Consider the following 57,671-nt stretch of genomic DNA (forward strand, 5'->3'; position numbering starts at 1 on the left):
CACACCACCCGCCCCCACCAGCCAGTTCCCCCCGACGAAGCCAGAGATACGTCCATTCGCAACCTGGTTTAGACCACTGCATCCCCCAGACGCTCTAAAGTGATAGACGTGACACGTCGAGCAAAAATCGTCGCGACCCTCGGTCCCGCCACGTCGAGCCCGGAAGTACTCCGCAACCTCGTCGCCGCAGGACTGGACGTCGCCCGAGTCAACCTCAGCCACGGAACCCACGACGACCACAGCGCCGGCCTCGCGAACCTGCGAGCCGCCGCCGAGGCCGCCCAACGCCCCGTCGGCGTCCTCGCCGACCTCCAAGGACCCAAGATCCGGGTCGGCACCTTCCCCGACGGACCCGTCGAACTCGTCAACGGCGCCGAGTTCACCATCACCACCGAAGACGTCCCCGGCGACGCCACCCGCGTCTCCACCACCTACAAGGGACTCCCCGCCGACGTCCGCCCCGGCGACCGCGTCCTCATCGACGACGGCCGCATCGCGCTGGAATGCACCAAGACCACCAGCACGGACGTCCACACCCGCGTCATCGTCGGCGGCACCATCTCGAACCACAAGGGGCTCAACCTCCCCGGCGTCGCCGTCAGCGTCCCCGCACTCACCGACAAGGACGAGAAGGACCTGCGCTGGGCCCTCCACCAGGGCGTCGACATGGTCGCCCTGTCCTTCGTGCGCAGCCCCGCCGACGCCGAGGAATGCCACCGCATCATGGACGAGGAGGGCATCACCGTGCCCCTCATCGCCAAGATCGAGAAGCCCCAGGCCGTCGAGCGCCTCCAGGACATCATCGAGGTCTTCGACGGCGTCATGGTCGCCCGCGGCGACCTCGGCGTCGAACTGCCGCTCGAAAACGTCCCCATGGTGCAAAAGCGCGCCGTCGAACGCTGCCGCGACAAGGCCAAACCCGTCATCGTCGCCACGCAGATGCTCGAATCGATGATCGGATCACCCCGGCCCACCCGCGCCGAGGCCTCCGACGTCGCCAACGCCGTCCTCGACGGCGCCGACGCCGTCATGCTCTCCGGAGAGACCAGCGTCGGCCAGTACCCCATCGAGACCGTCGAGACCATGGCGCGCATCGTCAGCGCCGCCGAGCAGGAGTCCCTGCGCGCCTCGCACATCCTCAACCGGGTACCCGAGACCACGGGCGGCGCCATCGCCCGCGCCGCGGCCGAGATCGGCGCCACCGTCGGCGCCAAGGCCCTCGTCGCCTTCACCATGTCCGGCGAGACCGCACGCCGCCTCGCGCGCTACCGGTCACCGATTCCGCTCATGGCCTTCACCACCGAGGACCACACGGTCGGGCAGCTGTCCCTGACCTGGGGCGTGGAGACCCACAAGGTCCCCTGGGTCGACAACACCGACGACATGGTCCGCCAGGTCGAGAGCGAACTCCTCGAACTCGGCGACTACAACAAGGGCGACAAGATCGTCATCGTGGCCGGCAGCCCGCCCGGAACCACCGGTTCCACCAACGCGCTGCGCGTCCACCGCCTCGGCGACGCCGTCGCGCTGAGCAACCAGTAACACCAGCCGACGACGGGGCCACGAGCCCCGCGTGACGAGCCGCATCAGGTCCTGTCCGGTCAGGGACGGCGTATGAGCCGCGCCGCCCACCGGGACAGGACCAGATGCGGCCGAGTCGTTTCGGGGACCCCGCAGGCGCGGGCCACAGGGCACCGGGCCAGCCCGCCTGCCGCGGACGCGGGGCTAGTGCTCCTGCTGCGAGGACACACCGCTCTCGGTGATCACCCGCTCCAGCGGCATGTCCCACGGCAACAGGTTCCACGGGCTCTGCGGGTCCTCAGTCAACAGGCCCAGAGCCGTCCACACACCGTCCGTGCCGCTCTGGTCCACCCCCTCGCCCCGCTCGGGCCACAACAGGTACCCCGCGTGGAACGCCGTCGACAGCTGCTGCCACGACGAGTACCGGCGCTGAAGGTCCGACGCCACCCGGCGCAACAGGGTCTGCGTCTCCACCGGGCTCAGCCAGTCCAGGGTCGCCCCACCCGACACCAGCCGGATGACGTGCACCGACTTCCACCACTGGTAGGCGCCGATGATGACCGTCTCGTCCGCCTCGGTCACCCCGGTGACCACGCGCAACCGCGCCACCTGCTCGTCGGACAGCCGGACCCGCTCGCCCGTGGCCGTGCCGCCCTGCTCCTGGGGCAGCCGCGACCAGGCCGAACCCGCGTTCAGGTCCACCACGAGGTCCAGCGACGGTCCGGTGTGCAGCTCCTCCAGCAGAGCGTTGACCGCCGCCAGCAGCGACTCCCGGTCGGTGACGGCCCACTGGCGCTCCAGCAGGCGGCGGTAGCGGCGGCGCAGCGTGGGTCGGGCCACCACGTCCCAGGGCTCGGCGAGCGCCACCCGGAACGGCGCGGCGACCGCGGCCGCCCACCGCTCGGTGCTCAGCGGGGCGTCGGGGTCCTTGGTCCGCACGGCGGGGGACTCGCGGGACCCGATCACCAGTTCGGCGAACGACCCGGCCACGAGCAGGGCCACGGGAACGAACGACCAGCCGGGCAGGTCCACGGCCACGAGCACGACGATGAGCAGCGCCAACGGTGACAGCAGCCACGGCTGGCGCCGTCGCGAGCCCCAGGCCACCACGACCCAGGAACCGATCACCAGTGCGCCGATCACGCCGGCCACCGCGGTCAGCACCCGCTGCTCCTCTCGTGGGGGATTCGCCGTCTACACAACCAGGATCGGTGACTCCGGGGCGGCGGAGCGACCGAACCCACGGGTTGTACTCAGGTTGTGGCCGTGATGTGACCGCTTTCGCCGCGCCGGGAGCGCCCAAAGTGACAAAAGGCCCATTTGGGGTCGAACTGGCCGGGTAGTTACGCAGGTTCCGGCCAGTACACCGGCGGCACGGGCGGTGCTCGGGGGAGTGTCAGTACTTGGGCCCCACGAACGAGTCCATCCGCGCCACCGCGTCCCTGCGTGAGACCGACACGACCGTGGCGTCGCGGTAGCGGGGTTCGTTCTTGATGACATGGGACTTCCAGACGATGCCCAGCAGGTCCAGGGTATCGGTGAGGAGCCCGATGATGTCGGTGGAGGCGTTGGTGAAGTGGTATCGGGGGTACTCGTAGTGCGTCCCGTCGCCGTTGGGCAGCTTCCTGCGTATTCGGTTCACTACCCGGCAACCGTCGGAGTGGATGAGGCCGCGGATGAAGGCCTCGGGCTGGGCGTTGACTATCTCGGTCTGCCAGGACTCCAGCTCGATGGGACGGGAGTGCTTGTGCCCCTTGCCGTGCTGGGGAAAGACGCATGGCCAGTGCTTGGAGTACGCCTTGATCTCCGAGCATCCGGTGCGTCCCACCAGGAACACCTTGACGGGGAAGACGGCCTCGACCGCGGCACGGCAGTAGCTGATGAGCTGGGGGTAGCGGTTGTCGTAGAAGATCGACAGAGCGTGGACGCCTCGACGGCCCTCGGAGATGTGGCCGTCGCCGAGATAGGCGCCGAGCACGTAGGCGTAGGCCTCGTGGTGGATGCTGGCTTTCGGGTAGCACTGGGGGCAGTACGTGGTGCGGTCCGTTCGGCGCGCCTCGGCCGCGGTGCCGCGCCTGGTGCCATAGCGCCAGTGCCGCAGTGCTTGGACAGAGACGCCACACCTGGCAGCGATTGCTTGGTCGCTCCAGCCCTGCGCTTTGAGCCGGAAGGTCTCGTCAACGATTTCGCGTGAGTACATAGAGTAAAAGCTTGCTCACGCCGCGGACATTTTCTGGCCTGTGCGCATCGCTGGCCCCTGAACAGCAAGAAAGCCACCCCGAAGGGTGGCTCTTGTACCCTGGGTGGGATTCGAACCCACACTTTGCAGGACTTGAATCTGCTGGCTCTACCAATTGGCCTACCAGGGCAAGATCCGCAAACCAGACATCCGAGGTTGTGCGGACATGTCATCAGGTGGGCGACGCTCCGTCAACAGTGGCATCACGATTGACGTGCATTGCCGGGCCCGACGTCCTGCATCCTAGCGGATCTCTGTAACCTCGTGTACGTGACGAGGACGCAGAGCCGTGTGGTGATCGCGGAAGACGAGGCCCTGATTCGCCTGGACCTCAAGGAGATGCTGGAAGAGGACGGTTACGCCGTCGTCGGCGAGGCCGGGGACGGGGAGACCGCCATCCGGCTTGCCCAGGAGCTCAAACCGGACCTGGTGATCACCGACATCAAGATGCCGGTGCTCGACGGCCTGTCGGCCGCCGAGCGGATCGCCGGGGAGCGCATCGCCCCGGTCGTGATCCTCACCGCCTTCTCCCAGCGCGAGCTCGTGGAGCGGGCGCGTGAGGCCGGGGCCATGGCCTACCTGGTCAAGCCGTTCAACAAGTCGGACCTGGTGCCGGCGATCGAGATGGCCACCTCCCGCTACGCCGAACTGGCGGCGCTGGAGTCGGAGGTCAGCAGTCTCACGGAGCGTCTGGAGACCCGCAAGCTGGTCGAACAGGCCAAGGGTCTGCTCCAGAGCCGCCACGGGATGAGTGAGCCCGAGGCGTTCAGGTGGATCCAGAAGAACTCCATGGACCGGCGCCTGACCATGCGCAAGGTCGCCGAGACCGTGGTCGAGACCCTCGGCGGCCAGCAGGACTGAGGCCGAGGGGACACGAGGAACCCGTGAAGGGGTCGCATCCGAGGGGTGCGGCCCCTTCCTCATGTCCAGGGCGCGTCGGAGGAAACGTGCAGACTGCTACCCCGGATGGTCGAAATGAAGACATCTGTCCAGCGTCAACCGGGCCCCGGTCCCGTTTTGGTCTCGTTTCCGAACGATGGGGTGACGGTTGGGTCACGTGGCTTTAGGGATGCTGAATGACCTGCCTAAACCGGGCTAAACTCACCGCACCGACCAGTAAGGACAACGGTGCCGAATGCGCGCATACGGCACCGCGAACCTCAGATGCGCAAGGAGCGCGCGTGCGCACACGCCTCGCGACCGTGCTGCTGGCCCTGATCACGGCAATCCTCGTGATCCCGGGGCCCGCGGCGACGGCAGACGAACAGGGCGGTGAGTCGCTGTACGGTCAGATCCTCGACCCACAGGATCGTGATCAGGGTGTCGAAGGCATCATGATCACCATCCACTCGGGTGAGGACGAGATCGCGGCGGTCGAAACCGGCCCTGATGGAAATTGGGAAGCGGAGCTGCCCGGACCGGGCACCTACCGTGTCGTTGTGGACCAGGAGTCCATCCCCAGCGAGTTCGCGCTACGGGAGAGCTCCATCGTCGTCGACGGTGAGTCCGAGGTGGAGGTCGCCGCGGGCGACGAGCGCCCGCTCATCCTGGCGTTGGAGGAAGCCGGAGCGAGCGAGGACGCGGACAGCACGGAGACCCCCTCGGACGGGGCCGACGCGCAGGACGGCGGGGCCGACGCCCCGGCCGACGACGAGTCGATCGCGGCGCCGACGACCTCCGGGTCGTTCGGTGACAGGTTCGCGCAGCTCACCGCCAGCGGCCTGCTCTACGGCCTGGTCATCGCCATCTCGGCGATCGGGCTGTCGCTGATCTTCGGCACGACGAAGATGATCAACTTCGCGCACGGCGACATGGTCACCTTCGGCGCGATGATCGCCCTGCTCTTCAGTACGGGCTCGGCGGGCCTGGGCAACTCCCTGCTGGCGATCTTCCTGGGGTTGGCGGGTGCCGTGCTCCTGGGCGCCTTCTTCGACGGCAGGATCGCGCGGATGCCGCTGCTGATCGCCCAGTGGGCGGCCATCATGCTGGGCATCGCGCTGGCGACGGTGCTCGGCCTGATGGGCGACTCCGTGGGCTGGCAGGTCCCGCTGTGGGCCGCGGCCGTGATCGCGGTGGCGATGGGCGCGGTGCTGGGCGCGGGCATGGAGCAGTACGTGTGGCGTCCGCTGCGGCACCGGAACGTGGCGCTGATCCAGATGTTCATCGTGTCGATCGGTGTGGCGCTGGTGCTGCGGCACGTGATCCTGGTGCTGTTCGGTGCCGGGCGCAGCCGTTATGCGGGCTACCAGATCCAGGACACGGTCAGCCTGGGGCCGATCTCGATGCCTCCGCGCGACCTGGTGGTCATGGGCGTGGCGATCGTGGTGCTGGTGGCGGTGGCCTGCCTGTTGCAGTTCACCCGGATCGGCAAGGCGATGCGCGCGGTCTCGGACAACCGCGACCTGGCGGAGTCGTCGGGGATCAACGTGGACCGGGTGACCCTGTACGTGTGGGGCCTGGGCGGCGGTCTGGCGTCGTTGGGCGGTGTGCTCTACGGGTTGAACCAGATCGTGGAGTACGAGATGGGCTTCCGTCTGCTGCTGCTGATGTTCGCCGCGGTGATTCTGGGCGGTCTCGGTACGGCGTACGGTGCGATGGTCGGCGGGCTGGCGGTGGGTCTGGTCGCGATGCTGTCGACCCTGTGGTTCCCGACGCAGATGATGCAGGCGTGGGCGTTGGCACTCATGATCCTGATGCTGCTGGTCAGGCCGCAGGGCCTGCTCGGTCGGCGCGAGCGGGTCGGCTAGGGGAGGCAGACGATGGACTTGGTTTCTATCCTCGCGGAGTCGACACGGTCGGCGTTCGGTCCGATCGCGGCGATCTACGCGTTGGCCGCGATCGGCCTGAACCTGCACTTCGGTTACACGGGCCTGCTGAACTTCGGCCAGGTGGGCTTCATGCTGGTGGGCGCCTACGGCGTGGGCATCAGTGTGGAGTTGTTCGGCCTGCCGCTGCTGGTGGGCTTCGGTGTGGGGTTGGCGTGTGCGTTCCTGCTCGCGCTGCTCCTGGGTATTCCGACGCTGCGGTTGAGGGCGGACTATCTGGCGATCACGACGATCGCGGCGGCGGAGGTGCTGCGCCTGGTGTACCGGGCGGGGTTCGCGGAGCCGTTGACCGGTGGTGTGTACGGGTTGCAGAACCTGTCGGACGGGTTCCGTTCGATCAATCCGTTCGATCCGGGTGAGCGTTACGGCTGGGGCGCGTTGGCCTACAACGGCAACCACATGTGGGTGCTGGTGGTCACGTGGGGCCTGGTGGCCGTGATGTGCGGCCTGGTGTGGATGTTGATGCACAGCCCGTGGGGGCGTGTCATCAAGGGCATCCGTGAGGACGAGGAGGCTGTGCGCAGCCTGGGCAAGAACGTCTTCGCGTACAAGATGCAGATCCTGGTGCTGGGCGGTCTGGTGGGTGCGTTGGCCGGCTGCATGCTGGCGGTGTACCAGGCGTCGATCCAGCCGGACCAGTTCAAGCCGCAGGTGACGTTCTTCCTGTGGGTGATCCTGTTGCTGGGCGGCGCGGGCCGGGTGTTCGGTCCGGTGCTGGGGGCGATGGCGTTCTGGTTCCTGATGAACTTCACCGACGGTGTGCTGCGCGGTCTGGGTTCGATGGGTCTGCTGCCGTTCCTGGACGGTCCGGACTACGGTGCGATCCAGCTGGCCTTCGTGGGTCTGCTGCTGGTGCTGCTGATCGTCTTCCGGCCGCAGGGCCTCATCGGCGACCGCAAGGAGATGTTGATCAATGTCAAGTGACGAGATGGGCTCCTCCGCGGGCGTCGAGGTGGACCGGATGGCGGGCGCTGTGCCCGAGCCGGGGTCGGTGAAGTCGGATCCGATCCTGGTGGCGGACCGTGTGCGCCGTTCGTTCGGTGGTCTGACGGCCGTGGACGTGCGTCGGCTGGAGGTGCAGCGGGGGACGATCACGGCGTTGATCGGTCCGAACGGTGCGGGCAAGTCGACGCTGTTCAACCTGTTGACCGGGTTCGACCGGGTGGACCAGGGCGACTGGACGTTCCAGGGTTCGAAGATCAACGGCAAGCCGGGTCACAAGGTGGCGCGGGCCGGGATGGTGCGGACGTTCCAGCTGACCAAGGCGCTGACGCGTATGTCGGTGCTGGACAACATGCTGCTGGGCGCGCAGGACCAGTTCGGTGAGCGGATGGCCGGGGCGTTCCTGCGCAGCGTGTGGGGTCGCCAGGAGCGGGCCAACACGGTGCGGGCGCTGGAGTTGCTGGAGCGCTTCAAGCTGATCGACAAGCGCGAGGACATGGCGGGTTCGCTGTCCGGTGGCCAGCGCAAGCTGCTGGAGATGGCGCGTGCGCTGATGACGGATCCGGCGATGATCATGCTGGACGAGCCGATGGCGGGTGTGAACCCGGCGCTGGTGCAGTCGCTGCTGGGTCACATCACCTCGTTGCGTGACGAGGGCAAGACGGTGCTCTTCGTGGAGCACGACATGGACGTGATCATGGGGATCAGCGACTGGATCGTGGTGTTGGCGCAGGGTCAGGTGATCGCGGAGGGCACTCCGTCGGACATCCGGTCGAACAAGCAGGTGATCGACGCCTACCTGGGTGCCCAGGACGTGGACGAGGCCGGGAGTGCCGATGAGTGAGAACGGGGACGTGCGTCCGGACGTGGACGGGAGCCCGGCGGCGGGGGACGAGGTCACCGTCGTGCAGCACCACCGCGAGGAGGTGTTGGAGCACGCGGGCGACCAGGCCGCGGCGGTGGGTGGTCCGGAGGACTACCTGTTGCTGGCCAGGGACATGGTCGCGGGGTACGTGCCGGGGGTGAACATCCTCAACGGGTGCACGTTGACGCTGACCGAGGGCGAGGTCGTGGCGATCATCGGCCCGAACGGCGCCGGCAAGTCGACGCTGATCAAGACGATCTTCGGTCTGATCCCGGTGCGTGAGGGCGATCTGACGCTGCGGGGGTCCTCGATCGCGGGTCTGGCGGCGCACAGTCTGGTGGAGCGGGGCGTGGGATACGTGCCGCAGACGCAGAACGTGTTCCCGTCGTTGACGATCGAGGAGAACCTCCAGATGGGGGCGTTCCTGCGGCCGAAGATGTTCGCGGAGCGGTTCGCCGTGGTGGCGGGGCTGTTCCCGCTGCTGGGGGAGCGCCGCAAGGCGAAGGCGGGGTCGTTGTCGGGCGGTGAGCGCCAGATGGTGGCGATGGGTCGTGCGTTGATGATGGATCCGTCGGTGCTGTTGTTGGACGAGCCGACGGCGGGGTTGTCGCCGATCTACCAGGAGGAGGTCTTCCAGCGGGTGAAGGAGGTCAACTCCACGGGTGTGTCGGTGGTGATGGTGGAGCAGAACGCTCGCCGGTGCCTGCAGATCTGTGACCGCGGGTACGTGTTGGACCAGGGTCGCAACGCGTACACGGGGACGGGCCGGGACCTGTTGAAGGACCCGAACGTGATCGAGCTGTACCTGGGGACGCTCGCGAAGGGCTGATCCGGGTGCGGTGTGCAGGGGCGGGGCCTTCGGGTCCCGCCCTTCGTCGTGGGACGAGGAGGTGGCCGGAGTGTCGGGGCCGGTGGAGGAGTGGGGCGCGGACCTGTACGGGGATCCGTGCGCGGAGTGTGGTTTCGAGTGGTCGTTGGGCCCGTGGGAGGCGGTGCGCGTGGTGGAGGAGTTGCCCGTGCGCTTCGCGCAGGTGCTGGCGGGGTGTACGGGGCGGGAGAGGTGCGCGGAGTCGGTGTGGGGGCCGGCGGCCTATGTCGGGCACGTGGGTGACGACCTGCGGATCTGGGCCGAGCGGTTGGCGGGGGCGTGGCTGTCGGGTGAGGTGGAGGTGGGCGGGTACGACCCGGATCTGCTGGCGCGGGCGCGTGGCTATGAGGGGCTGGCGCTGTCCGGGGCGCTGTGGTCGTTGGAGCGGGCGGTCGCGGACTGGCGCGAGTCGGCGGTGTCGGCCCTGCGGGCGGGGGTGGTGCTGCGCCATGCGGCGCGGGGAGCGCGGCGGGCCGTGGACGTGGTTCTGGACAACGCGCATCACGGCCACCACCATGTGCGGGACGTCGGGAGGGTCGTGGGCCGGGACGTGCCGCCCGGTCGTGCGCGCGGCCGTGCCGTCGGCCGCTGAGGCTCCGCACGCGAAGAGCGCCCCGGGACGGTGTCCCGGGGCGCTCTGGGTGTCCGGTCGGGTGGCGTGGGCCGCCCGGCGGCTAGTCGTTCAGCGAGTGCTCCTCGTAGGCGAGGATCTCGTGGCCGTCGTCTCCGAAGGCGAAGATCTCGAAGGTGGCGGCGGTCGGGTCGCCGTTGTCATCGAAGTCGATGTTGCCGCTGACGCCCTGGTAGTTGATCTCCTCGCCGTCGGCGAGCAGGTCGCGGCACTCGGCGAAGGTGCCGCACTCGGTGCCCTCGGGGCGGCTGATGTTGGGCAGCTCGGCCACGTAGTCGGCGGGGTCGACGCTGTCCGCGGCCTCGGCGGCCAGGGCGATGCTCGTCACGCAGTCGTAGACCTGCGGGGCGAACTGGAAGACCTCGAGCTCCGGGTTGAACTCGGCGAGCCCCTCGGAGAACTCGGGGTTGTCGGCGGACGGGGCGACGCCGGTCACGCCGTTGATGGCGTCGGGGTCGCTCTCGTTGACCGTGGCGCCGAGCTCCGGGTCGTTGAGGCCGTCGGTGATGAAGAGCTGGTCGCCCTCGATGCCGCCTTCCAGCATCTGGGCGATAACCTGCGCGCCCTCCTCGAAGGCGATGAGCGCGACGGCGTCGGGCTCTTCGTTGGTGACGCCGCTGACGACGGAGTCGAAGGTGGTGGCCTCGGGGTCGTAGGTCTCGTTGGCCACGACCTCGGCGCCCAGGCCTTCGAGCTCGGTCTGCAGGTTCTCGGCGTAGCCGGCGCCGTAGTCGTCGCCTCGGGCGACGAGGCCGACGCTCTGGTGCCCGGCCTCGACGATCTTGCGGGCCATGACGACGGCGGAGAGGCTGTCGCTGGGCGCGGTACGGAAGTAGTAGCCGTTGTCGTCGATGTCGCTCAGGGCGGCCGAGGTGTTGGACCCGGAGCACTGGACGATGTTGGCGCCGGTGACGGTGTCGTAGGTCGCCTGGGTCATGCCGGAGGCCGCGGCGCCGATGACGGCGTTGACCTCGTCGGCCACGAGGTTGTTGGCGGCCTGGTTGGCCTGGGCGTTGTCGCCGGCCTCGTCGCCCTCGACGATGTCGGGGACCTCGGTGCCCAGGATGCCGCCGGCCTCGTTGATCTGGGAGATCGCGTACTCGGCCGCGGTGATCTGGGGCGGGCCGAGGAAGGCGAGGTTGCCGGTCTGCGGGTAGAGGATGCCGTAGGTGAACTCCTCGCCGCCTCCGTCGCCGCCGCCGCCTTCTTCTCCGCCGTTGCCACACGCGGTGAGTCCGAGTACCAGGGCCGCGGTGGCGGCAGTGAGGCCTAGGACCTTCTTGCTTGCCATGATGGTGGTCACTCCGTTCAACCGGCGACGCGCGTGCTGCCGTCGCGCAGGGGCCATGGTGTTCTGCGTCCTGATGCCCGAGTTGTGTGGCATGACTTAATCAGGAGCGTTAGCGGAGCTTAATCACGGATCGTCCGAGCTCGGAAGCGGACTCGGGGCGTTGGTGCCGACTCGCCGTCATGCTGTTATGGCTCTGTAGTCATCTGCGGGACGCGGAGCGTTTGCCCTGGACAGACGGGAACGGGGTGCACACGGAGCATTGCGAACTGTCGCGGGGTGCGGGCACGGCGAAGCCCGGCCGTCAAGGCGGGTCGGGGGGCGGGTGCTGTGCCGGCCGGGCGGGCGGGGCGGGCCGTCGCGGTGCGGTCCGCGCTCAGCCCTGGGGCAGTTCGCGGAGCATGCAGGTGAGCCGGGAGGTGCACACCTTGCGGCCCTGGTCGTCGGTGATGGTGATGTCCCACGTGGACAGGGTGCGGCCCTGGTGGACGGGGACGGCGACGCCGGTGACGTGGCCCCGGGTGGCGGAGCGGTGGTGGGTGGCGTTGATCTCGATGCCGACGGCGACGCGGTCGAACTGCTGGGCGTGCACGGTGGCGCCGACGGAGCCGAGGGACTCGGCCAGCACGCAGGAGGCGCCTCCGTGCAGGAGTCCGAAGGGCTGGGTGTTGCCGTCCACGGGCATGCGGCCCACGACGCGCTCGGCCGAGGCCTCGGAGATCTCGATCCCCATCCGCTGTCCGAGTCCTCCGGCGAGGGCGCCCGTGTCGAGGAGCGCGGACGTCTCGGATTCTGTGGTCATGGGAACCCTTCCTGTGGGTGGTGTGCCCGGGCGCGGCGGTGGGCCGGCGGCGGCACGGGCGGTGTTCTCGCGGGGATGTCCGCGGAGTGTCTGCTTCGCATCCTAGGATTCGGTGTGTGGTGACCAAGCGAGAGACCCCCGACCAGACATCCCAGGCCAGTGCCGGGGCAGGCAGTGCGGCCCCCTCCGGCGGTGGCGGCGGCAAGCGCCCCCGCCTGCTCCTCCTGGACGGCCACTCGATGGCCTTCCGCGCGTTCTTCGCGCTCCCGGTGGAGAAGTTCGGCACGAGCACCGGACAGTCGACGAACGCCGTCTACGGTTTCGCGTCGATGCTGGTGAAGCTGCTGCGTGATGAGGAGCCCACGCACGTGGCGGTGGCGTGGGACCTGTCGGGGCCCACCTTCCGGCACGAGGAGTACGCGGAGTACAAGGACGGCCGTTCGGACACGCCGCAGGAGTTCCCCTCCCAGGTGCCGCTCACCCAGGACCTGATGCGGCTGGTCGGTGTGGCCAACCTGTCGGCGCCGGGGTTCGAGGCCGACGACGTCATCGCGACGCTGGCGCACATGGGCGGCGAGGCGGGCATGGAGGTGCTGATCGCCTCCGGTGACCGGGACGCCTTCCAGCTGGTGACGGACGCGTGCACGGTCCTGTACCCGGGCAAGAGCCTGTCGGACCTGCGGCGGATGACGCCGGAGGCGGTCCAGGAGAAGTACGGGGTGAGTCCGCGGCGCTACCGGGACCTGGCGGCCCTGGTGGGGGAGAAGGCCGACAACCTGCCGGGCGTTCCGGGGGTGGGGCCCAAGACGGCGGCCAAGTGGATCGACAAGTACGGGTCGCTGGAGGAGCTGATCGCGCACGCCGACGAGATCAAGGGCAAGGCCGGGCAGAACCTGCGCGACCACCTGGACGACGTGCTGCGCAACCAGCGGCTCAACGAGCTGGCCACCGACGTGGAGCTGGGGGTGGGCGCCGACGACCTGGTCATGGGCGAGGCCGACCGGGCGGGGATCGACGCCCTGTTCGACAACCTGGAGTTCGCCTCCAACCTGCGTGAGCGCCTCTACTCGGTGCTGCGCACGGGCGAGGAGGAGGCCGACGAGGCCGCGGGCGCCCAGGACGGCTTCGAGGTCGACCTCACGGTGGCCGGGACCGGCGAGCTGGCGGCGTGGCTGGTGCGGCACGCCTCGTCCGAGGGCGTGACGGAGACCGCCCCCGCGGGTCTGGCGGTCGAGGGCGTGTGGGGCCAGGGGACCGGGCGCGTGGACGGGCTCGCGGTCTGCGTGCCCGGCGGCGCGGCGGTGTTCGCGGATCCCACCGCGATGGACGCGGCCGACACCGAGGCGCTGGCGGCGTTCCTGGGCGACGCGCAGCGGCCCAAGGCGGTGCACGAGTACAAGGGCGCGCTGCTGGCCCTGGGCGAGCACGGGTGGGCGCTGCGCGGTGTGGTCAGCGACACCGCGCTGGCGGCGTACCTGGTCCAGCCGGGGCAGCGCCGGTTCGACCTGGTCGACCTGGCCCGCAAGTACCTGGGGCGCGAGCTCCAGGAGGGCGGGGACGGCGCCCAGATGACGCTGGACCTGGGCTCGGCGGAGGAGCCCTCGGGGCGCGCGCACGAGCTGGCGGTGCGCGCGGCGGCCACCCGCGACCTGGCGGGGGTGCTCTCGGCGGAGCTGGACAAACGGGGCGGGACGCACCTGCTGCACGGTGTGGAGCTGCCGCTGGTGGACGTGCTGGCGAAGATGGAGCGCGTGGGCATCGCCGCCGACCGCGCCTATCTGGAGGAGCTGCAGGGCGAGTTCGCCACGGCGGCGCGCCAGGCGGTGGAGGAGGCGCACCGGGTGGTGGGCCGCGAGTTCAACCTGGGTTCGCCCAAGCAGCTGCAGCAGGTGCTGTTCGAGGAGCTGGGGCTGCCCAGGACGAAGAAGATCAAGACCGGGTACACCACGGACGCCGACGCGCTGGCGTGGCTGGAGCAGGAGACCGGCCACGAGCTGCCCAAGCAGCTGTTGCGGCACCGGGACCAGACCAAGCTGCGCACGACCGTGGAGGGCCTGATCAAGACGGTCGGCGACGACGGCCGGATCCACACGACCTACAACCAGACGGTGGCGGCGACGGGGCGGCTCAGTTCCACGGACCCGAACCTGCAGAACATCCCGGTGCGTACGGACGTGGGGCGGCGGATCCGGCGGGCGTTCGTGGTCGGTGAGGGGTTCGAGGAGCTGCTGACGGCCGACTACAGCCAGATCGAGCTGCGGATCATGGCGCACCTGTCGCGGGAGCCGGCGCTGATCGAGGCGTTCAACAGCGGGTACGACTTCCACGCGCAGATGGCGGCGCGGGTGTTCGGCCTCGACGTGGAGGCCGTGGACGCCGAGGCGCGCTCGAAGATCAAGGCCATGAGCTACGGGCTGGCGTACGGGCTGAGCGCCTACGGGCTGTCGCAGCAGCTGGGCATCGCCCCCGACGAGGCCAAGAAGCTCATGGAGGACTACTTCGCGGAGTTCGGCGGGGTGCGCGACTACCTGCGCTCGGTCGTGGACGAGGCGCGCAGGGTGGGCTACACCGAGACGATCCTGGGGCGGCGCCGCTACCTGCCGGACCTGACCAGCGACAACCGCCAGCGCCGGGACATGGCGGAGCGCATGGCGCTCAACGCCCCGATCCAGGGGTCGGCGGCCGACATCATCAAGGTGGCGATGCTGCAGGTGGACGCGGCGCTGACCGAGGGCGGGCACGCGTCGCGGGTCCTGCTGCAGGTGCACGACGAGCTCATCGTGGAGGTCGCCCCGGGTGAGCGCGAGGCGGTCGAAAACCTCGTGGCGCACGAGATGGGCACGGCCTATGATCTGCGTGTCCCGCTGGGCGTGTCGGTCGGGCGGGGCCAGAACTGGCACGACGCCGCGCACTGAGCGGGTGTCGGGGGGTTGGCGGACAACCCTGTGCGCTGGGAGCGCTGATGGAGTCTGAGAGGCCCCGGGAGGGGCGGAAGTGAGGTGGGGGCGGTGACCGCCGGAGAAGGCCTGACGGTCGGTTCGGTGACCGTTCCCGCGGACGCGCTGGTGTGGCGCTTCTCTCGTTCGTCCGGCCCCGGAGGGCAGCACGTCAACACATCGGACACCCGGGTGTCGCTGTCGTTGGACGTGGCGGCCTGCGCCGCGCTGGGGTCCACCCGGCGCGCGCGGGCCCTGGAGCGGCTGTCCGGGCGGCTGGTGGACGGGGTGCTGACGGTGTCGGTGCAGACCCACCGGTCGCAGGTGCGCAACCGGGCCGAGGCCCGGGAGCGGATGGCGGCGCTGTTGGCCGAGGCGATGGCGCCGCCGGCGCGGGAACGCCGTGCCACACGGCCCAGCCGCGGTGCCAAGCGGCGCCGGCTGGACGCCAAGCGGCGCCGCGGGGAGATCAAGCGGGCGCGCTCGCGGCCCCCGATGGAGTGAGCCGCCGGGGCCCGCGCGCCGTCGGCCGCGACTTTTTTCCGGTTCTTTTCCCGCCCCGTCCGGGCGGTGCCGGGGAGCGGGCGCGGACCCGTGCGGACGTGGGCGTGTGCGCGGTTGATCTTGACCGCCATGCTCGGGTAAATTGCGGCCATTGAGGCCTACGCCGGGTTGGCGGTCCTGGGTTCCGATTGACCAGGACGCCCTTGTCTCATATTCTGGCGGGAGCGTTGTGGGTTCGTGCGGGCGTCTGCCGTCTCCTTGGGTGATGGTGAGGTCGCACCGCTTCGGTCAACACTCTGGACCCGGCGGCTGGTGGTCATGGGCGGTTCGCCCCTCTGTGGCCCTGCTCCTCTCTTCTGGACGACGGATCGACGGGCTCGAACCCTAGACGTGCCCATTTTCTGAACCTGTCCGTATCCGGAGTCCACCCACAAATGACGAGCAGCACCGAGGCCACCTCGACACCCCAGGTAGCGGTCAACGACATCGGGTCCGAGGAAGCCTTCCTCGCGGCGATCGACGAGACCATCAAGTACTTCAACGACGGTGACATTGTCGAGGGCACCATCGTGAAGGTCGATCGAGACGAGGTCTTGCTCGACATCGGCTACAAGACCGAGGGTGTGATTCCCTCTCGGGAACTGTCGATCAAGCACGACGTCGACCCCGGTGAGGTCGTTGCCGTCGGCGATCAGGTCGAAGCCCTCGTCCTCCAGAAGGAGGACAAGGAAGGCCGCCTGATCCTGTCCAAGAAGCGCGCGCAGTACGAGCGCGCCTGGGGCACGATCGAGAAGATCAAGGAAGAGGACGGTGTCGTCACCGGCACGGTCATCGAGGTCGTCAAGGGCGGCCTCATCCTCGACATCGGTCTGCGCGGCTTCCTGCCCGCCTCCCTGGTCGAGATGCGCCGTGTCCGCGACCTGCAGCCCTACGTCGGCCGCGAGCTCGAAGCGAAGATCATCGAGCTGGACAAGAACCGCAACAACGTGGTCCTGTCCCGTCGCGCCTGGCTGGAGCAGACCCAGTCCGAGGTCCGCCAGACCTTCCTCAACACCCTGCAGAAGGGCCAGATCCGCAAGGGCGTCGTGTCCTCGATCGTCAACTTCGGTGCCTTCGTGGACCTGGGTGGCGTCGACGGCCTGGTGCACGTGTCGGAGCTGTCCTGGAAGCACATCGACCACCCGAGCGAGGTCGTCGAGGTCGGCCAGGAGGTCACGGTCGAGGTCCTGGACGTGGACATGGAGCGCGAGCGCGTCTCCCTGTCGCTGAAGGCGACCCAGGAGGACCCGTGGCAGCAGTTCGCCCGGACCCACCAGATCGGCCAGGTCGTCCCGGGTAAGGTCACCAAGCTCGTTCCCTTCGGTGCGTTCGTTCGCGTCGAGGAGGGCATCGAGGGCCTGGTCCACATCTCCGAGCTGGCCGAGCGCCACGTCGAGGTCCCCGAGCAGGTCGTCCAGGTCGGTACCGAGATCTTCGTCAAGATCATCGACATCGACCTCGACCGCCGTCGGATCAGCCTCTCGCTGAAGCAGGCCAACGAGAGCGTGTCGCCCGACCAGGTGGACTTCGACCCCACGCTGTACGGCATGGCGGCCGACTACGACGAGCAGGGCAACTACAAGTACCCGGAGGGCTTCGACCCCGAGAGCGGCGAGTGGCTCGAGGGCTTCGAGGCTCAGCGGGACGAGTGGGAGCGCAGCTACGCCGAGGCGCAGGCCCGCTTCGAGGCGCACCGCAAGCAGGTCGAGGAGGCCCGCGCGGCCGAGGCCGACGCTGCGAACGCCCCGGCTCCGGAAGAGGAAGAGGAGTACACGGGTGGCGGCCAGAGCGCCGGCACGCCGAGTACCGAGACCGCTTCCAGTGGCGCCCTGGCCTCCGACGAGGCCCTGGCCGCCCTCCGCGAGAAGCTCGCGGGCGGCGAGGCCTGAGCATGACGGGTCCGTGAGGACCCGATGATCGCCGCGAAGGGCCGTCCCCGGCAGGGGGCGGCCCTTCGCCGTGTCCGGGGGCGCTCGTGCCGGGCGCTCGTGCCGGGCGCGCGGGGCGGATGCCGCCCGTCGCGGGCCGCGCCCGCGCCGCACGCTCTAGGGTCGTGGTGGGCCCCAGGGAGGGGCGCGCGAGGAGGCGACGTGTTCGACATCCACCAGGCCGTTCCCGCCGATGCGGGAGAGATCCTCACCCTGCAGCGGGCCGCGTTCGTCGACGAGGCGCAGGCCTACGGGGACCCGTTCATCCTGCCGCTGACCGAGGGCCTGGCACGGGTCGAGAAGCTGTTGGGCCAGGAGGACGCCCTGCTGCTGAAGGCCGTGGCGGGCCACCGGATCGTGGGCGTGGTGCGCGCGTCGGTCACCGGGACCACGGGTGTGGTCGGCCGCCTGGCGGTCGCCCCGGACCTGCGGCGGCGCGGGATCGCGCGGGCGCTGCTGGTGCGGGTGGAGGAGGAGCTGCGGGCCCGGCGCCCGGAGCTGGGCGCCCTCACACTGTTCACGGGGGCGCAGAGCCCTGACAACCAGCGGCTGTACCGGCTGCTGGGCTACGCCGAGACGCACCGCGAGCGCCTGGCCGACCATCTGGTGATGGTGCACATGCGCAAGGAGCTGGACGGCGCGGGGGGCGGCGTGGTGCGGCCGGAGGCGGCCGTCTAGGGTCGTGTCCATGCTGAAGGTGGGACTGACCGGAGGGATCGGCTCCGGCAAGAGCGCGGTGTCGGCTGGACTGGCCGAGCACGGCGCCGTGGTCGTGGACGCCGACGCCATCGCCCGCGAGGTCGTGGAGCCCGGTACCCCGGGGCTGGCCGCGGTCGTCGCGGAGTTCGGCGAGGAGGTCCTGGCCCCGGACGGGCGGTTGGACCGCGCCCGGCTGGGCGAGATCGTCTTCGCCGACCAGGAGCGGCTGGACCGGCTCAACGCCATCGTGCACCCCCTGGTGGCCGAGCGCAGCGCGGAGCTGATGGAGCGGGCGCGCGAGTCCGGGGCCCGGGTGGTGGTCTACGACGTGCCGCTGCTGGTCGAGAACGACCTCGGAGCGCTCTACGACGTGGTCGTCGTGGTCGACGCGCCCGACGAGGTCCGGGTGGAGCGGGTGGCCACCGACCGCGGGATGCCGCGCGAGCAGGTGTGGGCGCGGATCCGCAACCAGGCCGACCGGGACGAGCGCCTGGCCGCGGCGGACGTGGTGGTGGACAACTCCGGCACGCGGGAGCAGCTGCGCGACCACGTCGCCGACCTGTGGCAGGCGTTGCTGGCCCGGGCGGATCGGCTCGGGGACTGATCTCGGCCGGTGGTCCGGACACCGCCCCGGGGACACCGTGAACACGAACTCATGTCTCAGCGAATTCGGATCAGTGGAATCCCTTGCTTTCGCCGGCTCCGATGGCACGATGGCGGTGCCGTCATCCGACGGATACCAAGAACGGGATGCTCGCGGCAGGCGGCCCATGGCGGTTCGCCGGTGCGACCAGGTAGAACTCCAGTATTCATGATGGGATTCCCAGATGCAGCCGGAAGAGAACGAATTCTCGCTCTCCGATCTCCCGAAGGCCGATTGGAGCAATGAGGACGAGGTCGACGACGATGTCCTCGTCGACATCATCCGGCTGGCGATCGGTGCCCTTTCCAAGGCGAAGCATGCGGAGAGGTCGAAGGAGAACCCCGACCAGCGGGTGATCGAGCGGATCTCCGAGCAGCAGAGAAGATTCTCGAAGAGCCTGCGGGAACCGCGCATTGAAGACGTCGAGAAGGCCGGCCGACTTCGGGCCGAATGCTTGACAGTCATCAGGAGTGCATCGCGCTAGTACGCCATGGACATCACACCCCTCGGTGCGGTGACCTGGGGGAAAGTCGTCGGACGAGTCCGGCGCCCTGCTTCTGGGATGGCGGTCCGTCCTGGTCGAACAAGGTGCGGGAGCCACGTGAGCCACAGGATCGGCGGATCGATGTGGTCATCGAGTCGGCTCTTCGCGGCGTGGGGAGTCCACGAACATCGTGCGGCGCTTCAGGGAACGCGGCCATGCGTCGAGCCACGCCCCTCCCGGTAGCCAGCGAAAGCGTCAACGTTCCCGAAGAACTCCAGAGGCGTGTCGAAGCGGTGGCCGCGGACGGCGTCGGCCGCTACGCCGATCCGCCACGAATACGGCGTGGGCGCGGAACGGTGCGCGAGGGCCATTGATTCGGGGCGTGGGCGGATGTCAACGCCGGGTACTTTCCACGCGGTGGAACGGCCGATACTCCGAACCTGGGCATGAGCGCGCTCGATCGACGGAACGCGGAAAGCACCATTCCGGTCCGCGCGCGCAGGGATCGGCGGACCGGCTCGGGGCATCGAACGCTAGGAGTCCCGCCGGTGCAGGGTCTCGCTCAGGGAGGCGCCCGCGTCGATGGCCTTGCGCACCAACTCCTCGCGGACGGTGCGGGCCGCCCGCACGCTGAGCAGGCCGTCGTCGAGGTCCTCGGCGGGCACCGGGTCGCGGGCGGAGGCCAGTGCGAGGTCGGCGTAGTCCCCGGCGCGGTCGGCGATGGCCTGGCACTGCTCCCACTCCCGGTGGGCGGTGACCGCCTCGTGGACGCGCTCGCCGTATCCGGCCAGGACGCCGACGCGGTCGGTGAGCGCGTCGTGGGCGCGGGCGACCGCCTCCTCCTGGGGCGCCAGCGCCCGGGTGACCTGGGTCGAGACGGCCTCGCGCCGCCGCTGGGCCAGTTCGCGGCGCAGGGCGCGCAGCCGCAGCAGCTCCTGGGACAGCGTCCACTCCTCCTGGCGCATCAGGGACAGGGTGTGGCCGGGATCGAAGGAGTCGCCGAGGATCCGCTTGCCCTCCTCGACGCGGTCGGTGGCCTGCTGGAGTTGGGCGAACAGGTGGGCCTCGGGCTCCTCCTGGCGGGTGACGTAGCTGTGGGGGCGGCCGAAGTCCTCGGGCAGGACGTACTGGTCGTAGTGCTCGGCCGCGAGCCGGGGGAGCATGCCCGGGCGCATGATCGCACCGGCGCCGCCCGCGCCGGCGACCAGGTAGAGGGCGGCCAGGGCGGGGTCGCCGGGAACCAGCGCCTGGAGGGGGCCCACGACCTGGTCCAGGACCAGGGTGAGGCCGACGACGCCGCCGATGGCGGTCGGCAGCGCCCACATGCCGTGTATGACCAGGTCGCCCCAGTCGTCGGTGAAGGAGCCCGCGCGCGAGACCAGGCCCAGCAGGAAGGCCGTGGTCGCCAGGCACAGCAGGACGCCCAGGAGCAGCCCCGCGGGCGGCGACAGGAGGGCGAGCAGGGAGGCTCCGGCGCATCCGGCGGCGGTGGCCGCGGCGGCCCGGCGCCAGGTCCGCCGCCGGGGCGGCCCCTTCGCGGCGGGGATGAGCCGGTCGGCGTGGCCGCGCAGGCGCTCGGCGGTCCCGGGCGGCAGGTCCGGTGAGAATGTCGGTCTGGTGGCGTGGGACACGAGGGACACCTCATTCGGGGCGCTCGGCGCTGCTTCGATGATAGCGGTGCGGACCCCGCCCGGTCAGGGGGCTTTCGGGCCCTCGTTCGGCCGGTCCGGGATCCGGTGGGGCCCCTGGGATGTCCGTGCCGGTCTGTAGCGTTGAGGGAGAGGGACACGTGGGCGCGGGGCGGCCACCGTTCGATGCGAGAAGAGGGCGACGACGTGCGACCGGTCAGCGACATCAAGCGCAGTGAGGCACCCTTCGAGGTCGTCTCCGACATGACCCCGGCGGGGGACCAGCCCGGCGCGATCGCCGAGATCACCCGGCGGGTGCGGGCGGGCGACCGGCACACGGTCCTGCTGGGGGCGACCGGTACGGGCAAGACGGCGTCGGTGGCCTGGACGGTGGAACAGCTCCAGCGGCCCACCCTGGTGATGCAGCCCAACAAGACGCTGGCCGCCCAGTTCGCCAACGAGCTGCGGCAGATGCTGCCCAACAACGCGGTCGAGTACTTCGTGTCGTACTACGACTACTACCAGCCCGAGGCCTACGTCCCGCAGAGCGACACCTACATCGAGAAGGACTCGTCGATCAACGACGAGGTGGAGCGCCTGCGGCACTCGGCGACGAACTCGCTGCTGACGCGGCGGGACACGATCGTGGTCGCGTCGGTCTCGTGCATCTACGGCCTGGGCACGCCGCAGGAGTACGTGGACCGGATGGCGCAGCTGTCGGTGGGCATGGAGGTGGACCGCGACGACCTGCTGCGTCGGCTGGTGGAGATGCAGTACTCGCGCAACGACGTGGCCTTCACCCGCGGGACCTTCCGGGTGCGCGGGGACACCATCGAGATCATCCCGGTCTACGAGGAGCTGGCGATCCGCATCGAGATGTTCGGTGACGAGGTCGAGCGGCTGCTGACACTGCACCCGCTGACCGGCGAGGTGCTGGGCGAGAGCCAGGAGATGTTCATCTTCCCGGCCTCGCACTACGTGGCCGGCGAGGAGCGCACGGAGCGGGCGGTGGCCTCCATCGAGGCCGAGCTGGGCGAGCGCCTGGCGGAGCTGGAGGGCCAGGGCAAGCTGCTGGAGGCCCAGCGGCTGCGGATGCGCACCACCCACGACCTGGAGATGATGCGCCAGCTCGGGTCGTGTTCGGGCATCGAGAACTACTCGCGGCACTTCGACGGCCGGGAGCCGGGCAGCCCGCCCAACACGCTGCTGGACTACTTCCCCGAGGACTTCCTGCTGGTGCTGGACGAGTCGCACGTGACGGTCCCGCAGATCGGGGCGATGTACGAGGGCGACGCGGCGCGCAAGCGCACCCTGGTCGACCACGGGTTCCGGCTGCCGTCGGCGATGGACAACCGGCCGCTGCGGTGGGAGGAGTTCACCGAGCGGATCGGGCAGACGGTGTACCTGTCGGCGACGCCGGGGCGCTACGAGCTGCGCCAGAGCGGTGGCGACGTCGTGGAGCAGGTGATCCGCCCCACCGGCCTGATCGACCCGGAGGTGCTGGTCAAGCCCACCGACGGGCAGATCGACGACCTGGTGCACGAGATCCGGGAGCGGGCCGAGCGCCGGGAGCGGGTGCTGGTGACCACGCTGACGAAGAAGATGGCCGAGGACCTCACCGACTACTTCGCGGAGATGGGGATCCGGGTCCGCTACCTGCACAGCGAGGTGGACACGCTGCGCCGGGTGGAGCTGCTGCGCGAGCTGCGGGTGGGCGAGTACGACGTGCTGGTGGGCATCAACCTGCTGCGTGAGGGCCTGGACCTGCCCGAGGTGTCGCTGGTGGCGATCCTGGACGCCGACAAGGAGGGCTTCCTGCGGTCGGAGACCTCGCTGATCCAGACCATCGGGCGCGCGGCCCGCAACGTGGCCGGCCAGGTCCACATGTACGCGGACAACGTCACGGACTCCATGCGGGCGGCGATCGAGGAGACCAACCGCCGCCGGGACAAGCAGATCGCCTACAACACCGAGCACGGGATCGATCCGACGCCGCTGCGCAAGCAGATCGCCGATATCCTGGACTCGCTCAACCGGGAGGACGTGGACACCGAGCAGCTCATGGCCACCGGGTACCGGCAGGCGGGGGCCAAGGGCGAGCGCGCCCCGGTGCCGGCGCTGGGTGAGCGCGCGGACGTCTCGGCGATGCCGCGGGCGGAGCTGGCGGGCCTCATCGACCAGTTGAGCGCGCAGATGCACCAGGCCGCGGCGGACCTGCAGTTCGAGCTGGCGGCCCGGCTGCGGGACGAGATCGGTGAGTTGAAGCGTGAACTCCGCGGGATGGACGCCGCCGGGGTGAAGTGACGGCGAGCCTTGCGGGGTCGGGGTTGCGGCCTCGCGGGGCTCCCGTGAGCTGCGACTTTCCATCACGTAACGAGCACGTTTCAGGCTCGATCGGGTCGTGCAGTTACCTCCGCGTGACATACCCTTGGGGTAGTTCACGGTGTATGTCGTTTTTGCCGGTGTCCGGCGGTGGGGGAACGCATGAGGGTTCGACTTCTGGCGGCCACGGGCGCGTTCGTCGTGCTCGGTTCCCTGCTCACGGGCTGCGGCCTGGCCGTCGGCGGTGCCGACGAGGCCGAGGGGGCCGCCCACCGGCCCGGCATGGGCGAGCGCGGCGAGGAGGAGGCCGAGCAGGCCGTCGACGACGAGTACGAGCTGGTCATCGTGGACAACGGCGCGGAGGTGCGCGAGGACTGCGCCGACCGCGAGGTCGTGGTGACCGCCGACGACGCCCACGTCGTCCTGGACGGCGCGTGCGGCCTGGTCAAGGCGACCGGCCGCGGGACCACGGTCAACGTGGGCTCAGCGGACAAGATCGTGCTGGTGGGAGTGGACAACGAGGTGGCCTTCGCCTCGGGCGACCCCGAGGTCATCAACCACGGGCGCAACACCACGGTCGTCGAGGGCGGCTCCGCCGGCGAGTGACCGGGGCCCGTCGGGCCGTGAGCCCCTGCGGCGCGGACGAACCGTGTCGGTCTGTTGCCCGACCCTCCATCCGAGAGTGACCTTCGATCGGCTACGGTGGTGCGCGTCTGCTTTCCCGCATTAGGGTGGGTTGGCACGGTACGGACAAGTACGCCTACGCTGAGTGAATTCTTGGTGTTCAGTGACGATTTCACGCGCCCGGCCCCTGCGGAAGCGATACGGTCGATCCGTTCCGCATGCGGTGGTTCGGCCCGGACGCGTCGTCGCGACGGCGACGGGCCCCGAACGCGACGCCCCGGTGACGGCCGGGCGAACGAGCGCGTGAGGTGAGGACCCGCCAGGGGAGGGGTGGATGAGCGGATATGTCGCGCGGGTGCGACATGATGAGTCGCCCGGGGGCGACGTCGGCCTGGACCCGCTGGTGCGGTCGGCCGCTCTGCGCTGGGCCGAAGCCGACCCCCTGCTTCCCGCGCCGGTCAACATCGCGCGCGACTCCTACCCCCTCCTGACCGTCAGCGACGAGGAGGGGCGCCCCGTCGCCGCGGGGACCATGCACTACACCTGGTACCAGCCCGGCGAGGTCGGGCGGATCTGGGGCGTGCCCGACCAGCACTGGCTCACCCCCCTCGTCGGCGGCCCCGACCCCAGCCGCGCCCTGGACTCCCTTCTCACCAGCTGGCGCGACCAGCTGGAGGACCTGCCGACCGGCACCGGCTCGGAGTCGGCCGCCCTGGTCAGCTGGCCCGCCCGTGACGTCTGCGGGATCATCCCGCTCCAACGGCACGGACTGCAGCCCTACACCGTGCTCGCGGCCCGCCAGCGCCGCCGGGGCGTGCCCCCGTCGCTGCCGCCGCGCGACGTGACCATCCGGCTCGCCGACCGCAGCGACCTGACCCAGGTCGTGGCGCTGCTCATGGAGGAGCACCGCTACGAGCAGCACTTCGGCGGGGTCTTCCTGCAGCCCGACACCGCCGAGCAGACGCGCAAGGTCGCCGCGCGGGCGCTGGAGCGGTCCCGGTCCTGGATCTGGATCGCCGAACGGCGCGGGCGCGCCGTGGGACTGCTGTGGGTCTCCCCGCCCGAGCGCTCCCGGTGGGCCAAGTCCCTGGTCAACGCGCGCCCGATCGCGCACATCGGCTACGGGGTCGTGATCGCTGACGAGCGGGGCCACGGGATCGGCACCGCGCTGGTCGGGCAGGCCCACCAGGCGCTGGACAGCCACGGCGTGGGCGCCTCGGTGCTCAACTACGCGGCGATGAACCCGCTGTCGGGCCCCTTCTGGCACCGGATGGGCTACCGGCCGGTGTGGACGACCTGGGAGGTTCGCCCCGCCCTCGCGCTGCGCTGACGGCCCGCCGGACGCCTCCCGCGCGGGGCCGCCGGTGGGCGGGTGCGGCGGCACCGCGCGCCGCGCCGTGGAGTGAGTCTTCGCCGCGGACGCTCTAGCCTGTCCGCAGGACGCGACGAGGCGTGGAGAGGCGAGGCGATGAGTGCGAACGACCATGGGCCCCAGGGCGCGGATCACGTGGAGATCGTCGAGGTGGGGCCGCGTGACGGCCTGCAGAACGAGTCCGCGGTGGTGTCGGTCGACGACCGGATCCGGCTGATCGACCGCGCGGTGGCCGCCGGGGTCCGCCGGATCGAGGCGGTCAGCTTCGTCAACCCCAAGCGCGTTCCGCAGATGGCGGGCGCGGAGGAGATCATGGCGGGTGTCCGGCGGGAGCCGGGGGTCTCGCACATCGGACTGGTGCTCAACCGGCGCGGCCTGGAGCGCGCGATGGCCGCCGGGGTCTCGGAGGTCAACGTGGCGGTGCCGGCCACGGACGGGTTCTGCACGCGCAACCAGGGGTGCACCGTCGACGAGATGCTCGACGCCCTGGCCGACATCGACGCCGAACTCCAGGGGACGGGCGTCCCGCTCAGTGTGACCGTCTCGACCGCGTTCGGGTGCCCATTCGACGGCGAGGTCCCCGCCGGGCAGGTGGTGCAGGTCGTCAACCGCATCACGGGTACCTCGGCGGTGGAGATCGCCCTGGCCGACACCATCGGCGTCGGGGTGCCGCGCGAGGTCTCCGAGCTCCTGCGCGCCGTGGGGGCGGTGGCGGACGACCGTACGCTGCGCTGTCACTTCCACAACACGCGCAACACGGGTTACGCGAACGCCATGGCCGCGGTGGAGGCGGGCGTGCGGGTGCTCGACTCCAGCCTCGGCGGGTTCGGCGGTTGCCCGTTCGCCCCCGCGGCGACCGGCAACATCGCCACCGAGGACCTGCTGTACATGCTGCACCGCAGCGGGATGCACACGGGGGTGAGCCTGTCCGGGGCGGCGGAGCTGGGCGCGTGGATGGGCGAGCTGCTGGACAAGCGGCCCCCGGCCTACCTGGGCCGTGCGGGCGGATTCCCGACCACCTGACCGGAAGGACGAGCGGGGGCGGCCGTCGCGTTCGACACGGGTCGGCCGCCCCCGGGCAGGGCGTCGGCCGCCCCCGGGCAGGGCCATGGCGCGGGTCGGTCCGCGGCTGTGCTCCACCGTGCCCCGGTCGCGGGCGCGGGTCGGTCCGCGGCTCACCACCTTTCCGGCGGTGCCGCCGGACCCGGATGCGGCGCGCCCGCGTTCGCCGGTGCTGAGTGAGCGGTCGGCGGCCGTCACCGCGACGGATAGGGGTGGGGGCTCGACGCGTCGTCGGCCACTTTCCTTGAATTCACTGTTTCATGGATTCAGGGATTTGTGTATCGTGGGGGCATGCTCCAACTCGCCACCGACATCGACGCGCTCGCCCGGTTCGGCCGGGCCCTGGCCGATCCCATCCGCTGCCGCGTCCTGCTGGTCCTGCGCGACGGCGCCGCCCACCCCGCCGAGCTGGCCGAGGAACTCGGCATCAGCCGGACGCGGCTGTCCAACCACCTGGCCTGCCTGCGCGACTGCGGGCTGGTCGTCACCGTCCCCGTGGGGCGCCGGGTGCGCTACGAACTCGCCGACCCGCGGCTGGCGCACGCCCTGGACGACCTGCGCTCGGCCGTGATCGCCGTCCAGACCGACCAGGCCTGCGCGAGCGAGGCCGACGAGGCCTGCGCGAGCGGGACGGGGGCGTGCTGATGGTCCTCTCCGTCGAACGCAGTGCGGTCCTGACCCGCCGCGTCCGCCTCCTGGTCGCCGCCACAGTCGTGTACAACCTCGGCGAGGCCGTCGTGGCCATCTGGGCCGGGCGGGTGGCCTCCTCGGCCGCCCTGGTCGGCTTCGGACTGGACTCGCTGGTCGAGGTCTCCTCCGCGCTCGCGGTCGCCTGGCAGTTCTCCGCCCGTGACGCCCGCACCCGCCAGGCCCGCGAGGCCAGGGCCATGCGCGTCATCGCGCTGGCCTTCTTCGCCCTCGCCGCGTACGTCACCGTTGAGGCGCTGCGCTCCCTCCTGGGCGCGCGGGAGGCCGACCCCTCGGTGGTCGGGATCGTGCTCGCCGCGCTGTCGGTCGTCATCATGCCGGTCCTGTCCCTGGCCCAGCGCCGGGCGGGCCGCGAACTCGGGTCGGCGTCGGCCGTCGCCGACTCCAAGCAGACCCTGCTGTGCGCCTACCTCTCGGTCGCCCTGCTCGGCGGACTCCTGCTGAACGCCCTGTGGGGCTGGGCGTGGGCCGACCCGGTCGTGGCGCTGCTCATCGCCGTCCTGGCCGTGCGGGAGGGTGTCGAGGCCTGGCGCGGAGACGCCTGCTGCGGGTCCGCGGCGGCCCTGCTCGTCGGCGGAGAGCCGGACGGGGAAGACGACTGCTGTTCCGACCGCGGGTCCGGCCGCGACGCGGACCCGGGCCGCCACTCGGCATCAGGGCGTGGCTCGGACCCGGGCTGCTGCTCGGACACGGACTGTCATGCGGACCCGGGGGGCGACCCGGACCCGGGCCGCCCCTGAGCCGCTCAGCTCCCGCCTCCGGGGAGTGCGGACCGGCCGCCGTGTTCCGGGGCCCGGGGCGGCTCCGGTCCGTGCTGTGGTGCTGTGGCGGACGTGACACCAGTGTCGCGTGTGCGTGCCCAGACCCCGTCCAACAGGCGACGCCGCTGGTCGCGGCGGGGAACAGCACCGGCCGCTTCGGCGTTCGCTGGTGTGGAGGTGCGGGCGGCCTGTTATCCTGGTGCCCCGTGGAGTCCGGCGCCGTCTCGGCGCATCCCAGACCGCCTCGCACCGGACCGCCGCACGGCCGCTCAGTTCATCCGAGCCCGCCGTAGCCACTCAACCCACGGGAGCAACACTTTGGCATCCGCCGCGAGTACCAAGCACCTTTTCGTTACTGGCGGCGTCGCCTCCAGTCTTGGCAAGGGCCTCACCGCCTCCAGCCTGGGACGACTCCTGAAGTCGCGCGGCCTGCGGGTCACCATGCAAAAGCTCGACCCCTACCTCAACGTCGACCCGGGGACGATGAACCCCTTCCAGCACGGCGAGGTCTTCGTCACCGACGACGGGGCCGAGACCGACCTGGACGTCGGCCACTACGAGCGCTTCCTGGACACCGAGCTGTCGGCGTCGGCCAACGTCACCACCGGCCAGGTCTACTCCAGCGTCATCGCCAAGGAGCGCCAGGGCGCCTACCTCGGTGACACCGTGCAGGTCATCCCGCACATCACCAACGAGATCAAGTCCCGCATCTACGCGATGGACGCTCCCGACGTCGACATCGTCATCACCGAGATCGGCGGCACCGTCGGTGACATCGAGTCGCAGCCCTTCCTGGAGTCGGTCCGCCAGATCCGGCACGAGATCGGCCGGGACAACTGCTTCTTCCTGCACGTGTCCCTGATCCCGTTCCTCGGCCCGTCCGGGGAGATGAAGACCAAGCCCACCCAGCACTCCGTGGCGGCCCTGCGCAGCATCGGTATCCAGCCCGACGCCATCGTGTGCCGCTCCGACCGGCCCATCACGCAGAGCCTCAAGGCCAAGATCAGCCTGATGTGCGACGTGGAGGAGGCCGGTGTGGTCTCCACCCCCGACGCTCCCTCCATCTACGACATCCCCAAGGTGCTGCACCGCGAGGGCCTGGACGCCTACGTCGTGCGCCGCCTGGGCATGCCCTTCCGGGACGTGGACTGGACCGAGTGGGACGAGCTGCTGCGCCGGGTCCACCAGCCCGACCACGAGATCACCGTCGCCCTGGTCGGCAAGTACATCGACCTGCCCGACGCCTACCTGTCGGTGAGCGAGGCCCTGCGCGCGGGCGGGTTCGCCACCAACACGCGCGTCAACATCCGCTGGGTGGCCAGCGACAACTGCGCCAGCCCCTCGGGCGCGGCGGCCGAGCTGGCCGACGCCGACGGCGTCCTGATCCCCGGCGGCTTCGGCATCCGCGGCATCGAGGGCAAGCTCGGCGCCATCCGCTACGCCCGCGAGAACCGGATCCCGCTGCTGGGCATCTGCCTGGGCCTGCAGGCCATGGTGATCGAGAGCGCCCGCAACGTCCTGGGCATGGAGGGCGCCAACAGCACCGAGTTCGACGACAAGGCCGTCGACCCGGTCATCGCCACCATGTCCGACCAGGAGGACGTCGTCGCCGGCGAGCGGGACATGGGCGGCACGATGCGCCTGGGCCTGTACCCGGCGGACCTGGGCGAGGGCACCCTGGCCCGGGAGGTCTACGACGGCGAGGCGCAGGTCTCCGAGCGCCACCGCCACCGCTTCGAGGTCAACAACGCCTACCGCGCCAAGCTTGAGGGGGCCGGCCTGGTGTTCTCCGGGCTCTCCCCTGATGGCAAGCTGGTGGAGTACGTCGAACTGCCCCGGGACGTCCACCCGTTCTTCATCGCGACGCAGGCGCACCCGGAGCTGCGCTCCCGCCCGACCAAGGCCAACCCGCTCTTCCGCGGTCTGGTCGCCGCCGCTCTGGAGCACAGGAACTCCTAGGCCGGATCCGGGTGGGGGACACGAGCCTGAGAGGCGAACGCATGGTCAGTGACACCCACCCGGACGGCCGTCGCACGGGGGCGGACGCCAAGATCGCGGACGCCCCCGACGCATGGCCGGTCGAGCGCTCCGAGGAGCGCTACCAGGGCCGCAAGTGCGGGATGCGCACGGACTGGGTGGTGATGCCCGGCGCCGACGGGGAGGGCACGTCCCTGGCCGCCCGCGACTACATGGTCCACCCCGGCGCCGCCGCGACCCTGGCCCTGGACGAGGACGGCCGGATCCTGCTGCTGCGCCAGTACCGGCACGCCGTCAGGCACACCATGTGGGAGCTGCCCGCCGGGATGATCGACGTGGAGGGCGAGGACCCGCTGCTCACCGCCCAGCGGGAGCTGGTCGAGGAGGCGGGGCTGCGCGCGCGGCGCTGGCACGAGCTCGCCGACTTCTTCCCCTCCGTGGGCTTCTCCAACGAGCGCATCCACGTCTACCTCGCCCGGGACCTGTCCGAGGTCCCCGCGGCGGAGATCGACTTCGTCCGCGAGCACGAGGAGACCGACCTGGCGGCCGAGTGGGTGCCACTGGACGAGGCCGTGCGCCTGGTCATGGACGGCCGGCTGCACAACGCGTCGTCGATCATCGGGATCCTGGCCGCCCAGGCCGCCGCCGCGGACGGCTTCGCCTCCCTGCGCGACCCCGCCGGAGGCTGAGCCGTGGGCGAGGACGACGGGGTCGCCGCGCCGCTGGCGGAGGTGGCGTCCGCCTTCCTGGACCACCTCAGCGCCGAGCGCGCGCTGGCGACCAATACCCTGCTCGCCTACCGTCGTGACCTGCGCCGCTACACCCGCCACCTGACCGCCTCGGGCGTGGCCTACCTGGCCGACGTGGACGGGTCCCGGGTCGGCCGGTACCTCCAGGCCCTGCGCGAGGGCGACGAGGAGCACGTGCCGCTGAGCGCGGCCTCGGCCGGGCGCGCCCTGGCCGCGGTGCGCGGGCTGCACAGGTTCGCCGTGCGCGAGGGGTGGGCCGACCACGACCCGGCGGCGGAGGTCACCCCGCCGCCCCCGCCGATGCGGCTGCCCAAGGCCCTACCGCTGGAGGACGTGGAGCGCCTCCTGGACGCGGCCGGGCCGATGGCCGCCGCACCGGAGCGGGAGGGCGGCGGCGACGCGCCCCCGCACGGGGAGTCCGACCCGTCCTCCTCCGCTGCGGACGGGGCTCCGGGGGCGAGTGGCGGGTCCGGTGCGGGTGAGGCTCGGAGGGCTCCGGGCGGTCCGTCCGGCGGTGGCGGCGGCGACCGCGCGGCCCTGCTGGCGCTGCGCGACCGCGCCCTGCTGGAAGTCCTCTACGGCACCGGCGCCCGGATCTCCGAGGCGGTGGGCCTGGACGTCGACGACGTCTCCGACGCGGTGGCCGCCGAAAGGGCCGTGGGACTCGTGCGCTTCCGCGGCAAGGGCGGACGCGAACGCCTGGTGCCCCTCGGCTCCTACGCCCGCCGCGCCCTGTCCGCCTACCTCGTGCGGGCCCGCCCCGTGCTGGCCGCCTCGGCGACCAGGAGCGGAGGAGGCCCGGCCCTGTTCCTCAACGCGCGCGGCGGCCGGCTGACCCGCCAGGGCGGGTGGGCCGTCCTGGGCGCGGTCGCCGACCGGGCCGGGGTGGAGGGCGTCTCACCGCACACCCTGAGGCACTCCTTCGCCACCCACCTGCTCGACGGGGGCGCCGACATCCGGGTCGTGCAGGAACTGCTGGGGCACAGTTCGGTCACCACCACCCAGATCTATACGCTGGTCACGGTCGAGCACCTGCGCGAGGTCTATGCCGCGAGTCATCCCCGAGCGCGCCGGTGAACTGGCCGAACGACGCGAGAACGCCTGCTGCGCGGGGGAAGCGGGCACCGTGGAGTCCCCGTTCGACTTCCCCCCAGGGACGATGGCGTGGGATTCTACCGACAGGTTTACGTTGATGTGCGCCGTGTCGGCGTTCTAGAGTCGCCGCACGGCGGTACGTTGCTGTCGACATATTGAGTTTCCGACGGCGGCCAGGCGCAGGGGCACGGCATCCCTTCGGGCCGTGGCCGGTCCGTAGGGGAGGTCCAGGGTTGTGAACTGGTCGGAGGACGACGTGGCTGCGAACACCGCACCCGTCGGCGAGGGGGACCTCGTCGACCCGGTGACCAATCCCTGGGGCACGACACGCAACACGGGGGCGGATCTGCACACCACAAGACCGGAACGGACCTATCCGGAGCCCGAGCCGCTCGACGAACACGGCCCGGCACGGATCGTAGCACTCTGTAATCAGAAGGGTGGCGTCGGTAAGACCACCACCACCATCAACCTCGGTGCGGCCATCGCCGAGTGCGGCAGGCGCGTGCTGCTGGTCGACTTCGACCCGCAGGGAGCGCTCTCCGTCGGTCTCGGCCGGCTGGACCCGCGCGAGCTGGACCTGACCGTCTACAACCTGCTCATGCAGCGGGACGTGACGGTCGAGGACGTCCTGCTCAAGACCGACATCGAGGGCCTCGACCTCATTCCGAGCAACATCGACCTGTCGGCCGCCGAGGTCCAGCTGGTCGGTGAGGTGGCGCGCGAGCAGATGCTCGGCCGCGCGCTGCGCCCGGTCATCGACGACTACGACGTCGTCCTGATCGACTGCCAGCCGTCGCTGGGCCTGCTGACCGTCAACGCGCTCACCGCGGCCGACGGCGTCATCGTGCCGCTGGAGTGCGAGTTCTTCGCGCTGCGCGGCGTGGCGCTGCTGATGGACACCATCCAGAAGGTCCAGGAGCGCCTCAACGAGGACCTGGTCATCGACGGCTTCCTGGGCACCATGTACGACCCGCGCACGCTCCACGCGCGTGAGGTGCTGTCCACGATCATCGACGGATTCGGCGACAAGGTGTACGGCACGGTCATCAACCGCACCGTGCGCTTCCCGGACGCCACCGTGGCGGGCGAACCCATCACCCGGTTCGACTCGTCGTCGGCCGGGGCCAACGCCTATCGGGATCTGGCCAAGGAGGTGCTGGCGAGGTGGCCTCTCAGCGGTCACGGCGCGTGACCCTACCGGGGGCGGACGAGCTGTTCTTCCGCCCCTCAGGCGGCGCGGAGGACGCGTCGCCCGTGGAGACCGAACGCCAGTACACGGCACCGGAGCAGAAGAGTCCGCCCGAGACGACGGCGCGCCGCAGGCGCAGGATCATCGCCCAGCCGGACGGTGCGCCCAAGCCGAGCGGACGCCAGCGCCACGACGAGAAGATCACCGTCTACATCTCCGGGCCCGAACTGCTGGCCCTGGAACAGACCCGGCTGTCGCTGCGCGCGGAGCACGGGCTGTCGGCCGACCGGGGCCGCCTCGTCCGCGAGGCCGTCGCGGTCCTGCTGGCCGACTTCGAGGAGAACGGCCAGACCAGCATGCTGGTCAGGCGACTGAGCGAGGACTAGCGCCCGCACTGGCATCGGAGGGGGTGCCGGTTCGGGAACGAAGGGACGCGGGTGTCACCGGTCGGATCCGACCGGTGACACCCTTGACGTATGAGTGAGACGACGCGGGGCCGCGGCCATGGCGGCTGAGCGGGCGCACGGGGGCGACGACACCGACGAGGTGGACGAGCACGCCTTCCAGGTGCACCTGGACAACTTCGAGGGACCGTTCGACCTGCTCCTCGGGTTGATCTCCAAGCACAAGCTGGACATCACCGAGGTGTCGCTGTCGAAGGTCACCGACGAGTTCATCGCGCACATCCGGGCGCACGGGGACGCCTGGGACCTGGACCAGGCGAGCAACTTCCTGCTGGTCGCGGCCACCCTGCTGGACCTGAAGGCGGCACGGCTGCTGCCGCGCGGCGACGTGGAGGACGAGGGCGACCTGGCGCTGCTGGAGGCCCGCGACCTGCTGTTCGCCCGCCTGCTGCAGTACCGGGCCTACAAGGAGGTCGCGGCCCTGATGCGCGACCGGCTGGCGGCTCAGGGGCGCAGGTACGCGCGGGCGGTGCAGCTGGAGGAGCGGTTCGCGGCGATGCGGCCGGACGTGCTGTTCAAGCTCGGTCCGCAGGAGTTCGCCGCGCTCGCGGGGATGGTGTTCACCCCCAAGGAGCCGCCGAGCGTCCCGGTCACGCACATCCACCAGACCAAGACCTCCGTCAAGGAGCAGGGCGAACTGGTGGTGGCGGCGCTGCGCGAGCACGGGCGGCTGACGTTCGTCGAGCTGACCGACGGCTGTACAGATACCTTCGAGGTCGTCGCCCGCTTCCTGTCCCTGCTGGAGCTGTACCGGGCGAGCAACGTGGCCTTCGACCAGCCCGAGCCGCTGGGGGAGCTCATCGTGACCTGGACCGGCGGCGACGCCGAGGTCGAGGTGGACACCGAGTACGACGACACCGTGGAGGCTGAATGAGCGCCGACGGCACGACCGATGTGGGTGATGTCTCCGCCCCCGCCACCCTGCGCCGGGACCTGGAGGCGGTGCTGATGGTGGTGGACACGCCCGTGTCGGAGTACGAGCTGGCCCGGGCCCTGGACGTCCCCCTGGACGTGGTGACCCGGACGCTGGAGGACCTGTCGCGGGAATACACCGAGCAGGGGCGCGGTTTCGACCTGAGGGCGGTGGCCGAAGGGTGGCGCGTGTACACGCGGCCCGAATGCGCCGACGTCGTCGAGCACTTCCTCAAGGAGGGGCAGGAGGTGCGGCTCACCCAGGCCGCACTCGAGACGATGGCGGTGGTGGCCTACCGACAGCCGGTCTCCCGGGGCAGGGTCTCCGCCGTACGCGGTGTCAACTGCGACGGGGTTATGCGTACCCTCGTACTGAGGGGCCTGATCGAAGAGGCCGGACACGATTCCGAATCCGGTGCGCTGCTGTATCGGACCACCTCCTATTTCCTGGAACGGTTGGGCCTGCGAGGCCTCGACGAGCTGCCTGATCTGGCGCCGTTCCTCCCCGACGACATCGAAGGTCTAGACGACACCGGTGAGCACACCTAACGACAGTTCCCGCGGTGCGCGGGACGACGCCCCGCGCGGTGAGCGCGGCGACTACGACAAGCGCGGCGGCCAGGGCGGCCGCGGCGAGAGGGGCGACGACCGGGCGCGCGGCGGATTCCGCGGCGACCGGGGCCCCCGCAACCGAGACGACCGCCGTTCCTTCGGCGGAGACCGCGACCGCGGCCGTGGTGGATACCAGGGCCGCGATGATCGCGGTGGCTACAAGGGTTCGCGTGACCAGGGCGGTGAGCGCCGTTCGTTCGGCGGTGACCGTGACCGCGACCGCGGTGGGTACCAGGGTCGGGACGACCGTGGCGGCTACCGCCGCGACCGCGGTGGGTACCAGGGTCGGGACGACCGTGGCGGCTACCGGGGTTCGCGTGACCAGGGTGGCGACCGTGGCCGTGGCGGTTACCAGGGCCGTGATGACCGTGGCGGTTACAAGGGTTCGCGTGACCAGGGTGGCGAGCGCCGTTCGTTCGGCGGTGACCGTGACCGCGACCGTGGTGGTTACCAGGGTCGCGATGACCGTGGTGGCTACAAGGGTTCCCGTGACCAGGGTGGTGACCGTCGTTCGTTCGGCGGTGACCGTGACCGCGACCGTGGCGGCTACCAGGGTCGGGATGATCGTGGTGGCTACAAGGGTTCCCGTGACCAGCGTGACGATCGCCGGTCCTTCGCGGGAGACCGCGACCGCGGCGGCTACCGGGGTTCGCGTGACCAGGGTGGCGACCGTGGCCGTGGTGGTTATCAGGGCCGTGATGACCGTGGTGGTTACAAGGGTTCGCGTGACCAGGGTGGTGACCGTCGTTCGTTCGGCGGTGACCGTGACCGCGACCGTGGTGGATACCAGGGTCGGGACGATCGTGGTGGCTACCGGGGTTCGCGTGACCAACGTGATGATCGTGGCCGTGGCGGCTACCAGGGCCGTGATGACCGTGGTGGTTACAAGGGTTCCCGCGATCAGGGTGGTGACCGTCGTTCGTTCGGCGGTGACCGTGACCGCGACCGTGGTGGATACCAGGGTCGGGATGATCGTGGTGGCTACAAGGGTTCCCGTGACCAGCGTGACGATCGCCGGTCCTTCGCGGGAGACCGCGACCGCGGCGGCCACAAGGGCCCCCGTGGCCAGGGCGGCGACCGTGGACGCGGCGGGTACCAGGGCCGCGACGACCGCGGCTCCGACCGGGGCCCCCGCAACCGCGACGACCGCCGGACCTCCGGTGGCGACCGCGACCGGCGGGACGAGCGCCGTTCGGACGACCGGCCCCAGAAGCGTGACGCCGCCCCCGCGGCCGGTGTCACGAAGGAGAGCCAGCTGTCCAAGGCGGCCCGCGAGCGCCTCAGCGCGCTGCGCGCCGACTACAACCCCAAGGACGAGGACCACCTCGGCGAGGACCGCGACTCCTACAGCGACGTCCAGGGCGGCATCCGCCTCCAGAAGGCCCTCGCCGCCGCCGGTGTGGCCAGCCGCCGCGCCAGCGAGGAGATGATCGCCGCCGGCCGTGTCTCCGTGGACGGACAGGTCGTCCGGCGCTTCGGCGCACGCGTCGACCCCGAGGCCTCGGAGATCCGCGTCGACGGCATGCGCGTCGTCACCGCTCCGGACAAGCTCTACTTCGCGCTCAACAAGCCGCGCGGCGTGGTCAGCACCATGTGGGATCCGGAGGGCCGTCCGACGCTGGCCGACTACACCGGCCAGACCGCGGAGCGCATCTTCCACGTCGGTCGTCTCGACACCGAGACCGAGGGCCTGATCCTGCTGACCAACGACGGTGAACTGGCCAACCGCCTGACCCACCCGCGCTACAAGGTCGTCAAGACCTACGTGGCCATGGTGCCGGGCCCGGTTCCCCAGCGCGTGGTCCGCGAGGTCAACAAGGGCGTCGAGCTCGACGACGGTCCGGTCGAGGTCGACTCGTTCCGCGTCGTCGACAACGACGCGCCCAAGGCCATGGTGGAGATCCGCCTGCACGAGGGGCGCAAGCACATCGTGCGCCGCCTGATGGAGGCCGTCGGCCACCCGGTCGCCGACCTCGCCCGCACCCAGGTCGGTCCCATCGACCTGAACACGCTCCAGCAGGGCACCATGCGGGCGCTGACCTCTCGCGAGGTGGGCGAACTCTACGCGGCCGCGGGCCTGTAGATACAGTTGACGGCGGTCACCGTGCGGACTCCCTCCGTGGCGGTGGCCGCCGTTCCCTTCTCCGGGGTACGGCCGGACAGAGCAAGGATGAGGCGGGATCGAACGTGGCGGTACGGGCCATCCGCGGTGCGGTGCAGGTCGACGCGGACGAACGCGAGCAGGTGCTGGAGGCCACGGCCGAACTGGTCTCCGAGGTGATGCGCCGCAACCAGCTGGTCACCGACGACGTGATCAGTGTGCTCTTCACGGCGACTCCGGATCTGACCTCCGAGTTCCCGGCCCTGGCCGCGCGCAAGCTCGGCTTCGCCGACGTGCCGCTGATGTGCGCGAGCGAGATCGACGTCCCGCACGCGTTGCCGCGCGTGGTGCGCCTGATGGCCCACGTGGAGATCGACCGGCCGCGCTCGGACGTGCAGCACGTCTACCTGCGCGGCGCACAGGCGCTGCGGCTGGACATCGCGCAATAGCACGGAAGCCGTCCCGCCCGGCGAGGCTCTACGCTGGGAGGACACACGCACGTCGGAGAGCGGGAGAGCAGTGGGTAACAGCAAGGGCGCGGACGGGGCCGCGGACCACCGGCCCGCGGTGGGCCGGGTCGCGGTGGTCGGGACCGGGCTCATCGGCACGTCGATCGCGCTCGCACTGCGCGCCCGGGGGGTCGAGGTCCTGCTGTCGGACCCGGACGCCGCTTCGGTGCGCCTGGCCTGCGACCTGGGGGCCGGCCGCGTCCTGGACGAGTCGGCGCAGACCCGCCCGGTCGACATCGCGGTCATCGCCGCGCCGCCCGCGGTGATCCCCGCGGTCCTGCGGGGCGCCCAGGACCGCGGTCTCGCCCACGTGTACACCGACGTGGCCAGTGTGAAGGCGAGTGTGCTGGCGGAGGCCGAGCGGCTCGGCTGCGACATGGCCACGTTCGTTCCCGGCCACCCGATGGGCGGGCGGGAGAAGCACGGCCCCGGAGCGGCCAGGGCGGACCTGTTCCTGGGCCGCTCGTGGGCCCTGTGCCCCACGGGCAAGGCGGGCGCGGAGACCGTGGCCGCCGTCGCCGAGCTGGCGAGGCTGTGCGGCGCGGACCCGCTGGTGCTGGAGGCCGAGGCGCACGACCGCGCGGTCGCCCTGGTCTCCCACGCCCCGCACGTGGCCTCCTCCGCGGTGGCCGCCCGGCTGCTGTCGGGCGACGACACCGCGCTGACCCTCGCCGGACAGGGCGTGCGCGACGTGACGCGCGTGGCCGGCGGGGACCCGGCCATGTGGACCGAGATCCTCACGCACAACGCCGTTCCGGTCGCCGACGTCCTGCACGGGATGGCCGCCGACCTGGCCGCGACCGCCGACGCGCTGCACGCCCTGGCGCGGGCCCGGGACGGGGCCGGCGACGAGGTCCTGGAGCCGGTGCGCGACCTGCTCGCCCGTGGCCGCTCCGGCCAGGAGCGCCTGCCCGGCAAGCACGGCGGGGTCAAGCTGCCCGACTACGCGGTCCTCCCCGTCGTCATCCCGGACGAGCCCGGTGTGCTGGGGCGCATGTTCGCGGTGGCGGCCGACGCCGGGGTCAACATCGAGGACGTCCGGATCGAGCACACACCCGGCCTGCCGCTGGGTGTGGCCCAGCTGTACGTGCTGCCCGCCGCCGTGGACCCGCTCGCCCGCGCCCTGTCCGACGACGGCTGGTCCGTGCACGCCGGAGCCTGAGGGCACGGGGGTCCGGGAGGGGCGCCGCCACAGGTAGGCTGGTGCGTTGGTAGGCGGTATCGGTAGCGGGGAGACAGCGGCAGTGAACGTGCAGGACGGCAACCAGGGCATCGTCATCGCGATCGACGGTCCCTCCGGCTCGGGCAAGTCGAGCACGGCCAAGGGCGTCGCCCGGGCACGGGACCTGCGCTACCTGGACACCGGCGCCATGTACCGGGCCCTGACCTGGTGGATGCTGGACCACGGGGTGGACGTCAACGACGCCGCCGCGGTGGCCGCGCTCGTCGAGGAGCCCGTCATCGAGATGGGCACCGACCCCTCCGCGCCGACCGTGACCGTCGACGGCCGCGACGTGGCCGCCGAGATCCGCGGCAAGGACGTCACCGGCAGTGTCAGCGCCGTCTCGGCCGTGCCGGAGGCGCGTGCCCTGCTGGTGCGCACCCAGCGGGAGGTCATCGAGGCGGCCCGGCGCGAGAGCGCCGGGATCGTGGTCGAGGGCCGTGACATCACGACCGTGGTGGCGCCGGAGGCTCCCGTCAAACTGTTCCTGACCGCGAGCGCGCAGACCCGTGCGCTGCGGCGCAGCAAGGAGGTCCGCACCAGCGACGTCGCGGCGACGCAGGCCGACCTGGCGCGGCGCGACCAGCTGGACTCCAGCCGGGCGCACTCGCCGCTGACCCAGACCGCCGACGCCACCGAGCTGGACACGACGGGGCTGAGCCTGGACGAGGTCATCGGCCTGGTCGTGAAGCTGGCCGACGAGGCCGGCCAGGCCCGCGGGGCGTAGCGGCCCTTCGGCCCGGGACCCGCTCCCGGAGCCGGGACCCGGGGGCGGGCGTGGTGACCGGCCCCCGTCCGTGGCCGTGCGCCGGTCAGACCGGTCACATCACCCGTCGTGGCCCCTTCACCGGGGAACAGACGAACATCCGCGGGGGTTCTTCCCCGTGGCCAGTACACGGGTGCCGTCGGCATCCGTGCGGCCCGTCCGCGCCGCAGAGCGCGGACACCGACCACGCACGTTCCCGCGGCACGCATCCTGGGCGCGCGGGAACCTACGTACCGGGAGAGCAGTACATGAGTGACTTCGACATGTCCGACGTCGGCTTCGACGAGGAGCGGGACGGCGCGGCGCCGCCCCTGCCCGTCGTGGCGGTGGTCGGACGACCCAACGTGGGCAAGTCCAGCCTCGTCAACCGCATCATCGGCCGCCGCGAGGCCGTGGTCGAGGACGTGCCGGGGGTGACCCGCGACCGCGTCGCCTACGACGCCGAGTGGCAGAACGCGAAGTTCACTCTCGTGGACACCGGCGGCTGGGAGACCAGCGTGACCGGTCTGGCCGCGATGGTCGCGCGCCAGGCCGAGTACGCGGCGCAGACCGCCGACGTGATCCTGTTCGTGGTCGACGCGACCGTGGGCATCACCGACGCCGACGCGGCCGTGACGCGCGTTCTGCGCTCGACCAAGCGCCCGGTGGTCCTGGCCGCCAACAAGGTCGACGGGCAGATGCAGGAGTCGGACGCCCTCGACCTGTGGAACCTCGGCGTGGGCGAGCCCTTCGCCATCAGCGCCCTGCACGGGCGCGGTACGGGCGACATGCTCGACGCCGTCGTGGCGGCCTTCCCCGAGACCCCCGAGGGCTCGACCGACGACGACGCCGAGGACGGCCCGTCCCGGATCGCCCTGGTGGGGCGGCCCAACGTGGGCAAGTCCAGCCTGCTCAACCGGCTCGCCGGCGAGGACCGCGTCGTGGTGGACTCGGTGGCCGGGACCACGCGCGACGCCGTCGACGAGCTGATCGAGCTGGGTGGCAAGACCTGGAAGTTCATCGACACCGCCGGTATCCGCCGCCGGTTCCGCGCCCTGCAGGGGGCCGACTACTACGCGACCATGCGCACCGGCTCCGCCCTGGAGCGGGCCGAGGTGGCGGTGGTCCTGATGGACGTCAGCGAGCCGCTGGCGGAGCAGGACATCCGGGTCGTGGAGCAGGTCGTGGAGGCCGGGCGCGGCCTGGTGCTGGCGTTCAACAAGTGGGACATCCTCGACGAGGAGCGCCGGATCTACCTGGAGAAGGAGATCGACCGCCAGCTGGCGCGGGTCTCCTGGGCTCCGCGGGTGAACATCTCCGCGCAGACCGGCCGCCACATGGAGAAGCTCGTCCCGGCGATCGAGACGAGCCTGGCCGGGTGGGGGCAGCGCATCCCGACGGGCCAGCTCAACAACTGGCTCAAGGAGCTGGTGGCGGCCACGCCGCCGCCGGTGCGCGGCGGCAAGCAGCCCAAGATCCTGTTCGCGACGCAGGCGGGTGCGCGTCCGCCGCACTTCATCCTGTTCACGACCGGGTTCCTGGAGGAGAACTACCGCCGCTTCATCGAGCGCCGCCTGCGGGAGGACTTCGGGTTCGAGGGGTCGCCGCTGCACATCAGCATGCGCATCCGTGAGAAGAAGGGCGCGACCCCGGGGCGCGCCTCCAAGGGAAGCGTGCGTCCGGACCGCAAGCCGCGCGGTCGCCGCTGAGCGGGACCGGCGACAGGCCGGAGGGGGCGCCTCCCGTGCGGAGGCGCCCCCGTCGTGTGTCCGGGGCCGGATCGCCGCCTGGCGCTCCGCGCCACGTGCCCGGTGTCCGCGCCTGCCGCTCGGCGCGCGGGGCGCGTCGCGCGGGTCCGGGGTCGGGTGCCCGCCGCCCGGACCCGTCGCCCGGTGTCCGTTGCGTGCCTTCCCCGTGCCCGGTCACCCGTCCGTGGGCAGGCGCCGGACGTTGCTCGGCCGGGGGAGGGGCTCTCCGTCGGGCCCCTTCCTCGGGTAGGGCAGCCGGGCGGAGAGCGCGGGGTCGCGGTCGGGGACCGGGATGTGCGGTGCGCCCGGCAGCGGCCGACCCGCGCTCTCCTTCATCCGCCACACCACGAGCAGCCCGACCGCGCCCGCGATCATCACGAGCCACGCCGGCGAGTACAGGTTGCCGGTCGACTGGACGAGCGCCTCGGCGATCAGCGGCGTCGTACCGCCGAACAGCGCGACGGAGACGTTGAAGCCGATCGCCAGCGCTCCGTAGCGCACCTTCGTCGGGAAGAGCGCCGGGAGGGAGGCCGGGGCGCTGCCGGAGAAGTGCACCAGGGTGACGGCCAGGACCAGCACCCCGAGGGCGACCGCGAGCATGCTGCCGCGCTGGAGGAGCCAGAACGCCGGCAGGGACAGCACGATGGAGAACAGGCACCCGGACAGCAGGACGGGTCTGCGGCCCACACGGTCGCTCAGGCGCCCGAAGAACGTCACCGCCACGAGCATGAACACCATGGCGGTCAGCGTCATGACCAGGCCCAGGGTGGAGCTGTAGCCGAGTTCGGCGTCGAGGTAGGTGGGCAGGTAGGCCGTCACCATGTAGTTGTTGACGTTGAAGACCATGACGAGCCCGACGCACAGCAGGAGCGCGGGCCACTGGCCGAGGATCGTCTCCCGGAACTGCCCCTTGCGGCGGTGCCCCTCGGCGTCCTTGCCGAAGCCCTCCGTGTCCTGCGCGAAGACCGGTGTCTCCTCCAGCCTCAGCCGCAGGTACAGGCCGACCGCGCCCAGCGGCAGGGCGAGCAGGAAGGGCACCCGCCATCCCCAGTCCGTCATGGCGTCCGCACCCAGCAGGAGGGTCATGACCGTGACGATCGAGGCGCCGCCGACGTACCCGCTGACCGTGCCGAACTCCAGCCAGGACGCGAGGAAGCCGCGGCGGCGGTCGGGCGCGTACTCGGCGATGAAGGTCGTGGCGCCGCCGTACTCACCGCCCGTGGAGAAGCCCTGGACCATGCGGGCGACGAGCAGCAGGATCGGCGCGGCGACGCCGATGGTGGCGGCGGACGGGATGAGCCCGATGGAGAAGGTGCCGACCGCCATCAGGAGCATGGTGGCGGCCAGGACCCGCTTGCGGCCGACGCGGTCGCCGAGCGGGCCGAAGAACAGGCCGCCGAGGGGGCGTACGAGGAAGGCCGCGGCGAAGGTGGTGAAGGTCGCGATGAGCTGGACGCCCTGCGACTGGGACGGGTAGAAGACCAGACCGATGGTGACGGCGAGGTAGCTGTAGACGCCGAAGTCGTACCACTCGGTGGCGTTGCCGATGGCGGCGGCCGTGACGGCCTTGCGTGTGGTCCGGTGCTCGGTCACCAGGACCGGTGGCCGATGGCTCGGGTGGTCGCTCACGTCTGCCCCCTCAGGAATGTCACTCAAAACACATAGTTAATCACCATAAGTAAGAACATCGTGGACATCGCCCGTGTCGTGGCGGCGGTAGCGTGACGGTAGGGCGGAAGGGGAACGCATGCTCAAGGTGCTCGTGAGTGCCTGCCTGATGGGTCGGCGGGTCCGCTATGACGGGCGGGCCAAGACGGTCGAGGACGACGCCCTCGACCGCTGGAGGGCCGAGGGGCGGCTCGTGGTGCACTGCCCGGAGATCGCGGGCGGACTGGCGGTGCCGCGGCCACCGGCCGAGATCGAGCCCGGCGCGGACGCCGACGCGGTCCTCGACGGCCGGGCGCGCATCCTCACCCCGGACCGGGTCGACGTGAGCGACCACTTCGTCTCGGGGGCGCGTTCGGCCCTGGCGACCGCCCAGGCCCACGGCGCGGTCATGGCGATCCTGAAGGAGTCCAGCCCCTCGTGCGGGTCCCACGAGGTCTACGACGGCACGTTCGGGGGCCGCAAGGTGCCCGGTGCCGGAGTCACGGCCCGCCTGCTCGCCGAGCGGGGCGTGGCGGTGTTCAACGAGGACCAGATCGCCGAGGCCGTCGCCCACCTGGAGGGGCTGGAGGGTTCCGAGCGCCCGGGGGAGCCGTGAGTGCGTGAGGGGACTCGGGAGCGGGTCCGGGGTCTGCGCGCGAGGGCGTCCGGCACTGGGAATCCTGGTGTGAGCGCCCTGGATCGTGCGGTAGAGTTTCACCTGTTGGCGGGGCCGGAGACGGCGCCCGCCCAGCGGCCGGGACGTAGCGCAGTTTGGTAGCGCACTTGACTGGGGGTCAAGGGGTCGTGGGTTCAAATCCCGCCGTCCCGACAGAGAAGTAGCAGGTCATGGAGGGGCTCGTCGTCAGACGGGCCCTTTTCTGCGTCTGCGGTGGGTGGACGTTGGGTTGAACCGGGGCCGGATGGGTGTCAGCCCACGTCGCGCAGGATGGCGTCCATGGCCTTGGCCGCCGACCGGTGTACCGGTCGCAACTGATGCCGGTAGACGCGCTCCGTCGTGTCAGTGCCGTCATGACCCGAGCGAACGGATGTCAGTGATCGTCCAACTCGACGAACCGGTTCACCCATGCCCTGAACCGATCGTCGGACTCCTTTCGCCCGGCCCACAGCGCGTGCGGGTCCTCCGGTGGCCCAAGGCCGAAATTCTGGTTCAACCAGGTGAGGAACCCATGGTGGCCGTCGCTGTGATCCTCAACGTCTCCGGAGGCAAGGAACCCGACGTCAGCGAAGGGTTCACTGTCGATGGCCAGAAGCTGGAACAGCTCCATCAGGTTTCGCGCGATCACATAGAGATCTCCTTCATCGCCGACCAGGACGACGGGCAGAGCGGCCAGATCGGCCCGATCGTCGCACCGCCACAGCGCGTAGCCGGAGCCGGAGCCGTTGGCCTGCGCGAAGGGAATGAACCGGCTCAGGAACTCCGGATGCTCCGACCAGGTGTGGAGGCCGGCGTCCGCGCCGTACTCGCGCAGCTCGAAACCCTCCGAGTAGTAGACCGGACCGATCCGGTCCGCGAACTCCTTGAGCAGGTTCAGTTCCGGGATCGGCGAGTACGCCTCGCTCATGTGGCCTCCTTGCCGGGCTGGGACGCCTGGCGCGGTCGTGGGCGTCCTGCACTGGCCAGGTGATGCTATCGACGCCGGGGACGATTGGGTGGTGCCGCCAACCATCGTGCGCTCTCCACCGCCACGACCAGCGACGATGAGCCACTCGTCGATGAGGATCGATCTACGTCTGGAGTAGCGGGTCGGGGAGGGGTTCGCCACAGGCGGGCCTCTCTTCGCCGTACCGGTAGGAAGAGCGGTGCGCGTCGGATTCCGCGGCGTGATGCGGTGCCGTGGCGTGCCGCCCCGGCCATGAGCCATCGTCTGTGTCGGGAGTGGAACGCCTGGCCGCCATGGGGGCGATGTCCGGCATTAGGTATATGACGTCGATATCTCGTATTGTCTCCTGTGCATCCGCCGCCCCGATGGCACCTTCACGCTGGTGCCGTGAGTGGCGTGAGCCGGCGCCGGGCCCCCTCCCCCGCCCCCAGTGGCTTCTCGCGTCTCGGGCTCGCCCGCGGTACGACCCATGGAGCTCGCATGAACCGGACCCCCGTCCCGTCCCCCGCCGACGCCCGGCGCCGCCCAGGCGTGCGCTCGGCCACCGGAGCGCTGGCCCTGGCGCTGGCCGCCGTGCTCCTCGCGCCGGTCGACGTCCACGCGGAGCCCGATGTGGACGAACTGGACATCGACGGGCTGACCGAGCGGGCGGAGGAGCTGGAGGAGTCCTACGACGGCGAGCTCCTGCAGTTCACCGAGATCAAGGAACGCGCCGAGCGGGCCGAGGCGGACCTGGAGGAGGTCGAGGAACAGCTCGATCGCTCACGCTCCGGCGTGGTCCACATCGCCGCCGCGCGCTACAAGAGCTCCGGTCTGGACCCGGCCCTGGAGATGTTCTTCAGCGCCTCTCCCGAGCAGATGTTCCAGGACACGGCCACGGTCGAGCAGCTCGGCCGCAACCAGTCGGGTCAGATCGCCGAGCTGGTGGAGCTGCAGGCCGAGCGCGAGGAGACCGCTGAGGAGGCCGCGGAGGAGCTGGCCGAGGCCGAGGACCTGATCGACACCCTGGAGGAGCAGCGCGAGGAGGTCGAGGAGGCCATCGAGCGCTATGAGGAGGAGCAGGTCCCCGAGGAACCGGAAGGCGGGGTCTCGGGCACCATCCCCGAGAGCGTCAAGGGCTGGGGGTTCGACGGCGCGACCCCGCGCATGGCCGCCATCCGCGACGAGGTCATCCTCAGCGTCGGCGTCCCCTACGAGGTCGGCTGCGCGCGCAACAGCGCCGACGACCACGGAACGGGCCAGGCGTGCGACTTCATGGTGGCGGTGATCGGCACCCACCCCAGTGCGGGCAACCGCTCCACGGGCAACGCCATCGCCCAGTACGCGATCGACAACGCCGGCCGGCTCGGGGTCAAGTACGTGATCTGGGAGCAGCGGATCTGGCAGCCCTCCAGCGGCCAGTGGGTGGCGATGAGCGACCGCGGCAGCGTGACGGAGAACCACTACGACCACGTGCACATCTCGTCCTACTGACGAGTCTGGACCGCGCGGTCCAGGCCCGAGGGTGCCGACCCAGGGTGCCCGGCGCGACGGCCCCGCAGTACGGGTTCCGCCCGCTGCCACGTTGTCGACCGACCATGGGGAAGGGCAGTGGCGCGGACCCCCGTGCAGCCGTACGCGGCACGACGTGGTCGTCTGTCGCTCCGGTGACCTCGGCCCGGTCGTCCGCGGCCGGTCGTGGACGACCGGGCGCCTCGGCCGAGCGATCGGTCGGGGCGGTGGGGGCGGACGCGCGGTGCGATCCACTCCGGGAATGCGATAAGGTTTTACCCGTTGGCGGGGCCGGAAGCGGCGCTCGCCCAGTGGCCGGGACGTAGCGCAGTTTGGTAGCGCACTTGACTGGGGGTCAAGGGGTCGTGGGTTCAAATCCCGCCGTCCCGACAGAGGAATAGCAGGTCAGCGAGGGGTCCGTCGTCAGACGGGCCCCTCGCTGCGTCTTGGGTGGGGCTGCCCCGGGACGTGGCGCCGCCCGCTGGTTCGCCGACCGGACCGTTTCCGGACGCTGATTGTTCTTGTCGAATTCATGTTCGGCCTCCGCTGCGGGAGAGCGTTATGAAAGGGACAAAGCGGGTGCTGGTTCCGATGCTGTATTCGCACGAACCCGCTCTTGCTCCCGGTGCCTCGTGCTCCGCGGTGGCCGAAATTCCCTCCATCAGGACAGTAGGGAATTGACGTGAGTCCTTTAGTTCGCGAAGGATGAGTTGAGCCCCCATCGTGGCATGGACTGCATCACTCGTTGCGGGGGCGCCGCATAACAGTTCAAAAGCGACAAGGAGGACTTGATGAAGCTGCTCGGTTCCCTCGTGGCCGCGTTCGCGGCCGCCGCCGCGGCGGTACTCGTCAGCGCGGTTCCGGCCCAGGCCGCCACCGGTGAGATCGTCGTGTTCACCACCGAGCTGGAGGAGGTCACGACCTACCAGGACCCCGAGTCCGGGAGCTGCCGGCATCTCCCGTTGACCGCTCACGTGGTGATCAACCAGACCGACTCGGACGTGTTCATCCACGCCAACGCGTTCTGCTTCGGCCCCGGAGTGCTGGTCGCCCCCGACCGGGGCTGGCACGCTCCGCCCAGCGGGATGTTCAGCCTCTCCGTGGCCTGACTGAGATGTCCGTATTCGATCGCATTCGGAGGGCATTCTCCGCTTAAGGAAGAACACTTCCTTTGTGGAGAATTGTCGACCACATATTGAGGATCCGATTCCCCGGTTTTGGTTGCGGGTGCGGGTGTGCGCCATTGACCCTGCCCGGCCGTTGCCCGAAGCTGAGTCCGGTGCGCGTGAGTCCGGTGGGAGAAACAGATTGCACGGTGGACCCCGCCGGACTCCCGCGTGAGAAGTCCAGGCCCCGATGATGCTTTCGCAGAAAAGGACGCCGAAGTCGACCGGAAAGGCGTTGGTCCGCATTGCTGCACAGTTTCGTGGTCGGTATGGGCAGGTCAGGCGAGGGATTGCACCTGCCATCGCTGTCCAAGGCACGCGTCGCGGCCCCGGACCTCTTCGCCCCCGAACCACCGATCGCCTTCGACCCGTTCCGTGCGCCGGTTCCCGCCCCCGACGCGGTCATGGTGGACTCCCTGGAGCAGGCGGCCCGCCGCGTCCCACCGCATCGGACCGTCGTCCACCTGTGCACCCCGCCGCACATCCGCTCGGGCATGCTCGACCGCCTGGGCGAGCTCGGCTACCGCATGGTCATCGTGGAGAAGCCGCTGGCCCTGGACCTGGCCGGTCTCGCGGCCGTCGCACGGGTACGCCGACGCTGGGGCCTGGATCTCACGGTCACCACGCAGTGGCTGGACAGCGCGCTCACCCGGCGCCTGCGCACCGCGGTGGAAGGACACGAATTCGGCGGGCTGCGGGGCATCCGCGTCGTGCAGAACAAGCCCCGTTTCACCCGTAGCGCCCGGTCCCCGGGCCATCCGACCGCCTTCGACGTCGAGGTGCCCCACGCCCTGGCCGTCGTGCTCACCCTGGCCGGCGGTGCCAGCCTGGCCACCGCCTCCTGGGAGGACATGGTCACCGACGACAGGCACCTGCCCCGCCTGGGCCGGGCCCGCCTGCGGCTGGACCACCACTCGGGGGTGCGCACCGAGATCGATTCGGACCTGACCTCGCCCGTGCGCGAGCGCCGCATCACCCTGGAGTTCGACCGGGCCACCCTCGTCGGCCACTATCCGTGCGGGGACACCGATCACACCGCCCAGCTGCGCGTGGCCGTGGCGGGCCGAGAGGCGACCCGTTCGGTGTTCACCGACGACGCCCTGCCCTCCTTCATCCTCCGCGCCTACGCCCGTCACCAGCGCCTGCCCCTCGAACCCGGGACGCTGCCGGTGCACGTCGACGCCGTGCGGCTGCTCACCGAGGCCAAGGACCTGTGCGCGGTGCGCGAGCCGGACCCCGTCCTTCCCGAGGAGGTGCACAGTGTCCCCAGCGCCCTCTGAGCCCGCCTTCGGGCGGTTCCGCCCCGCCCTGGCCGGGATCGGCGACGAGGCCGCCCCCGACCTCGGCGGTCAGCTGGCCGCCCTCGCCCGGCTGCGGTGGAACCACCTGGAGCTGCGTACGGTCGACGGGGTACCCGTCGCCCTGATGGACGACGCGTCCTTCGCCCGCGCGGCGGAGCGGATCGACGCGGCGGGCGTCACCGTGGTCTGCGTCGCCGCCAAGATCGGTGACTGGTCCCGCCCGGTCACCGGTGACTTCAGCGCCGACCTGGTCGAACTCGACGTCCTGGCCCGCCGTTGCGGCCTCCTGGGCACCCGCCTGGTGCGCGTGATGTCCTACGCCTCGGGCGGACTGCCCGGGCCCGAGTGGGGCCGGCGGGCACGCGCGCGGTTGCGCGAGCTGGCCCTGCGCGCCGAGGACGCCGGGCTGGTGCTGGCACACGAGAACTGCACGGGTTGGGCGGGTGAGAGCGCCGACCGGATGCTGGACCTGGTCACCGGCATCGACAGCCCGGCGCTGCGCCTCCTGTTCGACACCGGCAACGGCGTCGCGCACGGCTACCCCGGGCCGCCGATGCTGCGCGCCCTCATCGACCACGTCGCACACGTGCACGTCAAGGACGCCGTGACCGGCCGCGACGGCACGGTGGGCTACGTCCTTCCCGGCACCGGCGAGGCCGGTGTGCCCGAGGTCCTGGAGCAGCTGGCCGAGCACGGCTACACCGGGGCGCTGTCGATGGAACCCCACCTGCACCTGCGTCCACACGCGGCCGACGACCGCGGCAGCGGGGACCACGGCTCGTTCCTCGCCTACGGGCGCGCACTGGAGAGCCTCGTGGACCGGGTCGCCACCGGTCGCACCACCGACGTTCCCCCCACCGGCTCCACGATGGCCACCTCCGCCTCCGCCAACCCCATTGGTCCCACCGACTCGGCCATGGCGACCGCTCCGACCACCGCCAGCCCCACCGGCCCCGCCGACTCCACCACCGGTCGCACCACCGATTCCACGAGGGCGACCGCGGCCGACGATCCGGCCGCGCGGTCCGCGAGAGAGGGGGCCGCCCGATGACCTCCGTGTTCACCAGTACCGACCACGACCTGCTGCTGCGACTGTTGCACCTGCCCACCGCGGGCCCCCTGGAGACCGGCCCCCGCGGGCCCGCGCCGCTGTTGCGCGAGGCACAGGCCGACTACGCCCACTGCGCCGGGGAGATCGGCTTCCGCGTCGTGCACCACGCCCCCGCCGAGCCCGCCGACCTGGACCGGCCGGACGTGCCCGCCCCCGTGCGCGAGGCGCTGGACACGCCCGGCTTCCTCGACGACCAGCCCAGCCTCGTCCTGCGGCTGGGCCCGGACCTGCCGCCCGCGCGCACCGTGATGTTCAACGTGCACCTGGACACGGTCGCCGGTCACCTGCCGGTCCACTTCGACGGCGAACGCTTCCACGGTCGCGGGGCGATCGACGCCAAGGGCCCCGCGGTGGCACTGCTGGCCGGTGTGCGCGCCGCCCGGGCACGGCGACCCGCCCTCGGCCGCGACGTCGGTGTGCTGATCCAAGCCGTGGCGGGGGAGGAGGGCGGCGCCATGGGCGTCCTCGGAACCCGGCCGCTGGTCGAGCGCGGCCACACCGGCCGGCTCAACGTCTTCTGCGAACCCACCGGGATGCGGTTCCTGCCGCGCAGTACGGCGGCGATGACCGCGCGCGTGGTCGTCGAGGGCGCCGACGCCGTCGACGACCGCCCCGCGGACGGCCACAACGCGAGCGTGCTCCTGGGCTTCCTCGCCCAGCACCTGGGCCGGGCCCTGGACCACGAGGCGGCCCGGGGCGCCGTGTGCGTGGCGGGTCTGCACACCGGGACGCTGCACAACCGGGTCTACGGCACCGGAGAGCTGCTGCTCAACCTCTCCTACGCCTCGGCCAGGGGCGGGGAAGTCCTGGAGAGGGCCCTGCGCGAGGCGCTGGACGACGGGCTCGACGCGTTCGCCAAGGACTTCGGCGGCACCGCGCTCTTCGCCCGCACCGCCGCCGACGCGCGCGCCATCACCCGACTGGAGTGGCGCAAGCGCGGTCTGCCCGTCCTGGACGACCGCGACCCCTGGGGGCACGCACTCCTGCGCGGCGCGGGGATAGCGCCGTGGCCGCCGGACGAACCGGCCTTCACCTGCGACGCCATCTGGATGTCGGGCCTCGGCGACGCCTGCACCGTGGTGCTCGGACCCGGCGACCTCTCCGGCAACAACGCGCACGCCCAGGGCGAGTTCGCGGGCGTCGGTGAACTCGCCGAGTTCGCCGACGCGGTGACCCGCCTGCTGCTCGCCTTCACCGACACGGCCGTCGCGGACCCCCCAGCCCGTTCTCCCGCACCCCTGATCGGAGGCTCGTGAAACCGCCTGTTCCCGCCGTACCGCTGATCGGAGGCTCGTGAACCCGTCCGTCTCCACCGCCCCCTCCGTCCCACCGAACCATCCACCCGCGTCCCAGAGCCCGCCCACGGTCCGGGTCCGCCACGACGACCTGTTCTCCTTCACCGCGGCGGTGTTCACCGACCGCGGCCTGGCACCCGCGAGGGCGCACGAGGCCGCGCGGGCGCTGTGCCACGGCGACCTCACCGGTCTGCGCTCCCACGGCCTGGCCAACCTGTCCCGCCTCTACCTTCCGCTGTTCGACGAGGGGCGCGTCGATCCCCGCGCCGAGCCCCGCACGGTCCGGGACCGCGGCGCCGCCCTGCTCGTGGACGCCCGCCGCGCGCTGGGGCTCTGGGCCGCGGGCGAGGCCATGGAACGGGCCGCCGAGCGCGCCGCCGAGTACGGGATCGGCGTGGTCGCCGTGCGCGGCGCCACCCACCTGGGCTGCGCGGGGCACCACGCGCTGCGCGCGGTCGACCACGGCATGATCGGACTGGTCGCCAGCAACTGCGGCGGCCAGCGCATCGCCCGGCCGCCCGGGGGCGCGGTGGCGATGCTGGGCACCAACCCCCTCAGCGTCGCCGCCCCGGCGGGCCCGCACCCGCCCTTCGTGCTCGACATGAGCACGACGGCCGCGCCCACCGGACGTGTCCGCCAGGCCGCCCGCGAGGGGCGCACCCTGCCCGAAGGGCTGCTGCGCGACGATCTGGGCGCCCCGGTCACCGACCCGCACGCCTTCGACGCGGGACGGGCCCACCTGATGTGGCTGGGCGGCGAGGCCGGGCAGTACAAGGGTTTCGGTCTCGGACTCATGGTCGAGGTGCTGTCCGCGCTCGTGCCCGGGGCGGGCACGGGCCCGGCGGACGAGGCGCTCGCGGGTGACGGGGGCCCGAGCGGTCGCGACGACGACATCGGCTTCTTCGTGGCGGCGGTCGCACCGGGCGCGCTGCGCGAGGGCGCCGCCGCCGACGCGGGGGCGATGTTCGGCGCGCTGCTGGCCTGCCCCGCGACCGACCCCTCCGCGCCGGTGCGCTATCCGGGCTGGCACGAGTACCAGCGGACCCGGGCGTGCCTGGACTCGGGCGTTCCCCTCGACGGGGCGCTCTACGACGAACTGGCCGTGGTCGCCGACCGTGCGGGCCTGGTCCTGCCCGCGCCCCTGGAGGAGTACTGATGTCCCCGCTGAACATCGGGGTGGTCGGCCTCGGCGTCATCTCGCGGTTCTACCTCGCCGCGCTGAGCGAGGCGCCGACGGTACGCCTGGCCGCGGTGTGCGACCGCGATCCGGCGGTGCTGGCCGCGCACACCGCGGGGGTGCCGCGGTACACCGACCACCTGCGGCTGCTGGAGGAGGGCGGGGTGGATGCCGTCGTGGTCACCGCGCCCAACGACGCGCACGCCCGGATCTGCGCGGACGCGCTGGAACGCGGAGTGGCGGTGTGCGTGGAGAAGCCGCTGGCCCTGGACACCGGGGAGGGGGAGGCGCTGACGGCACTGGCCCGCGAGCGCGGGGCGGTGCTGTTCACGGCCTTCCACCGGCGCTACAACTCCGCCGTCGCGCGGCTGCGGGAGGAGATCCGCGGGGCACGGGTCGAGGAGCTGACCGTGCGCTATCTGGAGCGGATCGAGGAGCACGCCGGTACCGACACCTGGTACCTGGACGCGAGCCGGTGCGGCGGCGGCTGTGTCGCCGACAACGGTCCCAACGCCTTCGACCTGGTCGAACTGCTGCTCGGCCCGGCCGAGATCGTCTCGGCGCGGATCGTCCACGACGCCGCCGGCACCGACCGGCGGGCCGACATCGTGCTGCGCGCCGGCGGCGCGCGGGCCCGGGTGCTGCTCGACTGGTCCTACGAGGGCGAGCGCAAGGACGTCGAGGTCCGACTGGCCGACGGCCGGACGCTGGCCGCCGACATGCTGGCGGGCCATCCCGGGTTCAAGGACTCCCTGTGGCATGAGTACTCCGGGATCGTCGGTGCCTTCGAGCGGTGTGTCCGGGACGGGTCGGACGAGGGCGGCGGCGGGCTTGCCGCCCTGCGGCTGGTGGGGGAGGCCTACCGGTCGGCGGAGGCGGTCGTCGGGGAGGGAGCGGCATGAACCCACAGGAGGACGGCCCCAAGCGGGCGGTCACCGCGACGCTGGTGAAGGTGCTCGTCCACGGGCGCACGGACCGGGGGATGCGGTTGGAACCGTACGCGAGCCGCTGCGTGCGCGCGGGCGAGCTGCACGAACTGGTCGCCACCGACCACACCGAGACCGACGCGGGGGCGCGGATCGACCGCGTCGGCTTCCTCGGTTTCGCGGAGATCACCGGCGCGGGCGTGCTGGACCGTGGCGACGAGGTCTGGATCGGCTCGCGCCGGGTCGGTGTGCTGTTGGGGTTCGACGCCTGCCACTTCCCCAACCACTACAACGTGCTCATCCACGCCGACCCGGTGCCGACCGGCCGGGACCTGGCCCTGGCGGCCGGGGAACCGCTGGTGTTCCGCCAGGGGCGGGGCGCCGACCACATCCCGGCGTCCGGCGACGGGCGCGCGTCCGACGACGGGCGTGCCCTCGCCTGCCCGGACGGCGCCGGCGGGGACCGTTTGTCCGAATATCCGTGAATTGTTTATCTGTGGGAACAGTAGAGGCGGTCGCAAAATGAAAATAATCGTCGCCTGACCTGTTTTAGAGGGCGCACTGACGGTAATATTCATCATGCAGACAGCGCCGGTTCCCGGCGATTCCCCCACTCTGGTTCTGCATTCATTCGTGGAATCCTTGAGCTGGGTTTCATAATAACTATGGAAGGAATATCTCATGGCAGTTGGAGTCAAGGAGAGCACCCGTCTCGAAGAGCGCTTCCGCCTCTGGGACGCGAACGGCAACGGCGTGATCGAGCGCTCGGACTTCGAGGCCGAGGCCGACGGCATCATCAACGGCCTGGGAGCACAGGGGTCCTCCCAGGCGGATGAGCTGAAGCGGGCCTACCTGGCCATGTTCGACCACCTGGCCAACGCGGCCGGCACGGACCGGATGGACAAGGCGCAGTTCCTCCGTGTCGCCGAGCAGGAGATCATCAACAAGGGCGACGCCGGGTTCGGCGCGGTCGTGGCACCGACCATCCAGGCGATCGTCAACGTGCTGGACACCAACGGCGACGGCGAGGTCAGCCCGTCGGAGATGACGAAGTGGTTCGACGCCATCGGTCTCGACCAGGCGGCCGCCGACGAGGCGTTCCGCCAGCTGGACACCGACGGCAGCGGGAAGCTCTCGGTGGCCGAACTGGTCGCCGCCGTCCGTGACTACCACCTCGGCAGGAACGACATCCCGCTCCTCGGCGCCTGACCCGCCCCGTCGGTCGCGGCGGCGGGTCCGGGCCCCGGCCCGCCGCCGCGACCGGCCCATGCCGGACACGCCCGCCGAACGCCGCTGCTCCACCGCACAGGAACGGAACCGTGGAGAAAACACTCCCCCTCGCCGAGCACGCCCGTGCCCGAAACAGAACCAAGGGCGCGCCCGTCCCCTTTTTCACCCAGGCCGACACGTTCAGGGAACTGTGGCCCGAGATTCGCGCCAATTGCACCCGGGTCCTGGACCGGGGAAAGTTCTCGCACGGATCGGTCGTCGCCGAATTCGAACGCGCGCTCGCCCGCTGGACGGGAGCCGCGCACGTGGTCGGCGTCAACTCCGGCACCGACGCCCTGGTCCTGCTGCTGCGCGCGGCGGGACTCAGACCCGGCGACGAGGTCGTCGTGCCCGCCTACACCTTCGTCGCCACGGCCACCTCCGTCGTGCTCGCCGGAGGAGTCCCGGTCTTCGCCGACATCGAGGAGCGCGGCTACGGGATCGACCCGCGCTCCGTGGACGCCGTGGCGACCCCGCGCACCCGCATGGTCATGCCCGTGCACCTGTTCGACCGCCTGGCCGACATGAGGGGCGTGCACGAGGTCGCGCGTCGGCGCGGACTGACCGTCGTGGAGGACAGCGCCGAAGCCATCGGCATGCGCCTGGACGGCACGCACGCCGGACTGCTCGGCACCGGCGGGGTGCTGTCGTTCTTCCCCGCCAAGACCCTGGGCGCGATCGGCGACGCGGGGGCCGTGCTCACCGACGACGACACCGTCGCCGAGTCCGTGCGCGCCCTGCGCCACCACGGCCGCGGCGGACGCACCCTCGACCACTTCCCCGGCATCTCCAACGCCACGGTCCTTCCCGGCTGCAACAGCAAGATGGACGACATCCAGGCCGCCGTGCTGCTCGCCAAGCTCGGACGCCTGGACGCCGGCATCGCCCGGCGGGCGGAACTGTCCGCCCGCTACGACGCGCGGTTGCGCGGGATTCCCGGTGTGCTCGCCGTCCCCGGGGACGCCGCCCCGCACCCGGGCGGAGACCGGGTGACCTACGTCCACCTCATCGAGGCCGAGGACCGCGACGCCCTCGCCGCGCACCTGGCCGCCCGGGGCATCGGGACCGAGACCTACTACCCGACCCCCCTGCACCTGCAGCCGTGCTTCGCCCACCTGGGCCACCGGGCGGGCGACTTCCCGCGCGCCGAGGCGGCGTGCGCGGCGGCCCTGGCGCTGCCGCTGCACGCCGACCTGTCCGACGCCGACCTGGACCGGGTGTGCGACGAGATCGAGCACTTCTACGCCGGGAGGCGAGCGTGACCGTTCCGACCGCCACGGCGAGCATCCCCTTCTTCCCGCCCGACCTGTTCGAAACCGACCGCGAGGCCCTGCTGGAGACGGTGTACTCCATCGGCACCGGAACCGAGCAGAAGTTCATCCTCGGAGAGCGCACCGCGCGCCTGGAGGAGGAACTGCGCGAGGGCCTGGGGGCGGGCGACGTCGTCGCCTGCTCCAGCGGGACCTCCGCCCTCACCCTGGTCCTGACGGCCATGGGCGTGGGCCCCGGGGACGAGGTCGTGGTCCCCGCCTTCGGCTGCGCCCCCCTGGCCAGCACCGTCGTCAACAGCGGCGCCCGCCCGGTCTTCGCCGACATCGACCCGCTCACCCTGACCGCGGACCCCGCCGCGGCCGCCTCGCTCGTCACCGCGCGCACCAAGGCGCTGATGCCCGCGCACATGTTCTCGTTCATGGCGGACATGCCGGGCTTTCGCGCGCTGGCCGACCGGCACGGGCTGCGCCTGGTGGAGGACTCCGCGGTGGCCCAGGGCGGTGTGCTCCACGGGCGTCCCGCGGGGCGCTGGGGCGACGCCGGCGTCTACTCGTTCGTCCAGGTCAAGACCTTCGGGATGCCCGGAGAAGGCGGAGTGGTGGTCACCGACGACCCCCGGCTGGCCCGGGACGTGCGCATGCTGCGCAACCACGGGCAGGACGGGGTGCGCCGCTTCCACCACCACCGCGTCGGATACAACAGCCGCTTCGACGAGGTCCTCGCCGACTTCCAGCTGCGCCGCCTGGCGGGTCTGCCCGCCCGACTGGCGCGCCGCGCCGAGATCGCCGCGTACTACTCCGAGCGCTTCGCGCCCCTGGCCGACCGGGGGATCACGGCGCCGCCCGTCGGCGGAGACGGCCGCTGCCACTACGTCTACGCGGTGCTGGCGCGGCGCCGCGACGCACTCGTGGCCCACCTGGCCGAACGGGGCGTCGGCTCGCACGTCTACTACCCCCGGACCCTGCCCGAACAGCCCGCGTTCGCCCCGTACGCCCCCGGCGGGGCGCGCTGGCCCCGCGCGGAGTCGGCCGCCCGGCGCAACCTCGCCCTGCCGCTCTACCCGCATCTGAGCGACGCCGAGGTGGAGCACGTCGCCGACGCCGTCTGCGCGTTCGCCCACACGGACGACACGGAGGACCGATGACCGACCAGATCACCGACCGGACGGCCGACCCCGCCCCGGCCCCCGACCTCGCCCCGGCCCCGGCCCCGGCCCCGGCCCCCGCACGGCGCACCGCGGCGGCCTACGTGCGCCTGGCCAAACTCGACATCTACGACTACTACATCGGCCTGCCGCTGGTGTGGGCGATGCTGGTGCCCGCCACACGGTGGGAACCGGGCGTGCTCGGACTGCTCGTCCTCATCCTCGCCGCCGAGATCGCCGTGGTGGCCGCCATGGTCGCCTTCGACGACGTCACGGGCTACCGGGACGGCAGCGACGCCGCCAACTACGGATCCGACGCCGCCCGGCGCCGGCTGGCCCGCAAACCCCTGGTGGCGGGCACCCTCACCGAGAAGCAGGCATTGCGCTTCGCCCGGTGGGCGACCGTGGCGAGCGTGGCGCTGTGGGCGCTGGTGGTGGCGCTCGCACCGCACCGGCCGCTGTGGGCCGTGGTCCTGGCGGCGGTGTGCGTGGTGGCGTCGGTCCAGTACTCCTGGGGGCTCAAGATCAGCTACCGGGGATTCCAGGAGGTCTTCCTGATCGGCCTGGGGGTCGGCTGGGTCCTGGTCCCCTACGGCCTGCTCACCGGCGAGGTGAACGGGTTCGTCCTGGCCCAGGCGCTGCTGTTCGGGTTCGGGCCCATGCTGTTCGGGCTCTACTCCAACACCAACGACATCGAGGGGGACCGCGGGGCCGGGCGCGTCACCGTCGCCGCGATCGTGCCCCCGCGGCTGAACACCGCGTTCATCATCGCCATGACCGTGGCCGAGAGCATGCTCATCCACGGTGCCACCGTGGCGGGCATCGCGCCGTGGTGGTTCCCGCTCGTGATGGCGCCCATCCTCGTCATGCGGGTGACCCAGCTGGTGATCGGCTTCGTCCGCGGTGACATCCTGCGCGCCCGCCGCATCGCGATCCACACCCACCGGGTCACGGTGGTCCTGCTGATCACCGCGAACCTGGCCGCCCCGCTCCTGGCCGGGGCCGCCGTGTGAACGCCGCGCCGGACGTGGTCGTGGTCGGAGCGGGCGTGGCCGGCCTGGCGACCGCCTACGAGCTGGCCCGCGCCGGACACCCGGTGCGGGTGCTGGAGGCCGCCGACGCGGTCGGCGGACGCATGCGGACCCTGCGCGCCGACGGCTGCCTCATCGACACCGGAGCCGAGATGCTGCCCTCCGCCCAGGGCTACCCGGCCACGTGGCGGCTGGTCCGCGA

General features: G+C 71.1%; 52 protein-coding genes and 3 tRNA genes (1 of these 55 running past the window's edge). 47 read left to right on the top strand and 8 right to left on the bottom strand.

Translation table 11 applies throughout. The annotated features are described in order from the left end of the window. Positions 1-108: 108 nt before the first annotated feature. Positions 109-1,542, top strand: coding sequence for a pyruvate kinase (pyk, locus tag ADL05_RS20725; protein ID WP_053618662.1), 1,434 nt, complete (start codon positions 109-111; stop codon positions 1,540-1,542). 183 nt (positions 1,543-1,725) lie between these two features. Here pyk and ADL05_RS20730 read toward each other — a convergent pair whose 3' ends face one another. From ADL05_RS20730 to ADL05_RS20740, 3 genes are all read right to left on the bottom strand, one after another. Then, positions 1,726-2,685 carry a DUF1266 domain-containing protein gene (locus tag ADL05_RS20730; RefSeq protein ID WP_053618663.1) on the bottom strand — a complete coding sequence of 320 codons (960 nt, stop codon included), beginning with the start codon at positions 2,683-2,685 and terminating at the stop codon, positions 1,726-1,728. A gap of 232 nt (positions 2,686-2,917) precedes the next feature. After that, positions 2,918-3,721: a helix-turn-helix domain-containing protein gene (locus tag ADL05_RS20735; RefSeq protein ID WP_053618664.1), complete on the bottom strand. Its 804-nt coding sequence runs from the start codon at positions 3,719-3,721 to the stop codon at positions 2,918-2,920. 95 nt (positions 3,722-3,816) lie between these two features. After that, positions 3,817-3,890 (bottom strand) — tRNA-Leu (locus ADL05_RS20740). Between the two features lie 161 nt (positions 3,891-4,051). On the opposite strand from ADL05_RS20740, the gene ADL05_RS20745 reads away from it, so the two are divergent. From ADL05_RS20745 to ADL05_RS20770, 6 genes are all read left to right on the top strand, one after another. Next, positions 4,052-4,621 carry an ANTAR domain-containing response regulator gene (locus tag ADL05_RS20745; RefSeq protein ID WP_053618665.1) on the top strand — a complete coding sequence of 190 codons (570 nt, stop codon included), beginning with the start codon at positions 4,052-4,054 and terminating at the stop codon, positions 4,619-4,621. Positions 4,622-4,941: 320 nt separating this feature from the next. Continuing rightward, positions 4,942-6,507 carry a branched-chain amino acid ABC transporter permease gene (locus tag ADL05_RS20750; RefSeq protein ID WP_053618666.1) on the top strand — a complete coding sequence of 522 codons (1,566 nt, stop codon included), beginning with the start codon at positions 4,942-4,944 and terminating at the stop codon, positions 6,505-6,507. Positions 6,508-6,519: 12 nt separating this feature from the next. Continuing rightward, positions 6,520-7,509: a branched-chain amino acid ABC transporter permease gene (locus tag ADL05_RS20755; RefSeq protein ID WP_053618667.1), complete on the top strand. Its 990-nt coding sequence runs from the start codon at positions 6,520-6,522 to the stop codon at positions 7,507-7,509. Then, the gene (locus tag ADL05_RS20760) at positions 7,499-8,371 is read left to right on the top strand and encodes an ABC transporter ATP-binding protein (protein ID WP_053618668.1); all 873 of its coding nucleotides are present in this window, start codon (positions 7,499-7,501) and stop codon (positions 8,369-8,371) included. Before ADL05_RS20755 ends, ADL05_RS20760 begins: the two co-directional genes overlap by 11 nt. Beyond that, the gene (locus ADL05_RS20765) at positions 8,364-9,221 is read left to right on the top strand and encodes an ABC transporter ATP-binding protein (protein WP_053618848.1); all 858 of its coding nucleotides are present in this window, start codon (positions 8,364-8,366) and stop codon (positions 9,219-9,221) included. The genes ADL05_RS20760 and ADL05_RS20765 overlap by 8 nt, the downstream gene beginning before the upstream one ends. A gap of 70 nt (positions 9,222-9,291) precedes the next feature. Next, complete coding sequence (locus tag ADL05_RS20770) at positions 9,292-9,852, top strand: hypothetical protein (RefSeq protein WP_053618669.1); 561 nt, start codon at positions 9,292-9,294, stop codon at positions 9,850-9,852. A gap of 82 nt (positions 9,853-9,934) precedes the next feature. Here the strand turns inward: ADL05_RS20770 and ADL05_RS20775 are convergent, their stop codons facing one another. After that, entirely contained in the window at positions 9,935-11,182 is a 1,248-nt protein-coding gene (locus ADL05_RS20775; protein WP_053618849.1) for an ABC transporter substrate-binding protein, read from the bottom strand. A 373-nt stretch (positions 11,183-11,555) separates the two neighbouring features. Further along, positions 11,556-11,981, bottom strand: a complete 426-nt coding sequence (locus ADL05_RS20780) for a PaaI family thioesterase (RefSeq protein ID WP_053618670.1) — start codon at positions 11,979-11,981, stop codon at positions 11,556-11,558. Positions 11,982-12,097: 116 nt separating this feature from the next. On the opposite strand from ADL05_RS20780, the gene polA reads away from it, so the two are divergent. From polA to ADL05_RS20810, 6 genes are all read left to right on the top strand, one after another. After that, complete coding sequence (gene polA, locus ADL05_RS20785) at positions 12,098-14,896, top strand: DNA polymerase I (protein WP_053618671.1); 2,799 nt, start codon at positions 12,098-12,100, stop codon at positions 14,894-14,896. Between the two features lie 93 nt (positions 14,897-14,989). Continuing rightward, on the top strand, positions 14,990-15,421 hold the full coding sequence (gene arfB, locus ADL05_RS20790; RefSeq protein ID WP_231640840.1) for an alternative ribosome rescue aminoacyl-tRNA hydrolase ArfB: 432 nt from the start codon (positions 14,990-14,992) through the stop codon (positions 15,419-15,421). Positions 15,422-15,855: 434 nt separating this feature from the next. After that, the gene (rpsA, locus tag ADL05_RS20795; protein WP_053618673.1) at positions 15,856-17,349 is read left to right on the top strand and encodes a 30S ribosomal protein S1; all 1,494 of its coding nucleotides are present in this window, start codon (positions 15,856-15,858) and stop codon (positions 17,347-17,349) included. 201 nt (positions 17,350-17,550) lie between these two features. After that, positions 17,551-18,066, top strand: coding sequence for a GNAT family N-acetyltransferase (locus ADL05_RS20800; RefSeq protein WP_053618674.1), 516 nt, complete (start codon positions 17,551-17,553; stop codon positions 18,064-18,066). Positions 18,067-18,076: 10 nt separating this feature from the next. Continuing rightward, complete coding sequence (gene coaE, locus ADL05_RS20805; RefSeq protein ID WP_053618850.1) at positions 18,077-18,691, top strand: dephospho-CoA kinase; 615 nt, start codon at positions 18,077-18,079, stop codon at positions 18,689-18,691. A gap of 223 nt (positions 18,692-18,914) precedes the next feature. After that, on the top strand, positions 18,915-19,214 hold the full coding sequence (locus tag ADL05_RS20810; protein ID WP_053618675.1) for a hypothetical protein: 300 nt from the start codon (positions 18,915-18,917) through the stop codon (positions 19,212-19,214). A gap of 533 nt (positions 19,215-19,747) precedes the next feature. On the opposite strand, the gene ADL05_RS20815 is transcribed toward ADL05_RS20810, so the two are convergent. Further along, positions 19,748-20,845 carry a hypothetical protein gene (locus ADL05_RS20815; protein WP_053618676.1) on the bottom strand — a complete coding sequence of 366 codons (1,098 nt, stop codon included), beginning with the start codon at positions 20,843-20,845 and terminating at the stop codon, positions 19,748-19,750. A 204-nt stretch (positions 20,846-21,049) separates the two neighbouring features. Here ADL05_RS20815 and uvrB point away from each other — a divergent pair, with 204 nt between their 5' ends. From uvrB to der, 18 genes are all read left to right on the top strand, one after another. Next, positions 21,050-23,146, top strand: coding sequence for an excinuclease ABC subunit UvrB (gene uvrB, locus ADL05_RS20820; protein WP_053618851.1), 2,097 nt, complete (start codon positions 21,050-21,052; stop codon positions 23,144-23,146). 180 nt (positions 23,147-23,326) lie between these two features. Further along, the gene (locus ADL05_RS20825) at positions 23,327-23,770 is read left to right on the top strand and encodes a DUF3060 domain-containing protein (RefSeq protein ID WP_156365942.1); all 444 of its coding nucleotides are present in this window, start codon (positions 23,327-23,329) and stop codon (positions 23,768-23,770) included. A 352-nt stretch (positions 23,771-24,122) separates the two neighbouring features. Further along, positions 24,123-25,118, top strand: a complete 996-nt coding sequence (locus tag ADL05_RS20830) for a GNAT family N-acetyltransferase (RefSeq protein ID WP_053618678.1) — start codon at positions 24,123-24,125, stop codon at positions 25,116-25,118. A gap of 138 nt (positions 25,119-25,256) precedes the next feature. Next, positions 25,257-26,183, top strand: a complete 927-nt coding sequence (locus tag ADL05_RS20835) for a hydroxymethylglutaryl-CoA lyase (protein ID WP_053618679.1) — start codon at positions 25,257-25,259, stop codon at positions 26,181-26,183. Positions 26,184-26,513: 330 nt separating this feature from the next. Then, the gene (locus tag ADL05_RS20840; RefSeq protein WP_053618680.1) at positions 26,514-26,867 is read left to right on the top strand and encodes a helix-turn-helix transcriptional regulator; all 354 of its coding nucleotides are present in this window, start codon (positions 26,514-26,516) and stop codon (positions 26,865-26,867) included. Beyond that, on the top strand, positions 26,867-27,670 hold the full coding sequence (locus ADL05_RS20845; RefSeq protein WP_053618852.1) for a cation transporter: 804 nt from the start codon (positions 26,867-26,869) through the stop codon (positions 27,668-27,670). Before ADL05_RS20840 ends, ADL05_RS20845 begins: the two co-directional genes overlap by 1 nt. A 339-nt stretch (positions 27,671-28,009) precedes the next feature. Continuing rightward, on the top strand, positions 28,010-29,650 hold the full coding sequence (locus ADL05_RS20850; RefSeq protein WP_082376656.1) for a CTP synthase: 1,641 nt from the start codon (positions 28,010-28,012) through the stop codon (positions 29,648-29,650). Between the two features lie 41 nt (positions 29,651-29,691). Continuing rightward, positions 29,692-30,357: an NUDIX hydrolase gene (locus ADL05_RS20855; RefSeq protein WP_053618682.1), complete on the top strand. Its 666-nt coding sequence runs from the start codon at positions 29,692-29,694 to the stop codon at positions 30,355-30,357. Positions 30,358-30,360: 3 nt separating this feature from the next. Further along, entirely contained in the window at positions 30,361-31,494 is a 1,134-nt protein-coding gene (locus ADL05_RS20860; protein ID WP_053618683.1) for a tyrosine-type recombinase/integrase, read from the top strand. A 253-nt stretch (positions 31,495-31,747) separates the two neighbouring features. Continuing rightward, entirely contained in the window at positions 31,748-32,707 is a 960-nt protein-coding gene (locus ADL05_RS20865; protein ID WP_053618684.1) for a ParA family protein, read from the top strand. Next, on the top strand, positions 32,704-33,090 hold the full coding sequence (locus tag ADL05_RS20870) for a hypothetical protein (protein ID WP_053618853.1): 387 nt from the start codon (positions 32,704-32,706) through the stop codon (positions 33,088-33,090). The genes ADL05_RS20865 and ADL05_RS20870 overlap by 4 nt, the downstream gene beginning before the upstream one ends. A gap of 118 nt (positions 33,091-33,208) precedes the next feature. Continuing rightward, on the top strand, positions 33,209-34,042 hold the full coding sequence (locus ADL05_RS20875; protein WP_053618685.1) for a ScpA family protein: 834 nt from the start codon (positions 33,209-33,211) through the stop codon (positions 34,040-34,042). Continuing rightward, positions 34,039-34,629 carry an SMC-Scp complex subunit ScpB gene (gene scpB, locus ADL05_RS20880; RefSeq protein ID WP_053618686.1) on the top strand — a complete coding sequence of 197 codons (591 nt, stop codon included), beginning with the start codon at positions 34,039-34,041 and terminating at the stop codon, positions 34,627-34,629. The genes ADL05_RS20875 and scpB overlap by 4 nt, the downstream gene beginning before the upstream one ends. Then, entirely contained in the window at positions 34,616-36,775 is a 2,160-nt protein-coding gene (locus tag ADL05_RS29905) for a pseudouridine synthase (RefSeq protein WP_082376658.1), read from the top strand. The genes scpB and ADL05_RS29905 overlap by 14 nt, the downstream gene beginning before the upstream one ends. Before the next feature lie 104 nt (positions 36,776-36,879). Further along, positions 36,880-37,242 carry a chorismate mutase gene (gene aroH / locus ADL05_RS20890; RefSeq protein ID WP_053618687.1) on the top strand — a complete coding sequence of 121 codons (363 nt, stop codon included), beginning with the start codon at positions 36,880-36,882 and terminating at the stop codon, positions 37,240-37,242. 70 nt (positions 37,243-37,312) lie between these two features. Next, a complete protein-coding gene (locus tag ADL05_RS20895) occupies positions 37,313-38,464 on the top strand; it encodes a prephenate dehydrogenase (RefSeq protein ID WP_053618688.1) in 1,152 nt (383 codons plus the stop codon). Positions 38,465-38,546: 82 nt separating this feature from the next. Continuing rightward, positions 38,547-39,251 carry a (d)CMP kinase gene (gene cmk, locus ADL05_RS20900; protein WP_053618689.1) on the top strand — a complete coding sequence of 235 codons (705 nt, stop codon included), beginning with the start codon at positions 38,547-38,549 and terminating at the stop codon, positions 39,249-39,251. Positions 39,252-39,538: 287 nt separating this feature from the next. Next, positions 39,539-40,978, top strand: coding sequence for a ribosome biogenesis GTPase Der (der, locus tag ADL05_RS20905; RefSeq protein ID WP_053618690.1), 1,440 nt, complete (start codon positions 39,539-39,541; stop codon positions 40,976-40,978). A gap of 213 nt (positions 40,979-41,191) precedes the next feature. Here der and ADL05_RS20910 read toward each other — a convergent pair whose 3' ends face one another. After that, positions 41,192-42,646, bottom strand: a complete 1,455-nt coding sequence (locus ADL05_RS20910; RefSeq protein ID WP_053618691.1) for an MFS transporter — start codon at positions 42,644-42,646, stop codon at positions 41,192-41,194. A gap of 118 nt (positions 42,647-42,764) precedes the next feature. Here ADL05_RS20910 and ADL05_RS20915 point away from each other — a divergent pair, with 118 nt between their 5' ends. Together ADL05_RS20915 and ADL05_RS20920 are read left to right on the top strand one after the other, a co-directional pair. Next, positions 42,765-43,280, top strand: coding sequence for a DUF523 domain-containing protein (locus tag ADL05_RS20915; RefSeq protein WP_053618692.1), 516 nt, complete (start codon positions 42,765-42,767; stop codon positions 43,278-43,280). 139 nt (positions 43,281-43,419) lie between these two features. Next, a tRNA-Pro gene (locus tag ADL05_RS20920) sits at positions 43,420-43,493 on the top strand. 220 nt (positions 43,494-43,713) lie between these two features. Here ADL05_RS20920 and ADL05_RS20925 read toward each other — a convergent pair. Further along, on the bottom strand, positions 43,714-44,247 hold the full coding sequence (locus ADL05_RS20925) for a hypothetical protein (protein ID WP_053618693.1): 534 nt from the start codon (positions 44,245-44,247) through the stop codon (positions 43,714-43,716). Positions 44,248-44,766: 519 nt separating this feature from the next. Between ADL05_RS20925 and ADL05_RS20930 the strand changes: the two genes are divergently transcribed. From ADL05_RS20930 to ADL05_RS20995, 14 genes are all read left to right on the top strand, one after another. Further along, the gene (locus ADL05_RS20930) at positions 44,767-45,759 is read left to right on the top strand and encodes a hypothetical protein (protein ID WP_053618694.1); all 993 of its coding nucleotides are present in this window, start codon (positions 44,767-44,769) and stop codon (positions 45,757-45,759) included. Between the two features lie 334 nt (positions 45,760-46,093). Further along, positions 46,094-46,167, top strand: a tRNA-Pro gene (locus ADL05_RS20935). Positions 46,168-46,568: 401 nt separating this feature from the next. Continuing rightward, a complete protein-coding gene (locus ADL05_RS20940) occupies positions 46,569-46,886 on the top strand; it encodes a hypothetical protein (RefSeq protein WP_053618695.1) in 318 nt (105 codons plus the stop codon). Between the two features lie 347 nt (positions 46,887-47,233). Then, positions 47,234-48,223 carry an oxidoreductase gene (locus tag ADL05_RS20945; protein WP_231640841.1) on the top strand — a complete coding sequence of 330 codons (990 nt, stop codon included), beginning with the start codon at positions 47,234-47,236 and terminating at the stop codon, positions 48,221-48,223. Next, positions 48,204-49,295 (top strand): sugar phosphate isomerase/epimerase, encoded by a 1,092-nt coding sequence (locus ADL05_RS20950; RefSeq protein WP_231640842.1) that lies wholly within the window; start codon positions 48,204-48,206, stop codon positions 49,293-49,295. The genes ADL05_RS20945 and ADL05_RS20950 overlap by 20 nt, the downstream gene beginning before the upstream one ends. After that, on the top strand, positions 49,292-50,611 hold the full coding sequence (locus tag ADL05_RS20955) for a M20/M25/M40 family metallo-hydrolase (protein ID WP_053618697.1): 1,320 nt from the start codon (positions 49,292-49,294) through the stop codon (positions 50,609-50,611). Before ADL05_RS20950 ends, ADL05_RS20955 begins: the two co-directional genes overlap by 4 nt. A gap of 37 nt (positions 50,612-50,648) precedes the next feature. After that, entirely contained in the window at positions 50,649-51,806 is a 1,158-nt protein-coding gene (locus tag ADL05_RS20960; RefSeq protein ID WP_053618698.1) for an Ldh family oxidoreductase, read from the top strand. Beyond that, entirely contained in the window at positions 51,806-52,729 is a 924-nt protein-coding gene (locus ADL05_RS20965; RefSeq protein ID WP_053618699.1) for a Gfo/Idh/MocA family protein, read from the top strand. Before ADL05_RS20960 ends, ADL05_RS20965 begins: the two co-directional genes overlap by 1 nt. Further along, positions 52,726-53,238 (top strand): DUF6917 domain-containing protein, encoded by a 513-nt coding sequence (locus tag ADL05_RS20970; RefSeq protein ID WP_231640843.1) that lies wholly within the window; start codon positions 52,726-52,728, stop codon positions 53,236-53,238. The genes ADL05_RS20965 and ADL05_RS20970 overlap by 4 nt, the downstream gene beginning before the upstream one ends. 196 nt (positions 53,239-53,434) lie before the next feature. Beyond that, positions 53,435-53,962: an EF-hand domain-containing protein gene (locus ADL05_RS20975; RefSeq protein WP_053618700.1), complete on the top strand. Its 528-nt coding sequence runs from the start codon at positions 53,435-53,437 to the stop codon at positions 53,960-53,962. Positions 53,963-54,072: 110 nt separating this feature from the next. Beyond that, a complete protein-coding gene (locus tag ADL05_RS20980) occupies positions 54,073-55,284 on the top strand; it encodes a DegT/DnrJ/EryC1/StrS aminotransferase family protein (RefSeq protein ID WP_053618701.1) in 1,212 nt (403 codons plus the stop codon). Then, complete coding sequence (locus ADL05_RS20985) at positions 55,281-56,438, top strand: DegT/DnrJ/EryC1/StrS aminotransferase family protein (RefSeq protein ID WP_053618702.1); 1,158 nt, start codon at positions 55,281-55,283, stop codon at positions 56,436-56,438. Before ADL05_RS20980 ends, ADL05_RS20985 begins: the two co-directional genes overlap by 4 nt. Further along, positions 56,435-57,451: a UbiA family prenyltransferase gene (locus ADL05_RS20990; RefSeq protein ID WP_053618703.1), complete on the top strand. Its 1,017-nt coding sequence runs from the start codon at positions 56,435-56,437 to the stop codon at positions 57,449-57,451. Before ADL05_RS20985 ends, ADL05_RS20990 begins: the two co-directional genes overlap by 4 nt. Beyond that, positions 57,448-57,671: the start of an NAD(P)/FAD-dependent oxidoreductase gene (locus ADL05_RS20995; RefSeq protein ID WP_053618704.1), read on the top strand. Its footprint extends 1,165 nt past the window's final position; the window shows 224 of its 1,389 coding nt (coding positions 1-224); it begins with the start codon at positions 57,448-57,450; its stop codon lies beyond the right edge, outside the window. The genes ADL05_RS20990 and ADL05_RS20995 overlap by 4 nt, the downstream gene beginning before the upstream one ends.

The organism is Nocardiopsis sp. NRRL B-16309 (assembly GCF_001279585.1).
In the GTDB taxonomy this organism is placed as follows: Bacteria; Actinomycetota; Actinomycetes; order Streptosporangiales; family Streptosporangiaceae; genus Nocardiopsis.

Excerpts from the sequence above, each read along its gene's own strand:
- ADL05_RS20855 (WP_053618682.1), top strand. The coding sequence starts at position 29,692 with ATGGTCAGTGACACCCACCCGGACGGCCGTCGCACGGGGGCGGACGCC.
- ADL05_RS20975 (WP_053618700.1), top strand. The coding sequence starts at position 53,435 with ATGGCAGTTGGAGTCAAGGAGAGCACCCGTCTCGAAGAGCGCTTCCGC.
- ADL05_RS20835 (WP_053618679.1), top strand. The coding sequence starts at position 25,257 with ATGAGTGCGAACGACCATGGGCCCCAGGGCGCGGATCACGTGGAGATC.
- ADL05_RS20970 (WP_231640843.1), top strand. The coding sequence starts at position 52,726 with ATGAACCCACAGGAGGACGGCCCCAAGCGGGCGGTCACCGCGACGCTG.
- ADL05_RS20780 (WP_053618670.1), bottom strand. The coding sequence starts at position 11,981 with ATGACCACAGAATCCGAGACGTCCGCGCTCCTCGACACGGGCGCCCTC.
- ADL05_RS20875 (WP_053618685.1), top strand. The coding sequence starts at position 33,209 with ATGGCGGCTGAGCGGGCGCACGGGGGCGACGACACCGACGAGGTGGAC.
- coaE (WP_053618850.1), top strand. The coding sequence starts at position 18,077 with ATGCTGAAGGTGGGACTGACCGGAGGGATCGGCTCCGGCAAGAGCGCG.
- ADL05_RS20775 (WP_053618849.1), bottom strand. The coding sequence starts at position 11,182 with ATGGCAAGCAAGAAGGTCCTAGGCCTCACTGCCGCCACCGCGGCCCTG.
- ADL05_RS20925 (WP_053618693.1), bottom strand. The coding sequence starts at position 44,247 with ATGAGCGAGGCGTACTCGCCGATCCCGGAACTGAACCTGCTCAAGGAG.
- ADL05_RS20845 (WP_053618852.1), top strand. The coding sequence starts at position 26,867 with ATGGTCCTCTCCGTCGAACGCAGTGCGGTCCTGACCCGCCGCGTCCGC.
- ADL05_RS20825 (WP_156365942.1), top strand. The coding sequence starts at position 23,327 with ATGAGGGTTCGACTTCTGGCGGCCACGGGCGCGTTCGTCGTGCTCGGT.
- ADL05_RS20735 (WP_053618664.1), bottom strand. The coding sequence starts at position 3,721 with ATGTACTCACGCGAAATCGTTGACGAGACCTTCCGGCTCAAAGCGCAG.
- ADL05_RS20755 (WP_053618667.1), top strand. The coding sequence starts at position 6,520 with ATGGACTTGGTTTCTATCCTCGCGGAGTCGACACGGTCGGCGTTCGGT.
- ADL05_RS20965 (WP_053618699.1), top strand. The coding sequence starts at position 51,806 with ATGTCCCCGCTGAACATCGGGGTGGTCGGCCTCGGCGTCATCTCGCGG.
- ADL05_RS20810 (WP_053618675.1), top strand. The coding sequence starts at position 18,915 with ATGCAGCCGGAAGAGAACGAATTCTCGCTCTCCGATCTCCCGAAGGCC.
- ADL05_RS20760 (WP_053618668.1), top strand. The coding sequence starts at position 7,499 with ATGTCAAGTGACGAGATGGGCTCCTCCGCGGGCGTCGAGGTGGACCGG.
- ADL05_RS20940 (WP_053618695.1), top strand. The coding sequence starts at position 46,569 with ATGAAGCTGCTCGGTTCCCTCGTGGCCGCGTTCGCGGCCGCCGCCGCG.
- ADL05_RS20990 (WP_053618703.1), top strand. The coding sequence starts at position 56,435 with ATGACCGACCAGATCACCGACCGGACGGCCGACCCCGCCCCGGCCCCC.
- ADL05_RS20840 (WP_053618680.1), top strand. The coding sequence starts at position 26,514 with ATGCTCCAACTCGCCACCGACATCGACGCGCTCGCCCGGTTCGGCCGG.
- ADL05_RS20915 (WP_053618692.1), top strand. The coding sequence starts at position 42,765 with ATGCTCAAGGTGCTCGTGAGTGCCTGCCTGATGGGTCGGCGGGTCCGC.
- ADL05_RS20955 (WP_053618697.1), top strand. The coding sequence starts at position 49,292 with ATGACCTCCGTGTTCACCAGTACCGACCACGACCTGCTGCTGCGACTG.
- ADL05_RS20765 (WP_053618848.1), top strand. The coding sequence starts at position 8,364 with ATGAGTGAGAACGGGGACGTGCGTCCGGACGTGGACGGGAGCCCGGCG.
- ADL05_RS20930 (WP_053618694.1), top strand. The coding sequence starts at position 44,767 with ATGAACCGGACCCCCGTCCCGTCCCCCGCCGACGCCCGGCGCCGCCCA.
- scpB (WP_053618686.1), top strand. The coding sequence starts at position 34,039 with ATGAGCGCCGACGGCACGACCGATGTGGGTGATGTCTCCGCCCCCGCC.
- ADL05_RS20830 (WP_053618678.1), top strand. The coding sequence starts at position 24,123 with ATGAGCGGATATGTCGCGCGGGTGCGACATGATGAGTCGCCCGGGGGC.
- rpsA (WP_053618673.1), top strand. The coding sequence starts at position 15,856 with ATGACGAGCAGCACCGAGGCCACCTCGACACCCCAGGTAGCGGTCAAC.
- der (WP_053618690.1), top strand. The coding sequence starts at position 39,539 with ATGAGTGACTTCGACATGTCCGACGTCGGCTTCGACGAGGAGCGGGAC.